Below are 57,671 nucleotides of genomic sequence, written 5' to 3'. Positions count from 1 at the left end.
GGGATGGATGCCCAGCTTGCACAGCAGGAGCCAGGCCTGCCGGATAACCGTATGCCCGCCGTTGCGGCGCAGGGCCAGCACCAGCTTCTGGCGCAGGTCGAAGCCCAGGGCCAGCAGCATGCAGGGCGCGGCCGTACTGCCGATGAGCTCTGCGGCGTGATCCAGCGGCTGCCACAGCCCCAGCCCCGAGCAGGCCAGGGCAAGGCCCGCCAGCGTGGCCAGAAGCAGGGGGTTGCCCAGCAGGAACAGGCGCAGCAGCTTCCAGATGCGGCCCCGGCCGTCGCCCCAGGCCGCGGAACCTGCCAGACAGTCCATGCGGATCTGGGCTATGATGACCACCACATTGGGCGTCAGGGCCGCCAGCCCGGCCACCACCATGGCTTCGTGATTGCCCGGCAGCAGGCCGGCCACGATGGGCAGGCCCACGAAGGCCGTGTTGCTGGCGCTGCAGGCCAGGCCGGAGATGATGGCCGGGCCCGTCCCCCGCCGGGAAAAAAGCCTGTCCACGGCGTAGCCCAGCAGATAGCACAGCATCTGCGCCCCGATGACGCCCAGCCAGAAACCGCCGTGGGCCAGATCCAGACGGCTCGCACCGGACAGGATATGCAGCATGAGCACGGGCAGGGCCAGCTTGAGCACATAAAGGCCCATGGCCGCGCCGGTATTCTCCGGCAGCACGTCGGTCATGTGGACCGCAGCCCCCACGGCTATGAGCAGAAAGACGGGAAGAACAGCGTAGAATGCTTCCATACGACACCTCCATGCGGACCGTAGTGTGGCTCTCCCGGAGGATGTCGCTTGCGGTGAGGGGAAAGATGCGCCTCTTTCCTCCGCTTGTCCAGAAAATTGTTTGTTTAACCAAACAATATATAACCTATTGAAAAAGCCCGGTATCGACCGGGCTTCGATAGAATTTTATCCAGCAGTGTGGAGCGCTTTGCAGGACAAGGCCCCGCAGGGCGCACGTCGGCGGGCGCCCCTCTGCCGCCCCTGCATCCCCAGTCAGGACACCGGCACGGCAGGAAGGCCGTCCAGGCGCATCAGATATGGCCCAGCAGACGCATCACCCAGATGAAGAAACTCAGCGAGAACAGGCTCAGACCATTGGAGACCAGGGCCGTCAGGGTCGCCTCCTCAGGACCGGCATGGTGCACGTCCGCCAGCACGGGGACCACCAGGGCGGAGCCGGAAGCGGCCATGATGACCGAAACGGCCAGCCACAGGCCTTCCACGCCCAGCGCGGCCAGGATGCCCCAGCAGACCAGGGGCTGCACCACCAGCTTGCAGATCTGCAGGGCCGTTTGGCGCAGCAGCGCATGGCCGCCCGCGTGCCGCAGGACCACGGCCAGCCGCTCCCGCAGGGTCAGGCCCAGGGTCACGAGCATACAGGGGGCGGCCGTATGGCCCACCAGCTCGGCGGCCCTGTTCAGCGGATCCCACAGGCCCAGCCCCAGGGCCGAGACCAGCACGCCGCCCGCCATGCCCCAGAACACGGCATTGTACAGCAGCGAATAGCGCAGCACATGCAAGAGCACGGCCTTGCGCCCCTGCGGCATGGAGCGGGAAGGATCATGCGCGGCCAGCTGCACCTGCCCCACCACGAACAGAAGATTGGGCGTGATGGTGAACAGGCCGGCTACGAACAGGGCCTCGGCATTGCCCGGCAGGGCACTGGTGATGACGGGGATGCCCACGAAGGCGGCATTGCAGAAACAGCCGCCCAGGGCCGTCACGGTCGCCGCCGCGCTGTCGTGGCGGGCCAGGATGCGGTCGGCCGCGTAACAGACCCCGTAGATGAGGAACTGCGCGGCGATGACGCCCAGCCAGAACTGCGGATGCGCAAAACTCTCCAGGGGCGCGGTGGCCATGATCTGGAACAGCAGCAGCGGCAGGGCCACGTTGAGGACATAGAGGCTCAGGGTCTGGTTGGCGTTCTCGGGCAGGGCCCGGAAAAGATCCAGGCAGACGCCCAGACCGATGAGCAGGAACACAGGAACAACGGCGGAAAATGCTTCGATCATGCCCTTGCTTATGCTTCTCCCGGGCGGATGTCCAGAAGCGCAGGCTACAAAACCGGGCACCATAAAAAAGCCCGGGACAGTACGGGGGAGCCTGCCGGACAGCGGCCTTGCCGCCATCCGGGACAGGCCCTGCATCCGTACTGCCGGGCCATTTCTCAGCGTATGGGGAGGACAGGCGCCGGGCCTGTCCTAGGCCTGGACGCCATGCGCATGGCAGCCACAGGCGGCGTCCAGGGCCCCGCACTGGCGGCAGTGGGCCACCAGGGGCTCGAAGGTCTCGCTGTCCGGGAAATAGGCCAGCAGGGAGCCCTGCGACATGTCGAAATACCAGGCGTGCAGCGACAGCTCGTGGGCGGCCACCCGTTCCTGGATCCAGGGGTAGGAGAGCAGGTTGTCGATGGAGACCAGGATGGCGGCCTCTTCGCAGTGGCGCTGCCGGTCGGCCGGGCTCTCGTCGCGCACGTCCTCGCGCATCCGTTCCAGGGCGGGCGCGGCCATGGAGACCCAGTTGGCCACGAAGCTCTCGTCATGCAGCGATTCGGGGTTCAGCAGGGCCTGGATGCCGCCGCAGCCGGAGTGCCCCAGCACGATGATGTGTTCCACCTTGAGGTGGTGCACCCCGTATTCCAGCACGGCCAGCACGGCATCGCGACGCAGGGCGTCGTCGGCATGGGGCACCAGGTTGGCCACGTTGCGCACCACGAAGATGTCGCCCGGGTCGCAGCCCATGAGCAGGGCCGGGTCGGCACGGGAATCGCTGCAGGCGATGACGATGGCCTTGGGATGCTGCCCCTTGTTCAGGGACGTGTAGTAGTCGTTCTCCGCATCGAAGTAGAAGCGGCGGAAGTTCCTGAAACCGTCGATGAATTTTTCAAAGTCTTTCATTGTTCCCTCAAAAATACCTCCCGCCGTGCGACACCTGGATGCCGCCGGACGGAAGAGACAAAAAGAGCCCCGGAAGGACCGGGGCTCTTGGATAGCATCGAAGACTGGGGCTACTTGGCCTTGGCTTCGGCCGGAGCGGCCTTTTCGGCAGCGGGCTTTTCGGCGGCGGGAGCGGGCTTTTCAGCGGGCTTCTCCGCGGCCTTGGTGTCCTGGGCGGCCTTGGCGGGAGCTTCGGCGGCGGCGGGAGCTTCGGGCTGGGGGTTGCTCACGGACACGAAGTTGACCTTCTGCTTGTTCATTTCGTCCAGCAGGGCATTGGTCACGTCCAGGGCGGGATCATAGGCCACGGCCACGTCCGTGCCCAGCACCACGCTCAGGCCGTTGGCCTTACGGTAGTTGTTCACCAGACGCTGGGTCAGGTCCAGCAGCTGGCTGACCACGTTCTGCTGTTCGGCGTTGATGCGCTGCTGGCCACCCATGTAGATGGCCTGCAGTTCACGCTGCAGGGCTTCGTTCTCGGGGTCTTTGCCCAGACGGGCCTGCACGTCGTCGATCTGCTGCTGGATCTCTTTCTGCATGCCTTCCAGGAAGCGGCTGGCTTCCTTGCCGGGCTCGCTGTCACGCAGCAGGCGGTTCATATCGACCACGCCGACCTTGACGGCGGGTTCCTGGGGCTGCTGGCAGCCGCTGACGGCGAGGCAGAGGACGAGCAGGGAAAGGACGAGGAAACGAATACGCATGGGGAGTTCTCCTTGGATCATCCGCAAGATGTGCGGTTTCAGTCTGAATGGCCTGCTTGTACGATGTTTTGTTCCGGGACTCAACTCTTTTCCGCCGCCCCGCTCCGGCGTACGGCCGGGACGGGACCTCGTGCAAGACGGCGCGCGCATTGACAAAGGTTGCGATATTGTTATTCTGAACGTTGTCCTTATTTCATAAGATCTTCAGGGCGGACCTGCCACCAAGCGAGAATTTTCGTGTCATACCACTCCCTGCGCACCCCGCGCGAAGCCATCACCGAGATCGTCAGACACGCGCCGCCCGAAGTGCGTCCTGCCATCATCGCCCTTATCCGGGCCGCCTACCGCTCCCTGAAGCGCGGCTACCAGCCCGATGTGCGGGCCGTGCCCCTGCGCAGCTGGCGCTCGCTGCTCCAGCTGCTCTCCTCCGTCGCCGCCATGCAGAGCGAGACGGAGACCCTGCTGCGTGTCTCCAACGACCTGCTCTCCATGGCCGACCATATGGCGCCCCCCGGAGAAGTGCTGCGCCAGAGCGCCGAGATCCTGGTCCATGCCCTGCATGCCGACCTCTATGTCTGCCGTCTGCGCAACCCCCAGGGCGAGTGGGTGGTGCAGGCCGCCGCGCGCCGTGACGGCGGCGGCATCCCCATGGTGGTCCCCGCCCTGGAAGAAGGCATCCGCAACCACCCGGTCATGCGCACGGTCAAGGAAGGCTCGGCCCGGCATGTGGTGTCCAACAACCTGCGGGGCATCGAACGCGGCGGCGAGTCCTTCGACTGCGTGGTCTACAAGGCGGGCTACCGTTCCCGTCTGGCCTTCGTGCTGCGCGAACGCAACGACCGGCCGCCCTTCGGCCTGGTGCTGCTCTACACCCAGCGGGAATACGGCTTCGAGATGTACGACGCCCACTTCCTGTCCAAATGCGCCCGCATCGTGTCCCTGACCACGGGCCGCCGCCTGGCCGTGGCCCGCGACACGCTGGAAAAGGCCGCCGGCGCCATGGCCCACTACGGCAACAATGCCCTGAACATCATGCGCAACCAGGCCGAATACTGCGGCGAGCTGGTGGAAGACATCGACAACAACCTTTCCCGTGCCCTGCGCCTTTCCCGCGAACTGCGCGCGGAGTTCCACGAGGATTCACGCGGCCAGCGCCTGGCCCTGGAACTGGAAAAGATCCTGGCCCGCGCCGACCTGACGGAACTGGCCGGGCATCTGGGCGGCGTGCTGGAAGGCACCCGCCGCATGACCCGCATCATCGGCTCCCTGAAAAAATCCGCGGAGCGTCCTTCCCTCATGCGCTACGCACTGGGGCAGGACGTCCTCAAGCTGGAAGACGACTCCCACGACTAGGCCGGGGCAGGCCGATCCCCCGTAACACCGCCGTCCCCTGCCAGGACGGCGGAACCGTACGCCACACGGCGCACGCCGTCGGGATACCCTGCCCCTTTCCTGTCACGATGCCGCCCGCCCTGCGGGGACATGCGCCGTTTTTTTCCGGCGCCCTGTCCTGCCGGGCGTCGCCCTTCCGGGCCCGTCACCTTCCATACCTCGGAGCGCCGCCATGAATGCCGCCCGCCTCTTCCCCTTCCTGAACGAACTGCGCCACTACAGCCTGCGCGACTTCCGCGCCGACTTCGTCGCCGCGCTCGCCGTCACCCCCATGGCCGTCCCCCAGGCCATGGCCTATGCCCTCATCGCCGGGGTGCACCCGCAATACGGCATCTATGCCTGCATGCTGCCGGTCATCGTGGCCGCCCTCTGGGGCTCGGCCCGCTACCTGGCCGCCGGGCCCACCAACGCCATCTCCATGGTGCTGTTCACCACCATGAGCACGGTCAGCATCGGCGGCATCACCGTGGCCAGTCTGCCCGAAGAGGCCCGCATGCCCTACATCTTCGGCATCGCCTTGCTCTGCGGCCTCATCCAGGTGGGCATGGGGCTTGCCCGTCTGGGCGAGCTGGCCAATTTCATCTCCCATTCGGTCATGGTGGCCTTCTCCGCCGGTGCGGCCCTGCTCATCGCGTCGGGCCAGCTCAAGACCGCACTGGGCCTGCCCTCCTCCCAGGCACAGGGATTCTTCCCCCAGATCGATCACGTCATCCACAACTTCACGCATCTCAACATCTGGTGCCTGCTGGTCTCCGGGGGCACCATCCTGCTGATCCTGCTTTTCAAGCGCATCTCGCGCCGCTTCCCGGCCACCCTGGCGGCCCTGGTCATCATCTCCGCCGTCTCGGCCCTGCTGGGTCTCCACGAGCAGGGCGTGCGCCTGGTGGGCGCCATCCCCAGCGTGGTCCCGCCCCTTTCCCTGCCCCCGGCCTTCGACATGGCCTCCATCCGCGACCTGTTCATGCCCGCGCTGGCCATCGCCCTGCTGGGCGCCGTGGAATCCCTGGCCATCGGCAAGCAGCTGGCGGGCATCCGCGGCGACCGCTTCGACGGCAGCCAGGAACTCATCGGCCAGGGCCTCGGCAACATCGCCGCGGGCCTCACCTCCGGCATCCCCGGTTGCGGCTCCTTCACCCGCAGCGCCCTGGTGGTCACCAGCGGCGGGCGCAGCCGCATGGGCACGGTCTTTTCGGGCCTGCTGGCCCTGCCCATGCTCTTCGTTATGGCGCCGCTGGTCAGCTGGCTGCCCATGCCTGCCCTGGCGGGCGTGCTGCTGCTCATCTCGGTGAACATGATCGACATCCCGGCCATCCGCCTTTGCCTGCGGGCCACGCGCATCGACCGCTGGGTGCTGCTCATCACCTTCGCGTCCACCCTGCTCCTCGATCTGGAGCGGGCCGTGTTCATCGGCGTGCTGCTCTCCCTGACCCTCTTCATCTACAAGGCGGCCCATCCCCGGGTACGCCGCCTGCGGGCCACGGACCCGCTCATGCGCTATGCCCCGGACAACATGCCCGAAGGCCTGGTGGTCTACGTCATCGAAGGCACGCTCTTCTTCGGCGCCATCCATGAGCTGGAGCGCCAGCTCTACGAAGAGGACGACACGCCGCCCCGTCTGGTGGTCCTGCACCTGACCCGCGTGTTCTGGCTGGATGCCTCCGGCGCCCATGCCCTTGAGCAGTTCCTCGAACGCTGCTATGCCCGCAGTGTGCCGGTGGTCCTGGTGGTGGGCAGCCGCAACGTGCGCGACATCCTCGGCCGCACGGGCGTCATCGACTGCCTGAGCGACGGCTTTGTGGCCGATACCCTGGGCGACGGCCTGCGCATCGGCGTGGACATGCTGAACAGGCATATCTACTGCCACACCGGCTGCCCCGAGGAATCCTGCCCCGGTCCCGCCTGCCCCACGGCCGCTGCCCCCCGCAGCGTGGACCAGCTGGCGCAGCAGCGCCTGCAACAGATGCAACCCGAAGACCCTGCGTCCCGCACTACGGAACATTGATGATGCACAAAGCGTTTTTCCTGCCGGAATCCCCGGCCAACCCCGACAGCCTGCCCTTCGACCGGGAGCACCCCTGGCTGGCCCCCCTGGCCGGCTACAGCGACCTGCCCTTCCGCCTGCTCTGCCGCCAGTACGGCGCGGCGGTCTGCGTGACCGAGATGGTCAGCGCCAAGGGCCTTGTCTACCGCAGCCCCGGCACCGGCGAGCTGTTGCAGAGCCTGCCCGAGGACCAGCCGCTGGTGGTCCAGCTTTTCGGCGCGGAGGCCTCCTTCCTGCAACGGGCCGTGGAGATGCTCCGCGACGTGGGCTACGGCTGGTTCGACCTCAACATGGGCTGCTCGGTGGCCAAGGTCCTCAAACAGGGGGCAGGGGCCGCCATGCTGGGCGATGTGCCCAATGCCCTCGAAGTGGCCCGCGCCATGCTCCAGGCCGCCGGTCCCGGACGGGTGGGCTTCAAGATCCGTCTGGGCCTGGACAGCCAAAGGCATGTCTGGCGCGACCTTTCCCTGCGCCTCCAGGATCTGGGCGCGGGCTGGATCACCCTGCACCCGCGTACGGCGCGCCAGGGCTTCGGCGGCGAGGCCGCCCACGAGGTGCTGGCCGAGCTCAAGCAGGCCTTGGACATCCCCCTCATCGCCAGCGGCGACCTGTTCAGCGCCCGGGACGGCCTGCGCGTGCTGGAGCAGACCGGCGTGGATACGGTCATGTACGCCCGGGGCGCCATGCACGGCCCGGCCATCTTCGACGACCACCTCCGCCTTTGCCGGGGCGAGGAGCCCCAGCCCCCCTCACCGGCCGCCCTGCGGGCCATGGTCCTGCGCCACATGGAACTGGCCCAGGAACTCTGTCCCGGTCGCGCCGCCCTCTGGAAGATGCGCAGCGTGGTGCCCCGCTACGTGCGCAGCCTGCCCGGCGTTAAGGCCCTGCGCCTCGAGCTCTGCCGCTGCACGTCCTGGGAAGGTCTGCACGAGCTGATGGACCGCTTTTTGCCGGAATAAACGGCAAGATCTGTTGAGGGGGAAGGGGACTTTTTCCAGCGGAAAAAAGTCCCCTTCCCCCTCAAACTCCCCCATCCTTCAAAAACCGCTCACGGCGTCCCGTGCTCCGCACAGGACGCTCGACGGGGAGTTCCGGTCTCCTTTTCTCCCACGCGTTCCTTTTCCCTCACGGACAGCCTTTTTCTTTCATCTCCAGCCAAGGGGCCATCCTCAGCTGCCGGTACGGGCTTTCCCCTGCCTGCCCCGTCCCCCACAGACAGGCGTCTTGTATCCCCCGTGCAATCACAGACGCACCTGCCCACAGGCTCTGCCCCTTTCCCGTATATCGAGCGTGTCGATAGGACGGTGTGTGCTGAAGGTGCCGTGCCGCCCTTGCCACAGCACAGGCGGACCCGCCCGGATGCCAGGCAGCATCCGCCATCCGGCGGCGACTCCCGCACAGTGCGAGCGCCCCTTCCCCTTGACAGGGCCTCCCTCTCACGGAACACTGCCGCAAAGAATCTTTTCCGGGAGAGAACTATGGACGTCATCCGCGCCAAGACCGCCGGTTTCTGCATGGGGGTCGGCCTGGCCCTGCAAAAACTGGATACCGCTCTGGAACAGCCCTGCGAAGGCCGCACCTGCACTCTGGGCCCCATCATCCACAACCCGCAGGTCCTGGCCGACTATGAGGCCCTGGGGGTCTTCTGCGCCCAGGATCCTTCCCAGCTCAACGCCACGGACAGGGTCCTCATCCGCGCCCACGGCATCACCCGTCAGGTGGAGGAGGCCGTCCGCGCCACCGGCGCCGACGTGGTGGACGCCACCTGTCCCAAGGTCAAGCGCGCCCAGCTGGCCATCGAACGTGCCACCCGCGACGGCGAGGAGCTGCTGCTTTTCGGTGAGGCCGACCATCCCGAAGTGCGCGGCCTTGTCTCCTATGCCCACGGACCGGCCCATGTGTTCGGCAGCCGTGACGAACTGGCCGCCCTGCATGTGGACCCGGAACGTTCCTATGTGCTGGCCTCCCAGACCACCCAGGACCGCTCCGTCTTCGAACAGCTGGAAAAGGAACTGCGCGACCGCCTGCCCCGGCTCAAGGTGCTGGCCACCATCTGTGATGCCACCCGCGAACGCCAGGAAGAGGCCCGCAGCATCGCTGCCCAGGTGGATGCCATGGTGGTGGTGGGCGGCCGCCAGAGCGGCAACACCCGCCGTCTGGCCGATCTGGCGGCCCAGAGCGGCATCAGCACCTATCATATCGAACAGGCCGAAGAACTGCGGGCCGAAGACTTTGCCGGCAAGGGGCGCGTGGGCCTCACCGCCGGGGCTTCCACGCCCCGCAAGCTCATCGACGCCACCCAGCAGTGGCTGGAGCAGTTGCCGGATTAACGGGACTTCCGCGGGGCACCGCTGTGTGCCCCGCAGACCGTGCAGCCTTGTGAACAAAAGACTTTGCCGTACGGAACGGACGGCAAAAAAACTTTTCTTCCGTCCCCGGCCCTTGCGGAGCTGCCCTTCCTGCCCCCGCCAGGGCCCTTCGGACATTCCCCTTATTTTTTTCTTGTATTTGTTTGCCGGCGGCACTCGTTCTCCGGTAAACAGGGCATAGCCCGGACGCTGTTCATAATAATCTGTATTTGATGATTATTTTTGAACAAAATCGTACCATGGCTCCAATTGTGATATTTTTCACCAGAGTGCTGGAGGCCTGAAACTTCTCCGGTCGTCCGCCGCAGCCGTTTGCAAAGCCCCGCTCTCTGGCGTACACTGAAAACCAGTTCCGCACACGGGACAGTCCCCGCTCACCGGGCCGCCGCAAGGCGTTTCCGGCGGGGCTCCTGTGTTTTTTCTGGGGGTAGAATGGCTCTGATCCTGGGTACCGCCGGTCACATCGACCACGGCAAGACATCTCTGGTCCGCGCGCTGACGGGCATCGACTGTGACCGTCTGGAAGAAGAGAAGCGGCGCGGCATCACCATCGAACTGGGCTTCGCCTGGGTCCCCATGCCGGGTGGCGAGCGTCTGGGCATCGTGGACGTGCCCGGCCATGAACGCTTCGTCAAAAACATGGTGGCCGGTGCCGCCGGTGTGGACTTCGTCATGCTGGTCATCGCCGCCGACGAAGGCGTCATGCCCCAGACCCGCGAACATCTGGAGATCTGCTCCCTGCTGGGCATCCGGCACGGTTTCGTGGCCCTGACCAAGGTGGACATGGTGGACGCGGACTGGCTGGAACTGGTCCAGGAAGACGTACGCACCTTCCTGCAGGGCACTTTTCTGGAAGGCGCCCCCATCTTCCCCGTCTCGTCCAGCACGGGCCAGGGCATCCCGGCCCTGCGCGAACATATCCTGGCCTGCGCCAGCAGCCTGCCGCCCCGGCACGGCTCCGACATCTTCCGCCTGCCGGTGGACCGCGTGTTCACCCTCAAGGGGCACGGCACGGTCATCACCGGCACGGTCATTTCCGGCGCGGTCAGCGAAGGGGACGAACTCTGCTTCATGCCCGGCGCCCTGCCCACCCGCGCCCGCAGCCTGCAGCGCCACGGCAGCAGCGTGGAGATGGTCCGCGCCGGCGAGCGCTGCGCCGTCAACGTGCAGGGCCTGGAAGTGACGGACATCCATCGCGGCAACACCCTCTGCCGTCTCGACACACTTTTCCCCTCCCGCCGCTGGCTGGTGCGCCTGCAGTGCCTCAAGTCCGCGCCGCGGCCCCTGCGCCAGCGTACCGAGGTCCACTTCCACCACGCCACGCAGGAATGCGCGGCCCGGGTGGTCTTCTTCGACCGTGACCGTCTGGCCCCCGGCGACTCCTGCCTGGCCGAACTGCGCTTCTCCAGCGATATGGTGGGCGTGTTCGGCGACCATTGCGTGCTGCGCGCCTACTCGCCCCTGCGCACCGTGGCCGGCGGCACCATCGTCAGCCCCCTGCCGCCCCTGCTGCGCCGCAAGGACCCGGATTTCCAGAACAAGCTCGACCTGCTGGCCCGTCTGCCCGAACTGGCCGCACCCGAATACATCACGGCCCACTCCGGCCTCGACCTCACCAGGGCGGCCCTGAGCCTCAGCGGCAGCGCGGGCGCCAGCCACAGCCAGCTGCAGGCCCTTACCGGCCAGAGTGCCGCGGCCCTGCAGAAGCAGCTGGTCCAGCTGTCTTCCCAGGGCGAGGCCATCTGCTGGCACAAGGAAGGCCGCATGTGGATCGCCAGCCTGCACTTCGAGGCCCTGATCCGCGCCTGCCTGGACAGGGCCGCCGCCCTGCACGCCAAGAACCCGCTCAAGCCCTCGCTGCCCAGCGGCGCCCTGTGCGCCGGCTGGAGCGACAAGCTGCCCCAGCGTCTGGTGGCGCGCGTGCTGGAAGCGGCCCAGAAAAAGGGCCTGCTGGTGGCCGAAGGCGACGGCCTGCGCCTGGCCAGCCACAAGGTCACGCTGGCTTCCGACCAGGAGGGCCTGAGCCGCAAGCTGCTGGAGGCCCACACCAGCGCGGGCCTGACCCCGCCCAACCTCAAGGACGTGCTCGAGGAGCTGGGCGTGAGCAGCAAGGAGGCGGCGCCCGTCCTGCGCCTGCTGTGCGAACAGAAGAAGCTGGTGCGCGTCAAGGACGGCCTCTACTACGGCAACGAGGCCGTGGAAGAGATCCTGGACAAGGTGCGCCTGTGGTTCAGCGACCATGAGGATCTGGACGTGGGCGGCCTCAAGGAGATCCTGGGCCTTTCGCGCAAGTACCTCATCGCCCTGCTGGAGTTCATGGACAGGGAAAAGATCACCGTCCGGGTGGGAGACGCCCGGCAGTATCGGGGCCGCTAGGGACAGGTATCCTGTCCCCGTCCGGTGACCGCAGGGTCGCCGCCCGAGGCCCGACCAACAACAGCGTCATGCTCCGGCGACCGCGCCCGCGGCCGCCCGTGTCCGGGCGAGAGACCTCGTCCCCGGACGGCACAAAGTTTGAGACGCCCGGCGTTTCAAACGCCAAATGCTCTACAAGGAGAGTCTATCATGGCACAGAAAATCCTGGTTATCGGCGGCGTTGCCCTGGGTCCCAAGGCTGCCTGCCGCTGCAAGCGCCTGATGCCCGACGCCGAGATCACCCTGGTGGATGAAAACCTCTTCATCTCCTACGGCGGCTGCGGCATCCCCTATTATGTGTCCGGCGAGGTCAACAACCTCGACGACCTGCGCGCCACGCCCTACCACACCGTGCGTGACCCCGAATTCTTCCGTACCATGAAAGGCATCACCGTGCGCAACCAGACCCGCGCCATGGCCATCGACCGCGCCGCCAAGACCCTGCTGGTGCGCAACGTGGTCACCGGCGAGGAAGAAAAGCTGCCCTACGACAAGCTGGTGCTGGCCACCGGTGCTACCCCGCGCATGCCTCCGGTGGAAGGTCACGACCTGAAGAACGTCCTGACCCTCACCCGTCTGGAAGCCGCCGACGTCATCCGCAAAGCCTGCGAACACGGCCAGGTCAACGAGGCCGTCATCGTGGGCGGCGGTTTCATCGGTCTGGAAGCTGCCGTGGCCCTGTCCGACATGTGGGGCGTCAAGGTCAGCGTGGTGGAAATGATGGACCAGATGCTGCCCGGCGTGCTCTCCCACAACATGGGCAAGATGGCCGCCCACGACTGCGAGGCCCACGGCCTGTCCGTCTACACCTCTGAAAAGGTCGTCAAGCTGGAAGGCAAGGACGGCGCCGTGTGCAAGGTCATCACCGACAAGCGCGAACTGCCCGCCCAGCTGGTGATCTTTGCCGCCGGTTTCCTGCCCAACGGCCAGCTGGCCAAGGACGCCGGTCTGGAAGTGGCCCCCTTCGGCGCCATCGTGGTCAATGAAAAGATGCAGACCAGCGACCCCGACATCTATGCCGGCGGCGACTGCGTGGCCATCAAGAACCTCATCACCGGCAAGCTGGGCTACCTGCCCCTGGGCAGCATGGCCAACCGCCAGGGCCGCGTCATCGGCACCAACCTGGCCGGTGGCGATGCCAGCTTCCCCGGCTTCGTGGGCACCTGGGCCGTGAAACTGTTCGACATGTCCTTCTGCGGCGCCGGCCTCACTGTGGAACGCGCCCGCAAGGAAGGCTATGACGCCATCTCCGTGGCCGTGGAACAGCTGGACCGCGCCCACTTCTATCCCGAAAAGAACATGATGAGCCTGGAACTGGTGGTGGACAAGAGCGACCGCCGCGTGCTGGGCATCCAGGGCGCCTGCACCGCCGGTGACGCCCTCAAGGCCCGCATCGACGCCGTGGCCGCCGTGCTGCAGTACGGCAAGCCCACCGTGGAAGACATCTCCAACCTGGAGATCTCCTACGCGCCGCCTTTCGCCTCTGCCATGGACGTGGTCAACGTGGTGGCCAACGTGGCCGACAACGTGCTGGCCGGCCGTGTGAAGCCCATCACCTCCGAAGAGTTCATGGCGCTGTGGGAAAAGCGCGCCGAGAACAACATCTTCTTCATCGACGCCCGTCCCGCCAAGGCCGGTCAGGCCGTGCAGGCCGTCCATCCCGAATGGCACTCCATCTCTCTGGAAGAGATGCCCAGCCGGGTCAACGAAGTGCCCAAGGACCGTCCTGTGGCCATCATCTGCAACACCGGTCTGCGCGCCTATGACAGCGTGCTGATCCTGGCCCGCAACGGCATCACCGACGTGGTCAACGCCGCCGGCGGCATGCAGGCCGTGCTCAAGACCGGCGGCAAGATCTAGCTGTTTGTCCTTGTGACCTGTTCAAGGGGCTCCCGTCAGGGGGCCCCTTTTTTCATGGCCTGCCGGCGGGCCCCTGTCCGGCACGGCGGCAGTCGCCCCGGGTACCCGGCCACCCCTAAAGGCCGGGGAACGGCCTCTTCGCCCGCCTCCCTTCCCTGCGCTTTCCCGGTCAGCAGCCTGCCGCAGCAAGGTGCCATGACCGGCAGGGCACCGCCCCTTCCCAAGCCCTGCCGGGAGGACCTTCAAAGCCTTGCGCAGCGCCGTTTTGCGGGCTATAATCACATGACATATTTCATGGTATTTTCCGTTATTGCCTTTTGTCGCCCTTTTTAGTAGGCAGCCTGAAGAGAGACAAAGGCGCCGGTCACGCGTCCTGCGGGGCCGCAGCGGCTCAATATCTTTCTAACTCCTTTGTTTCTCTTGCAAAAATGCTTGCGCATTTTTTTTCACAGCCTGCCCACATTAGACTGTTCAAACAAACAATTTTGTGGTAGGGCTCATCCATTGCGAACAGGCACGGTCCCGGCCGTTTTTTCGGGCTTCTTCCGCCCGGGCCGCTCCGGCCTCATGCCACGGCATGATGCGATGGATCCTCTCTGTTTGCACAAGACCACCGCTTGCCGGTGTGTCCATTCCGGAAAAACATGCGCGCCAAGATAGGCGCGCAAGGAGGAACAGATGGCGAAAATGAAAACCATGGACGGCAATAACGCCACCGCGTATATTGCCTACGCTCTGTCGGACACGGCTGCCATTTACCCCATTACCCCTTCGTCCGTCATGGGCGAAGTCATGGACGAAATGGCTGCCAAGGGTTGCAAGAACCTGATGGGCCAGACCGTGACCGTGCGTGAAATGCAGTCCGAAGCCGGTGCCGCCGGTGCCGTGCACGGTATGCTGGCTGCCGGTTCTCTGACCAGCACCTACACCGCTTCCCAGGGCCTGCTGCTCATGATCCCCAACATGTACAAGATCGCCGGCGAACTGCTGCCCGGCGTCTTCCATGTTTCGGCCCGTGCCCTGGCTTCCCACGCCCTGTCCATCTTCGGTGACCATCAGGACGTCATGGCCTGCCGCCAGACCGGTTTTGCCTTCCTCTGCTCCTCTTCGGTGCAGGAATGCATGGACATGGCCCTGGTCGCCCACCTGTCCGCCCTTGACGCCAGCGTGCCCTTCTGCCACTTCTTCGACGGTTTCCGTACCTCTCACGAAGTGCAGAAGATCGAGACCATCGATTACGAAGACATCCGCAAGCTGGTTCCCTGGGACAAGGTCGAAGAGTTCCGCGCCAATGCCATGAACCCGGAACATCCCCATATCCGCGGCACCGCCCAGAACCCCGACATCTTCTTCCAGAACCGCGAAGCCAGCAACCTGTACTATGACGCCGTGCCCGGCATCGTGCTGGAAAACATGAAGAAAGTGGCCGCCATCACCGGCCGCAAGCATCGCCTGTTCGACTACGTGGGCCATCCCGAAGCCGACCGCGTGATCATCAGCATGGGTTCCTCCTGTGAAGTCATCCAGGAAACCGTCAACTACCTGAACGAACGCGGCCAGCGCGTGGGTCTGGTGAAAGTGCATCTGTTCCGTCCCTTCTCGGCCGAACACCTGCTGCAGGCCATCCCCGCCACCGCCACCACCATCACCGTCCTCGACCGCACCAAGGAACCCGGTTCCCTGGGCGAGCCCCTGTACCAGGACGTGTGCACTGCCTTCATGGAAAAGGGCGAAGCTCCCACCATCGTGGGCGGCCGTTACGGTCTGGGCTCCAAGGACTTCACCCCCGGCATGGCCAAGGCCGTGTTCGACAACATGCTGGGCCTGGCTCCCAAGAACCACTTCACCGTGGGCATCCACGACGACGTGACCAACCTGAGCCTCGACGTTGAAGAAGAGATCGACACCGTGCCCGCCGGCACCGTGCAGTGCAAGTTCTTCGGTCTGGGCGCCGACGGTACCGTGGGTGCCAACAAGCAGGCCGTCAAGATCATCGGTGACAACACCGATATGTACGCTCAGGCCTACTTCGCTTACGACTCCAAGAAGTCCGGTGGCTTCACCGTGTCCCACCTGCGCTTCGGTAAGAGCCCCATCCAGTCTTCCTACCTCATCACCCAGGCCGACTACATCGCCTGCCACAAGGCCGCCTATGTCACCCAGTACGACATCCTGGACGGCATCAAGGACGGCGGTACCTTCGTGCTGAACTCCAACTGGTCGCTGGAAGACATGGAAAAGCACCTGCCTGCTTCCATGAAGCGCACCATCGCCCGCAAGCACCTGAAGTTCTTCAACGTTGACGCCGTTGCCGTGGCCCAGGAAGTGGGTCTGGGCGGCCGCATCAACATGATCATGCAGACCGCTTTCTTCAAGCTGGCCAACGTGATCGACTTCGACAAGGCCGTGGCCCTGCTGAAGGAATCCATCAAGAAGACCTACGGCATGAAGGGCGACAAGATCGTCAACATGAACATCGCCGCCGTGGACAAGGGCATGGACGCCCTGGTCGAGATCAAGTACCCCGAATCCTGGGCTGACGCCACCGAAGGTGCCGAAGTCTGCCATTGCGGCGACGACGACTACATCGCCGGTGTGGTGCGTCCCATCCTGGCCCAGCGCGGCGACAAGCTGCCCGTGTCCGCCATGGAACCCGCCGGCATCATGCCCCTGGGCACCGCTGCCTGTGAAAAGCGCGGTGTGGCCATCAACGTGCCCGAATGGGTGGCCGACAACTGCATCCAGTGCTGCCAGTGCTCCTTCGTGTGCCCCCACGCCGCCATCCGCCCCGTGGTCGCCAATGACGAAGAACTGGCCGGCGCTCCCGAAAGCTTCGTGACCGTACCTGCCAAGGGCAAGGAACTGACCGGCATGAAGTTCCGCATGCAGGTGTACGCCGAAGACTGCCTGGGCTGCGGCTCCTGCGTGGAAGTCTGCCCCACCAAGCCTGAAAAGCGCGCCCTGACCATGAAGCCCCTGGATACCCAGATCGACGCCCAGGTGGCCAACCTGGCCTTCGCCGAAGCCAACGTCTCCATCAAGGACGACCTGATGGCTCGCGACACCGTCAAGGGTTCCCAGCTGCAGCAGCCCCTGCATGAGTTCTCCGGCGCCTGCGCCGGCTGCGGTGAAACCCCCTACGTCAAGGTGCTCACCCAGCTGTTCGGCGAACGCATGCTGATCGCCAACGCCACCGGTTGCTCCTCCATCTGGGGTGCTTCTTCTCCCACCACGCCCTACACCACCAACAAGGACGGCTTCGGTCCCGCCTGGGGCAACAGCCTCTTTGAAGACGCCGCCGAATTCGGCTGCGGTATCGGTCTGGGCTACAAGCAGCGCCGCGGCGCCCTGGCCCTGGCTGTCAAGGAAGCCCTGGCCACCGAAGGCATCGACGACGAACTGAAGGCCTCCCTGCAGGGCTGGCTGGACAACATGGAAGACGCCGAAGGCTCCCGCAAGTTCGGCGAAGAGATCCTGGACAACCTGGACAGCCTGTCCGAAGCCAACCACGCTCTGGCCCACAAGCTGTGGGATATGGGCGACCTCTTCACCAAGAAGAGCGTGTGGATCTTCGGTGGTGACGGCTGGGCCTACGACATCGGTTACGGCGGTCTGGACCACGTTCTGGCTTCCGGCGACGACATCAACGTCCTGGTGATGGATACCGAAGTGTACTCCAACACCGGCGGTCAGGCCTCCAAGTCCACTCCTCTGGGCGCCATCGCCCAGTTCGCCGCTGCCGGCAAGCGCATCGGCAAGAAGGACCTGGGCCGCATGGCCATGAGCTACGGCTATGTGTACGTGGCCTCCATCGCCATGGGCGCCGACAAGCAGCAGGTGCTCAAGGCCTTCCGCGAAGCCGAAGCCTACAAGGGCCCCTCGCTGATCATCGCCTACGCTCCCTGCATCAACCAGGGTATCCGCAAGGGCATGGGCAAGAGCCAGGAAGAAGAAAAGCTGGCCGTGCAGACCGGCTACTGGCCCCTGTACCGCTTCAACCCCGAACTGGCCAAGGAAGGCAAGAATCCCTTCCAGCTGGACTACACCAAGGATCCCAACGGCGAACTGCAGGCCTTCCTGGCCGGCGAAACCCGTTTCGCCGCTCTGGACAAAAAGGATCCCGAAGTGTCCAAGCAGCTCAAGGCTGAACTGGACAAGGCCTACAACGAGCGTCACGCTCTGTACAAGCAGCTGGCCAGCCTGCCTCATCCCGGCAGCGAAAACTAAGCCGGCATACGCTGAATAAATGAAGGGGCGCGGCCGCAACGGCCGCGCCCCCATTATCTGGAGCGTGGGGCGAGCCCCGGCGTCCTCCGGCCCGCCGGCAAGGACGCGCCCATGCCGGGACGGCAGACCCGCATGGCGCAACACCATATTTCCGCCCGAAAGGGCAGCGGCCCTCGGGCCGCGGCGCGCAGCGCGCCACCAGCCAACCCGCGCTTGGGAAGTTTCCGGCTCGCGAAACTTCAAACATAACGGCATCGATTCACCGGGGCCAGCGCCCCGTCCTGGAGGAAACCATGCATCGCGCCCTATACCTTACCGCCACGGGCCCGCGCACCGGCAAGCGCGCCATCGCCCTGGGCACCATGTCCATCCTGAGCCGCAACATGCAGGATGTGGCCATTTTCCGCCCCATCATCAATGAACCCCAGCTGGATGACCGCGCCCCGGACATCAACCTGCTGCTGGAACACTTCAAGCTCAAGCAGGACTACTGCGACACCTTCGCCTACACCTACCAGGAAGTGCGCACCATCATCAATCAGGGCGACCGCAACCTGGTCATCGAGAACATCATCCAGAAGTTCAAGGAACTGCAGAGCCGCCACGACTTCGTGCTCTGCGTGGGCACCGACTTCCTGGGCAAGGACCCGGTCTTCGAATTCGAACTGAACGCCGAGATCGCCTCCAACCTGGGCTGCCCCGTGATGCTCATCACCAGCGGTGAAGGCAAGAACGCCGAAGAAGTGCGCGACTCCCTGCTGGTGACCCGCGACTCCATGGCCCCCTACTCCCTGGACGTCATCGCCACCATCGTCAACCGCTCCAGCCTGACCCGCGCCGAAGCCGACGACCTGAGCGACATCTTTGCCGCTGACGACAAGCCCGGCCTGGTCTACGCCATCCCGGACGAGCCCGCCCTGGGCCGCGCCACCATGCGCGACCTGCAGAAGGGCCTGAACGCCGAAGTGCTCTCCGGCGAAGCCCATCTCGACGCCCTGGTGGGCGACTACCTCATCGCCGCCATGCACGTGGACAACTTCCTGGGCTACCTGGCCAAGGACCAGCTCATCGTGACCCCCGGCGACCGCACCGACATCCTGCTGGCCTCCATCGCCTCCCGCCTGTCCTCCAGCAAGCCCGACATCGCCGGCGTGCTGCTGACCGGCGGCATCCGTCCCAGCGCCGAAGTGAGCAGCCTCATCGAAGGCTGGACCGGTGCCCCCCTGCCCGTGCTGCTGACCGAACAGCACACCTCCAAGGCCTTCATGTCCCTGCAGGAGATCTACGGCCTCATCGAGCCCACCGATACCCGCAAGATCAACACCGTGCTGGGCCTGTATGACCACTACGTCAACGGCAAGGAGATCAGCGCCCGCCTGAACATGACCAAACCCGGCCGCATGACGCCCATGATGTTCGAACTGAACCTCATCGAGCGCGCCAAGGCCAACAAGATGCGCATCGTCCTGGCCGAAGGCGAGGAACCCCGCATCCTGCAGGCCACCGACATCCTGCTGCGCCGCGAAGTGGCCGACATCATCCTGCTGGGCAATGAAGACAAGATCAACAAGCTGGCCCGCGAACTGCACCTCGACATCAGCAAGGCCACCATCATCGATCCCGTCACCTCGCCCAAGTTCGAAGACTACGCCGCCACCTACGCCGAACTGCGCAAGGCCAAGGGCGTGACCATCGAACGTGCCCGCGACGTCATGAGCGACGCCACCTACTACGCCACCATGATGGTCAAGAAGGACGACGCCGACGGCATGGTCTCCGGTGCCGTGAACACCACCGCCCACACCATCCGTCCCGCCTTCGAATTCATCAAGACCAAGCCCGGCTACTCCGTGGTCTCCTCGGTCTTCCTGATGTGCCTCAAGGACCGCGTGCTGGTCTTCGGTGACTGCGCCGTCAACCCCAACCCCACCTCCCAGCAGCTGGCCGAGATCGCCGTGGCCTCCGCCGATACCGCCAAGGTCTTCGGCATCGATCCCCGCGTGGCCATGCTCTCCTACTCCACCGGTACGTCCGGCAAGGGTGCCGACGTGGATGTGGTGGTGGAAGCCACGGCCCTGGCCAAGGAAAAGGCTCCCGAGCTCTCCCTGGAAGGCCCCCTGCAGTACGACGCCGCCATCGATCCCACCGTGGCCAAGACCAAGCTGCCCAACAGCAAGGTGGCCGGCAAGGCGACCGTCTTCATCTTCCCCGACCTCAACACCGGCAACAACACCTACAAGGCTGTGCAGCGTGCCGCTGAGGCCGTGGCCATCGGTCCTGTCCTGCAGGGCCTCAACAAGCCCGTCAACGACCTGTCCCGCGGCTGCACCGTGCCCGATATCGTGAATACCGTGGCCATCACCGCCATCCAGGCCGCTGCCGAAAAGCAGAAGTAGTACGGACACGCGCCGGCCTCGCCCGGCATCCTGTCCGCAACCACCATATCAGGGACGGAGCCCAGGCTCCGTCCCTCCATTCCCCCTGACGAGGATCCTCATGAAAGTACTGGTTATCAACGCTGGCTCTTCCTCCTGCAAATATCAGCTGCTGGAAATGGACACCGAGACCGTCCTGGCTTCCGGTCTGGCCGAACGCATCGGCCAGGGCATGGGCAAGCTGACCCACAAGATCGCTCCTGACAGCGACCACGAAGAAAAGATCGTGCGCGAAAGCGCCTTCCCCACCCACGTGGAAGCCATGGAACTGGTCATCTCCCTGCTGACCGACCCTGAAAAGGGCGTCATCAAGGACAAGAGCGAGATCTACGCCATCGGCCACCGCGTGCTGCACGGCGGCGAATCCATCACCGAGACCGTGAAGGTGGACGAAAACGTGAAGCAGATCATCCGTGACTGCTTCCCCCTGGGCCCCCTGCACAACCCCGCCAACCTCATGGGCATCGAAGTGGCCGAAAAGCTCTTCCCCGGCGTGCCCAACGTGGCCGTGTTCGACACCGAATTCGGCATGGCCATGCCGCAGGAAGCCTACATGTACGGCCTGCCCTACGAGATCTACGAAGAGATGCACATCCGCCGCTACGGCTTCCACGGCACCTCTCACAAGTACATCGCCAAGAAGACCGCCGAATACCTGGGCAAGCCCCAGTCCGAGCTGCGCTCCATCACCATGCACCTCGGCAACGGCTCTTCCATGAGCTGTGTGAAAGACGGCAAGTGCTTTGACACCAGCATGGGCCTCACCCCTCTGGAAGGCCTCATCATGGGCACCCGCTGCGGTTCCATCGACCCGGCCATCGTCCCCTTCATCATGGAAAAGAAGGGCCTGACCCCCGAGGAAATGGACACCCTGATGAACAAGAAGTCCGGCCTGCTGGGCCTGTGCGGCTTCACCGACATGCGTGACGTGCACAAGGAGATCGAGAACGGCAACAAGAAGGCCGAACTGGCCCTCAACATGCTGGTCCGCAGCATCAAGAAGACCCTGGGCGCCTACTTCTTCCTGCTGGGCGGCAAGGTCGATGCCCTGGTCTTCACCGCCGGTATCGGTGAAAACGACGACATCGTCCGCGCCAAGGTCTGCGAAGGTCTGGAAGAACTGGGCGTGCGCCTGAACCTGGAAGAAAACGGCACCCGCAAGCCCGGTGCCCGCACCATCTCCACCCCCGACAGCAAGATCAAGGTCCTCATCATCCCCACCAACGAGGAACTGCAGATCGCCCAGGCCACCATGGAAGTGCTGGCCTAAGGCACGAATATGTTGAGGAGGAAGGGCCCCTTTTGCCTGCGGTAATAAGCGGGCCTCTCCTCAAACTCCCCTCCCCAACGCTCTTGGAAAGGCGCACACGCACCTTCCTCCGTTCAAAGCAGAGCAGCATGGGACGGGGCGCGGCAACAAAGGCCGCATTCGGAGCTGTGCCCGCCGCACCGGTGCCTCGCTTCCCGGCGTCAACGACAGCTCCCACGATACGAAACGGGCCGTCTCTTCAGGAGACGGCCCGTTTTTGTTTCATTGATGATCTGCCGGGCTGGCTGGCTTGAGGGGGAGGGCCCCTTTTTCCTGCGGTAAAAAGCGGGCCCTCCCCCTCAAACTCCCCCTCTCCCCAAAAACCGCTCATGGGAAGGCGCGCTCCACGCGCCTTCCTTCGTTCAGGACAAAAAAACGCAAGGCGGGGAAGCGACAACAGAAATGCCGCCCGAAGGGTGTCCGCCATACCGGCCCCGCCAGCAGCCTGCCGGCGGGAACAGCGCGCCAGACCATGCTGTGCATCCCGGGAACCGCCAAGCACCAAGCCCCATCGACGGCCGCACGTCTCGCCTGATAACCGGAACAACTTTTTCTGAAGGGAAAGAGAGGAGCCTTGAAAGGCGGTGAAGACTTGGGGCGCAGGGAAAAGTCCCCGTCTCTTTCAACGCCTGTCATCTCTTCTGCCTTCTCGGCAGGAAGCATTCCCCTGATAAAGTTTTTTGGCGTGGAGGGGGAGCGCGAGGGGGAGGCCGCACCTTTTGTCCACAAAAGGGGGGCCTCCCCCTCGCACAAATCTTCTCCGCCCCTACTGCGGGCGATCCAGCACGCGCAGGGAGATGGCCTCGGCCACATGGGCGGGAGCGATGGCGTCCTTGCCCTCCAGGTCGGCGATGGTACGGGCCAGACGCAGCACCCGGGTGTAGGCGCGGGCGGAGAGGCCCAGGGCGCGCACGGCCTGCTCCATGAGCGCGTGCCCGGCGGCATCGAGGGCGCAGTAGCGTTCCAGCAGGAAACCGCCCAGATCGGCATTGCAACGGCAGGCTTTACCGGCATAGCGGTCATTTTGGCGCTCACGGGCCGCCAGGACGCGTTTTCGGATGGTGGACGAGTCTTCGGCAGGGCTGCCCCCGCGCAAGTCCTCATAGGGCACGGCAGGCACCTCCACGTGGACGTCGATACGGTCCAGCAACGGCCCGGACAGCCGGTTGCGGTAGCGGTGCAGGATGTCGGGGCGGCAGGTGCATTCGTGGTCGGGGTCCCCGTAGTAGCCGCAGGGACAGGGATTCATGGCGGCCACCAGCATGCAGGCGGCCGGATAGGTGAGGCTCTGCCCGGCACGGGCGATGGTCACGCGGCCGTCCTCCAGGGGCTGGCGCAGCACTTCCAGCGCGTTCTTGCGGAATTCGGGCAGCTCGTCGAGGAAGAGCACGCCGCGATGGGCCAGGCTCACCTCACCGGGCAGGGGATGCAGGCCGCCGCCCACCAGGGCCACCTCCGAGACCGTGTGATGCGGCGCCCGGAAGGGACGCACGCGCACCAGCCCCTGACCGGGGGCCAGCTTGCCCGCCACGCTGTAGACCTTGGTGACTTCCAGAGCTTCTTCAAAGTCCAGGGGCGGCAGGATGGTGGGCAGACGCTGGGCCAGCATGGTCTTGCCGCTGCCGGGCGGGCCGATCATGAGCAGGTTGTGCCCACCGGCGGCCGCCACTTCCAGCGCACGCCGCGCGCCCTGCTGGCCGCGGACCTCGGCAAAGTCCATGCCGGACAGGACGGCATCCTCCGGAGGCGCGGGCAGGGGCTGCCGGGCTTCGAGCTCTTCCCGCCCCAGCAGAAAGGCCACGCACTGGGAAAGATGCGCGGGCGTGTAGACCGCCACGTCCCGGACCACAGCCGCCTCGGCGCCGTTGTCCGGCGGCAGGATGACGGAAGCGAGGCCCAGTTGCCGGGCCATGATGGCCAGGGGCAGCATGCCGGGCACCGGACGGAGCGCACCGGAAAGGGAAAGCTCTCCGGCAAAGACCCGGCCCTGCAGGGCTTCCACGGGAATCTGCCCGCTGGCCGCCAGCAGGCCAAGGGCCAGGGGCAGGTCGAAGGCGGTCCCGCTCTTGCGGCGTCCGGCCGGGGCCAGATTCACGGTGATGCGCGAGGGCGGCAGGCGAAAACCGCAGGCCCGCAGGGCCGAAAAGACCCGCTCCCGGGCCTCGCGCACGGCCGCCTCGGCCAGGCCCACCAGCGTGAAGCCGGGCAGGCCCTGACGCACCAGGTCCACTTCCACGTCCACCGGGAAGGCATCCACCCCTTCCAGACCGGCGCCGTACAATCGTATGACCATACTCCTCCCCCGCGCCGCCGTCGCCCCTTTGCGGAAAGGGCCATCCCCGTACGGGATGACCGTCGCTCCGGCCCGTACGGCGGCTGTAAAAAAAGCGCTGCCGCATCTGCGACAGCGCCTGTGATCATGCTTCTGTGGAAAAAGCCCGCAGGACACGAAAGGGATCGTACCCGTCATGCCCTTCCGGCAATATGCACGGGAAAGAGGCCACGGCCGGGAACGGAGCGTCCTTCCGCTGCCGGTACGATGCCTCTTCCCGCAACAGGATCTCCCCGGTCCCGCGCCCTAGCGGACGGCCTTGCCGATACGGCTCCAGCGCGGGCTGTTGTCCTTGTCGTCCCAGGACCAGTAGATGCGCCAGGCCTTGGCCTGGATGGCACCGCGATCCACAAAGCCCCAGAAACGGGAGTCCAGCGAATTGTCGCGGTTGTCGCCCATGACGAAGTACTTGTCCGGCGGCACGGTCACGGGCCCGAAGTTGTCGCGGATGGGCTCGATGATGTTGGGCTGCTCGTAGCGGATGTACTTTTCTTCCACGGGCATGCCGTTGCGGTAAAGACGCTTGTCACGCACGGTGATGACGTCGCCGGGCAGGCCGATGACGCGCTTGATGTAGTCCACCGAGGGATCGTTGGGGTATTCGAAGATGATGATGTCACCGTAGGCGGGATCATCGCCACGGTAGATGTAGCTGTGGGTGAAGGGGATCTTGATGCCGTAGGCAAACTTGCTGGCCAGCAGGTGGTCGCCCACCAGCAGGGTCTCGACCATGGATTCCGAGGGGATCTTGTAGGCCTGGACCACGAAGGTCCTGATGACGAACGCCAGGACCAGCGCCACCAGCAGGGCTTCGCCGTATTCACGGATCAGCGATTTCTTGGAGGATTTCTGCAGCAGAGTACTCATGGATCTTCCTTTTTCGGGATTGCCGCCCAAGCGTGCGGCCCTTGCACTATGCCCCGGCACGGCGCCGAGGGCAAGTACCCGGAGATTATTTGCCGAACTTGTCCACGTAGCCCATGACGAAGACCAGCAGGATGATGCAGGGCAGGCCGTAACGCAGATAATACTTCATGAAGCGCGGGAAGCGCACCCCCTGGCCCTGGTTGACCTCGGCCACGAAGTTGTCCCAGCCCCAGCCGCGCCGCCAGCTGCAGAAAAGCAGGAAGAGCAGGCAGCCGAAGGGCAACAGGTTGTTGCTGAGCAGGAAGTCTTCCAGATCCAGCACGCAGGTGCCGGGGCCCAGGGGCTGGAAGTCGGCCAGCAGGTTGAAGCCCAGCGCACAGGGCAGCGAGGCCAGCCACAGACAGACGAAATGCACGGCGCAGGCCCGGCGGCGCGGCATGCCGCTGACGTCCACGCTGTAGGAGATGATGTTCTCGAACACGCCGATGACCGTGGAGAGCGCCGCGCAGCTCATGAACACGAAGAAGAGCGTGCCCCAGAGGATGCCGCCGTCCATGGCGTTGAAGATGTTGGGCAGGGTGATGAAGATCAGGCCCGGGCCGCTGTTGGGCGCCACGCTGAAGGCGAAACAGGCCGGGAAGATGATCAGGCCCGCCATGATGGCCACGAAGGTGTCCAGGCTCATGATCCACAGGGCCTCACCGGTCAGGGAGCGGTCCTTGCTCTGGTAGCTGCCGAAAATGGTCATGTTGCCGATGCCCACCGACAGGGTGAAGAAGGCCTGGGTCATGGCCGCATTGAGCACGGCGTACCAGCCCACGCTCTGCATCTTCTCCACGTCCGGGGCCAGATAGAAGCTCACGCCCGCGCCCGCACCGGGCAGGGTCAGGCTGCGGACCACCAGCAGCACCAGGATGGCCAGCAGGCCCACCATGATGACCTTGACCACGCGCTCTACGCCCTTCTGCACGCCCATGGCGCAGACCAGGCAGCCCACGCCCACCACGATGGTCATGCCCAGCACCTGTTCGAAGGGGCTGGCCAGGGTGCTGCCGAAAAAGGACGCCACGCCCGCGGTGTCCAGACCGGAAAGGTTGCCGGAAAAGCTGTGCCAGCAATAGGCCAGCATCCAGCCCGTGACCGTGGTGTAGAACATGGAGAGCAGGTAGCTGCCCCACAGGGGGATCTTGCTGAAGATGTGCCAGCGCGTGCCCTCGGGTGGCAGGACCTTCAGGGCCCGCCCCATGTTGCTGCGGGACGCACGGCCCACGGCGAATTCCATGATCATCACCGGCAGGACGGCCAGCAGGCAGAGCAGGTAGACGCCCACGAAGACCGCGCCGCCGTAAGCACCGGTGATATAGGGGAAGCGCCAGACGTTCCCCAGCCCGATGGCGCAGCCCGCCGAAAGCAGCAGAAAGCCCAGACGGCTGCCCAGCATCTCTCTGGACTGAGACATGAAACCTCCCTGCCGGCCGCTGGGTCGGCATGTGTCGTTGTGCACGGGAAGAGAGCCGGAGGCCTCTGCCCGGCGCCCTGCCCTTTGCGGTCCGCGCCGCCCCCGGCCGGAGGCGTGCAGCCGTCAGGCTGCTGCGGGGACGCTGCCCGGGTCATCTTCCGGGAGCAGGACATGATGATGCCGTCCCGCGGACGGCCTAAGATCCGTGGATGCGGCCCGGGCTTTCCTGCTCCGGGCCGTGCATGACAGGACCGCCCCCCGGAGGCCGCCATGCGGCGCGGGGAACGGTCCCGACAGCGGGAGCGGCCCTTGCGGACCGCCGGGCCCGCCTACTTCCAGAACTTGTCCACGTAGCCCATGACGAACACGAAGATGATCAGACAGGGCAGGACGTAGGTCACATAGCCGCGCAGCCAGCGGGGGAACTTCATGCCCACGCCCTGGTCCACTTCGGCGATGAAGTTGTCCCAGCCCCAGCCGCGGCGCAGGCAGCAGAAGAGCAGGAAGAACAGGCCGCCCAGGGGCAGGATGTTGTTGCTGATGAGGAAGTCTTCCAGATCCAGCACGCAGGTGCCGGCGCCCAGGGGCTGGAAGTCGGCCAGCAGGTTGAAGCCCAGGGCACAGGGCAGCGAGCAGACCCAGATGCCCACGGCATGCAGCCAGGTGGCGCGGCGGCGTTCCATACCCCACACGTCGGCGCTGTAGGAGATGATGTTCTCGAACACGGCGATGACCGTGGAGAGGGCCGCGAAGCTCATGAAGATGAAGAACAGCGTGCCCCACAGCTGGCCGCCGGCCATGACGTTGAAGATGTTGGGCAGGGTCACGAAGACCAGGCCGGGACCGGAGCCGGGCTCCACGCCAAAGGCGAAACAGGCCGGGAAGATGATCAGGCCGGCCATCAGGGCGACGAAGGTATCCAGGCCCATGATCCACATGGCCTCACCGGTCAGGGAGCGGTCCTTGCCCTGGTAGCTGCCGAAGATGCACATGGCGCCGATGCCCACGGACAGGGTGAAGAAAGCCTGGTTCATGGCCGCGTTGATGACCGGGAACAGGCCGGTCTTCTCCAGCTTGGAGGGATCGGGCGACAGGTAGAAGGAAACGCCCGCCTCGGCGCCGGGCAGGGTCAGGGAGCGGATGACCAGGGCCATGAGGATGAAGAGCAGGCCCAGCATCATCAGCTTGACCACGCGCTCCACGCCCTTCTGCACGCCCATGGCGCACACGCCGCAGCCCATGAGCACCACCAGGGTCATGCCCACCACCTGGGCCACGGGGTCGCCCAGGGTGGCACCGAAGAACTTGCCCACACCGGCGGCATCCAGGCCGCTCAGGGCGCCGCTGGCCATGTACCAGCAGTAATAGAGCATCCAGCCCGTGACCGTGGTGTAGAACATCATCAGCAGGTAGCTGCCGATAAGGGCCACCTTGCCGCCCCAGTGCCACTTGCTGCCCTTGGGCTCAAGGATGTGGAAGGCCAGGCCCATATTGCGGCGGGCGGCACGGCCCACGGCGAATTCCATGATCATGGTAGGCACCACAGCGAACAGGCAGAGCAGATAGATACCCACGAAGATGGCGCCACCATACGCGCCGGTGATGTAGGGGAAACGCCAGACGTTCCCGAGGCCGATGGCGCAGCCCGCCGAAAGCAGCAAGAAGCCCAGACGGCTTCCCAGCATCTCACGCTGTGTGTTACCAGACATAATTCCGCCTTGATCCTTTGAGAGTTGATATGGTCCAGCCCTGCTAGCCGCGCAACGCAAAGTTGGCGGCAAAGCAGATGGCAACAATGTACATGATGGGGCTCACCTCGCGCCAGCGCCCGGTCAGGACGCGCAGCACCACGAAGCTGATGAAGCCGAAGCCGAAGCCCGTAGCAATATTGAAGGTCAGGGGCATGGCGATGATGGTCAGGAAGGCCGGGATGGCCACGCTCAGATCGCGGAACTTGATCTGCACCACTTCCTGCATCATCAGGGCGCCCACCAGCACCAGCACGGGGGCCGTGGCATAGGCGGGCACCATGGCCACCAGCGGCGTGAAGAACAGGGCCAGCAGGAACAGGCCCGCGATGGTCACGGCCGTCAGGCCGGTACGGCCGCCTTCGGCCACACCGGCGGCGCATTCCAGATAGGACGTGGCCGTGGTGGCGCCCAGCACGGCGCTGCACATGGTACCGATGGAGTCGGTCACCAGGGCCCTGTCCAGATGGCGGATGTGGCCATCCTCATCCATGAAGCCGGCCTTGCGCGCCAGGCCGATGAGCACGCCCATATTGTCGAACAGGTCCACCATGGTCAGGGTGAAGATGATGGAGATCAGGCCGTGATGCAGAGCGCCCTTGAGGTCCATCTGCATGAAGGTCTCGGTGGGCAGGGGCAGGCTGAAGCCGGAAAAGGCCTGCTCCGGCATGGCGGTCACGCCGCAGAGCACACCGGCCACGGTGACGGTCAGGATGCCGATGATCATGGAGCCGGGCACCCGCAGGCACATGAGCATGGCCATCAGGGCCAGGCCGCCCAGGGCCAGCAGGGCTTCGGGCTTGGTCAGGGGCCCCAGGGTGACGAAGGTGGAGGGGTCCGCCACCACGATGCCGCAGTTCTTGAGGCCGATGAAGGCGATGAAGGCCCCGATGCCGACCACGATGGCGTATTTCAGGTCCATGGGCACGGCGTCGATGATCATTTGCCGCACGCGGGTCACGGTCAGCAGCATGAAGAACACGCCGGAGATGAAGACGGCGCCCAGGCCCGTCTGCCAGCTGTAGCCGGCCGGGCCACAGACGTAATAGGCAAAAAAGGCCGTGATCCCCAGACCGGGCGCCACGCCCACGGGGAAGCGCGCCCACAGGCCCATGAGCAGGGTGATGGCGATGGTCACCCAGATGACGGCGGCCACGGCGCTCTCGCGCGGCATGCCCGCATCGGCCAGCATGGAAGGCACCACGAAGATCAGGTAGCACATGGCCATGAAGCTTGTCAGACCGGCACGCAATTCCTGCCGGACCGATGTCCCGTTGGCCTTGAGGTCAAAAATCTTTTCCAGCATACATCCTCCTTTCGAGCCGGAGCGGCGCCGCCGTGGGAGTGCGGGCCCCGGCGCACCGGCAAAAAAGACAGGCCCCCAGGGGCCGGTCCCCGGGCGTGCGCCCGACCGGCCGGGGCCATCTTCCCTGGCCTGCGGCAGCGCGGCATCCGGCTGCGCTCCGCAACAGTGGTGCGAAGCGTTCTTATACCCGGCAAGGCCCGCTCTGCCAAGTGCGCCGCCAAAGCAAAAAAGGCGCGGCACCCCCTCAGGGATGCCGCGCCGGCAAAAACGTTCCTCAGGCGGCCGGGCCGGTGCTGCCCTGCTCCGGGCCGCTCCAGACACCTTCGGTGACCACATGGCGGCCCCGCGCCCAGACATGGCGCGGCCAGCCCTGCACCTCAAGGCCTTCATAGGGCGTATAGTCGCCCTGATGCAGGCCGCGGACGCTCAGCTCCCGGCAGCAGACAGGATCCAGCACCACCACGTCGGCGTCGAAACCGGCTTCCAGACGGCCCTTGCGTTCGCCCAGGCCCAGCAGGGCGGCAGGCGTGGTGCAGGCCACATCCACGAAGCGCGGCAGGGTCAGGCGGCTTTTGCGCACGCCTTCCGAGAACAGCAGGGGCAGGCGCGTCTCCACGCCGGGCATGCCCTGCGGGCAGGCAAAGACCGATTCCCGGCCGGTGGCCCACTTGCGGGCATAGCTGACCTCGTCATGGGCGGAGACCACATGATCCAGCAGGCCGCGGGCAAGGGCTTCCCACAGCAGGCGCCCGTCACGCGGGGCCCGCAGGGGCGGCATGCAGACATACTTCAGGCCCTCGGCCGCCCCCTCGCCATAGCTGGCGGCATCCAGCAGCAGATAGCGCGGCGCCGTGCAGGCATGGATACGGCCGCAGTCATGCCCGCCGGAAAGCGCCGTCAGGGCGCGTGCCGACGAGACCGGGCCCAGACACAGCGGGCTTTCCGCCGCATGGGCCAGGGTCAGCGCCAGACGCACGGCCGTTTCTTCGGCATAGGCCGGGAAGACCTGCGGCCAGATCTGCACGTCCCGCTGCCCTTCGGCTTCCAGACGGGCACGCATGCCCCTGACCACGGGCTCCAGACCGCAGGCCGCCAGCGGCAGCATGCCCTGGCTCTTGAGACCGCGCAGGCGCGTGCAGGCGTCGGCAGCCGTCAGCAGCGACGCGGGAAAGGCCGCGCAGGCCGCCGCATCCGGCAGTTCTCCGGCGGCATCAGCGTGCACGACCACATCCAGGGGCAGGCCGTCCGTGACCGGCGTGGAGCCGTCGCACGGCGGCAGCACGCCCAGGCTGGTGGTACCGCCCAGGAGCGCGGCCCGGGCCAGGCCGCCCAGCCCCGCACCGGCGGGACGCACCTGGGCGTCCACCCCACCGGGCAGCACATAGCAGTCCGTGGCGTCCACCACGCAGGCGCCGGAAGCGGAAAGGCCTTCGCCCACTTCCACGATACGCTCGTCCTCCAACAAGACATCGGCCCTGCGCACGCCGTCATGGCGCACCACAAGACCACCCTGTACCAGAGTACGCATGATCCCGACCTCGCTGTTACAGGCCGCGTCCCATGGAGACGCCGCCGATCATCTGTCCCTTGGCCTTGACCTCCGTGCCGCAGCCGCTCAGGCAGGCCGCCAGCATCACCGCCGCCAGCAGGAGCAGCGGCAGGAAAAGGCGCCCCTTGCGCACGGGCCTCATGACGGACGCTCCTGCGTGACCTTGGCCCCGGCGGGCACGTCGTCGGTGATCCAGACGTTACCGCCGATGACCGCGCCCCGGCCCACGGTGACGCGGCCCAGGATGGTGGCGCCCGCGTAGACCGTCACCTTGTCTTCCAGGATGGGATGGCGCGGGATGCCCTTGGTCAGGGTCCCGTCGGCATTCTTGGGGAAGGAGAGCGCCCCCAGGGTCACGCCCTGGTAAAGACGGCAGCTGTTGCCGATGATGCAGGTCTCGCCGATGACCACGCCCGTGCCGTGGTCGATGAAAAAGTCGTTGCCGATGGTGGCCCCGGGATGGATGTCGATGCCCGTACGGGAGTGGGCCATCTCGGAGATGATGCGCGGGATCAGCGGCACCTTGAGGCTGTACAGCTCATGGGCGATGCGGTGATGCACCATGGTGTACATGGAGGGATAGCAGAAGATGGTCTCGCCGGGGCTGGTGGCCGCGGGGTCGCCCTCGTAGCCCGCCTGGGCATCCCCGGCCAGCTTGTGGCGGATGTCCGGCAGCTTGTCCATGAAGGCCAGCGCCAGCTCGCGGCTGTTGCGCTCACAGTTCTGGCAGCCTTCGCCCTCGCCCTTGCAGGAGAAGGAGATGCCGCGCTGGATCTGCTCGGCTAGCAGACGGTAGACGCTGTCCAGATTGGCGGCCAGATGATGGCGCATGGATTCCCGCCAGACGCGCGCGGCCCCGAAATAGCCGGGGAACAGGGCGGCCCGCAGGCGATCCATGATCTCGTTCAGCCTGTCCAGGGAAGGCATGGCCATGCCGCGGGCCGAACAATGCCAGACCTTGTCCAGGGATTCGGGATGGCAAAGACGGTCGACCACGGAATCCAGCCGCTCCATGGCGGCGGAAGAAGTATTGTCCTGAAGAATGCTCATAGTCACCTGCGTTGCATTTTTTCGCGCATTGTACACGGCAGACGCCCGCAAGGCAAAGGAAAACGGGCACCTGCCCGCGACCGCGTCCGGCGTTGACAAATCCGCCTGCTGGGCTAGGTTCAGGACGCAGGCCCCTGCCGCCCGCGCAAAAACGGCCCGGCCCGCACAGCGCATCCCCAAGGGCATGAACGGCTCTTCCCCGGCCTGCCCGGTCCCTTTTCCGCCGGGCATCCTGCGGGCAAGGAACGCCTGCCCCCGCCGCACACCTTTCCCTACAAGGAGCCCCGTCATGAAAGTCCTCGCCACCCCGCGATCCTTCGGCAAGAACAATCCCGAACTCTTCGACATCCTCCGCGATGCGGGGCTGGACGTCGTGCGCAACGATACCGGCGGCATCCTCTCCGCCGACCGGATGTGCGAAAAGCTGGCCGACTGCGACGGCCTGATCGTGGGCGTGGACCCCGTCGATGCCACGGTGCTGGCCGCCGCGCCCCGTCTGCGGGCCATCGCCAAGTACGGCGTGGGCCTGGACAATATCGACCTTGCCGCCTGCGAGGCCCGCGGCATCAAGGTCTCCCGCACCGTGGGCGCCAACAGCGAGGCCGTGGCCGACTACGCCCTGGCCCTCATGCTGGGCGTGGCCCGCAAGGTGGCCCTCATCGACCGCCGCTGCCGTGAACGGGACTGGAGCAAGATCACCGGCATCGACCTGTACGGCAAGACCGTGGGCATCATCGGCCTGGGCGCCATCGGCAAGCGGGTGGCCCGCCGCTGCGGCGCGGGCTTCGGCATGAAGGTGCTGGGGCACGACATCGTCTGGGACGACGCCTGGGCCAGCGAGAACCATGTGGAGCGCGCCGATCCGGAACGCATCTTCCGCGAAGCCGACTTCATCAGCCTGCACACCAGCCTCGACGACAGCACCCGCCATCTGGTGGACGCCCCGCGCCTAGCCCTCATGAAGCCCACCGCCATCCTCATCAACACCGCCCGCGGCGAGCTGGTGGACGGCCCCGCCCTGCTGGAGGCCCTGGAGCAGAAACGCATCTACGGTGCCGGTCTGGACGTGTTCGAGCAGGAACCGCCGCAGGATGCCCGCTGGTACGCCCTGGACAATCTGGTCATGGGCTCCCACTGCTCGTCCTCCACCAGCGGCGCCGTGGCCACCATGGGCCATATGGCCGTCAGCAACCTGCTCCGCGATCTTGGCTTGAAGTAGGCGATAGCTTTTTGTGGGATGATGACGAGAGGGGGAGGGGCGTTTTTTGGTAAAAACTGCCCCTCCCCCTCTCGTGCTCTCCCCCACCCCGAAAAAACGTTGATCGGGGCGGGCCGGAAGCTACCCGACGTCGGCTAAAAAATACAAGCTACAGGACGCCTCGACCTGCCACAGGCACGGAGCCGGAGGGTATGACAAACCATTCGCCTGAGCCCTCGGCACCCTGCCATACGCTTGTCCCCCCCCCGAGAGACTCATTTTATGCCGTATTTGACCATCTTGGCACGCAGCGTCGTATAGTGGATCCCCAGGACGGCCGCCGCTCCCTGTGGCCCGGTGAGCCGGTGACCACACTTTTTGAGGACCCGTTCGATATATTCTTTCTCCAGTCCTTCCAGCGTTGGCCACGCTGTCGCCGTATCGTCCTGAAGCATCTCGGCCGCCAGATCGAATTGCAAAGGCGCCCCGGGCTGACTGCCACACCGGTCTATCAGGGCCCGCTCCACGACATTCTGCAATTCCCGAACATTGCCCGGCCAGCTGTAGGCATACAGCTTACGCATCTCATCCTGTGACGGGAACGGGACAGCTTCCTGCCGGTATTCCTCCGCCTTTTTCCTGATAAAATAGCGAACGAGCGTATCCAGATCCACAGAGTGTTCCCGCAAGGGCGGCAGGGTGAGGCGGTAGACCGACAAGCGGAAATACAGGTCCTCCCTGAAGCTCCCTTCCCGTACCATCTGGCGCAGATCACGGTTGGTGGCCGCGATCAGCCGCACGTCCACGGACATGGTCTCGGGGCTGCCGATCTTCTGGATGGTCCGGCTGTCGATGGCCCGCAGCAGGCGGGCCTGGGCAGGCAGGGATAGTTCTCCGATCTCGTCCAGAAAAAGAGTCCCCCCGGAAGCGAATTCAAAAAAGCCCATCCGGTTGCTGACAGCCCCGGTAAAGGCCCCCCTGACATGGCCGAACAGCTCGCTCTCCAGCAGGCTCTCCGTCAGTGCGCCACAATTAACGCGAATGAAGCGCTGGTCCTTACGGGCAGACAGCTCATGGACAGCTTCAGCTACGATCTCCTTGCCGGTACCGCTTTCCCCCTGGATAAGGATCGTGGCCCGTGTCGGTGCCACACGACGCAGGGCATCCAGGATATTGGATAAGCCCCGGCACTGGCTCAGGCGTTCATAGCCACTCAGGGAGCCGGAGCGTTCCGGAGCGTAAAAGGGGGCATCTGCATAACTGCGCTGCATGCAGCTCACGAGTGGTCCCAGCAGCTCCTGCAGTACGTCCTTATGTTGTGCTGTGAAGGTATCCGTCTCGGAAGACCAGAAGTTGATCAGGTAGACGAAGTCGCCCTTTTTGAACAACGGGATGCGCAGCAAGGAGCGATAGGAATAGAACGGCAGCTGGACGATGCTTTTGTCCTGCGGGTAGACCTTGCTTTTGATTTTATCCAGGTCATTGATGACAAGCGGCAGAAAAATATCCTGTTCCTGCCCGACAAGTGCATAGCGTCTAGGACTCGATGAGACGATCTTTGAAATAATGTCTTTCGACGAGTCAGCGACAGGAATGACAGAATCGATATCCAGGTTCGTACAGATGATGTTTATACGCTGGATACTTACGATCTGCTGTGAGATGTACAACAGATATCTTACGGCTTCATCTATTCCATATTTTTCATATATGGCAGACAGGTAGTCGCCGAACAATTCGGAAAAGCTGCTGTTCAATAAATCATGCATCGACAGGCCCCTTTTGCCTTTCATCCCGCCTGCCGGCGAGGATGTATGCCCAGCCTACCTGAATATGCCATTTGGCAAAAGCGGGCTGTGCCCTCCTGCCGCAGCGGCAGCAGCACCGATGATCAGTCAGGCGGCATCCTGCCGAGTGGATGCCGCCTGACGGTGTGCTGGCCGCGTGGGCATAGAACCCAGGCCTAAGGAGACTGTCCGTGCGACATGATGCGTACGGACAGAAGGGGGTCAGAATGTGTAGGTAAACAGGGCTGATACCCTGTAATTGTCCCTGAACTGCGCCTTTTCGGCACCGTTCCAGGTATCACTATCCAGATTCAGACGCACATAAGCGGCTTCGACGTTGATGGTGAAGTTCTCGTACAGCTTGTACTCACTGGTCAGATCCACTTCCCAAGCATTGTCCATCGTGGTCAGATAAGCATGAGGACCATCGGCCCGGGTGGGCCAACGCATGTGGGCACGCGCCGGCATCTGCGGACTGTTGGTCCCCCAGTAGCAGGCCACGGCCAGCCGGTGCCGCAAATCCTTCATGAACGACAGTTCCCGGATTTGGAACACCACGGCAGCCATCCCGCCGGGATTGCTCCCGAGCACCTTCCAGGTAGCTTCATCGATATGGGCACCGCCAAAGCCCAGCGTGCTCACCATCCAGGGCGTATTGTACTGGGGCAGGCGCTCGGCACCGTTGTACGGATTATCGTCATCCCCGGAGGCATACCAGCCAAGGATGCCGGGGATGCCCCAGTCGAACGTATAATCAAGGCGTGCCGCAGCGTACCAGCCCGCACGCCGGACCTCGAAGGTCCGCCCTGTTTCGCCAAAACCCGTGTAGTTGGAGACTTCTCCAAGGTCCACAGCGCCATACGTCCCTTCCATGGAAAGCTTCAGATCGTCGGTCAACAGAAACTCTGCTGTCATGCCCAGCCAGATGCCGCTGCCCCAGGCCCGGTCGAGGCCCGAAAGCCAGGCGGACTGGAACCCGACATAGGTTCCTCCGTCGCCCAGGACGGGCATCAGGCCACCGCGCGGCGCCACGATGGCAGGCTCTGTACTGACTGAAAGTCCACTCAGGCTGTACTGTCCGATCATGGCATACATGGCCCAGGGATTGATCTTGAAGCGCTCGCCACGCACCGGCAGACTAAGGGCGAACACATCCATGTTGTCGAGATGCCTCGTGTCCCTGTCGGGGCCGAAGGCTACATCGGAGTTGTCATTGTACGGACGCGCCCAGAACAGGGCCACTTCCGCTTCCAAATCCTGGCTGCCATACAGAGGCGCCCCCAGAGAGATACCTGCCATGTCATGGCACCATGTGGCACTGAAGCCTGATACGATCCCCGGCAGCATCAACGGCTGCAAGCCCATGCGTACCTTGATGTCCGTCTGGGGCAGATGCCAGTCCAGATAGGCATGACGCACTTCTACCACGCTGCCGTCAGCGCCCAAGGCCCCTCCTGTCGCATTCTGCCCCCATTCCGTACGTCCCAGCTCAAACTGCACGGAGCCGGAGAGATCTTCGGAGGCCACGGCGTCCAGCTGAATGCGAAAACGCTGCAACGCGCCAAACGTATCCGCCCCGTCCACACCGCGCGGCGTAACATTGGATTCTTCCAGCAATACCTGCCAGACCCCGGATATCTTGAAATCAATGGCCCGGACGGTCGCCGGAGCCAGCAATACCAAGCCCAGAAGGCACGGCAGCAGATACCGCATCCCCCGATGCGGCATGAATACCTTGTCCATAACTCCTCCACCAGTAAAACAGGGATCACTGCAGGGCCAGGATGGAAGGGCCCAGGAAGTAGCAGAAGGCGAAGACCAGCAGTGTCACGGCCGTCGTGTTCAACAGGCCGCTCCAAATGAAATCGCGGGAACGCGCGTAGCCTTCACTGCCGGTCATGACGATGGCGACTGCCACGGAAGAGAAGGGGAACATCGTCGTCAGGTTGCTGACGAAGCCTACGGAAAGGCAGGCCAGCAGGGGGTCGAAGCCATAGAGCTGGGCCAGCCCCACCGTAATGGGTATCATGAGAGGGATGATGGCAAGGCTGAGGATGATCTGGGAAAGGAAGCCCGTCAGGATGACCAGGGCACCCCATACACAGACATCAGGCACATCGCCAAGAAGCGTCTGGATGCCACGGGCCGCCCATTTATCCACACCGCCGTCCAAGAGGACCTGCCCAAAGGCAATGGCACCGATCTGGAGCACGATGATGCCCCAGCCGATATTGCGGACAGCCTGTTCCCAGTCCATGGCGAATACCAGCCTGCCGCTTTCCTCGTCCCGGCGTACGGGCACCAGGAAGGCAGCGGCTCCCATGAGCAGGGCCACCACAGGGGCTGTCAGCATCCTGCCCGTATCCTCCATGCCCAGGGCGGTGAACAGTTGCGGGCCAAAGCACCACAGAACCAGCGAGACCACCATGATCCAGATGGCCACATGTTCGTATACGCTCACAGGCCCCAGCGAAGCCATTTTCTTTTTCATGTAGTCTTCCGGGATGGTGACACCGTCCTTGCCCACAGGAAAAAGACAGGAAGTGATCAGGAAACAGCACAGCATGATGATGAGACACAGGGGCATACCCAGACTCGACCACTCCCAGAAGGAGATATCATGCCCCAGCGTCGTGGAGACGATGGCGATGACGATGATGTTGGGGGCGCCCCCCAGCGGCGTCCCCATGCCGCCCAGCATGGGAGCTATGCCGGAAAGCGTGCACAAAGAGCGCGTCAGGTTGTTTTCCGGGCTCAGTCCGCAAGATCGCACCACCGCCACCGAAATGGAGATGAACAGGATGACGAGCGGGATATTGGGCGCGATGGCGGACATTAGCCCTGCCCCCAGCGTGAACACCAGGATCATACGTACCGGATTGGAACGAATGAACGGGAGATTGAAACACCAGTAGGCGTATCGCTCGATCAGATTGCTCTCTTTCCAGACGCCGACGATGATGGTCGCGCCAAAAATGAGCATCATGGCCGGATGCCCGATGAAGGAAAAGACCTTGCCCGGCTCCATGACGCCCAAAAAGGCGAAAATGGGGACCGCCATGAGCGAGGTCACCGGCAAGGGCAGCACTTCCGTCATCCACCAGACCAGCAGCCAGGCACAGCCTGCAAGGCATACCATCCCGTGCTCCGTAAGCCCGGAAGGAGGCGGCATATCCTTGAGGATCAGGCATAGCAGCGGACCGGCCGCAAGAAAGGCCAGCTGCCGCCAAAGATTTGATTTGCGAGAAGAAGACATGAGAGCTCCTGTCATGAGGGCAGAAAAAAGGGCGGAGACCGTCCGGCCCCGCCCTGAGAGACGACGGCCTAGTCCATGATGGCCTGACGGATGGGACGCCAGGCCGTCCGTACCTGTCCGTCTTCATCCAGTCCCACTGTCAGGAACTGGTCTGCCAGCAACGGGTTCGTGAAGGGAAAATCCGCCCGGATGTGATTACCGCGCGATTCCTTGCGGGCCAGTGCGGCACACAGGAGCGCCTCGCCGCAGTCCATAAGATCAAGCACCTCGGCGGCGCGCATGAGTGTATGGGAGCAGGTGGCCCCCATCTGGACCAGGGCCTTTTGCCGCAGAAGGCGCAGATTGTTGAGGCCCGCTTCCAGCAAGCGCGCAGAGCGAACCTTGCGCGGGCCTGCCGGAGCGTAATCGCTCATGATCTGCTGCACGGCCATGTTGGCATCCTTCCAGTCTGCCCCCTCGGGACGTTCCATGAAAGACGAAAGCAGGGCCATACGGGCCGTGATGTTCTCACAGGTCTCCGCCGGGCGGAACTCCTGTCCGATCGCCTGGAGCGCGGCCGCATGGCCGCCTTCCCAGCCAAGATAGGCGGCCAGAGCTATGCCGCATCCACCGTTGCCGACCATGTCGCCGGCGGCGAACAGGCCAGGCACGCTGGTTTCGCCCTCATCGGAAACATCGAGACCGCGGCCGTGCAGGATAGGTTCGTAGCGCATGAACTCCACGGCATGTTTCTGGGGATCGATACCGTTGTCCGCCATATAGGTGAGCAAGGATGTCAGGCCCTCGCCCTTCATGGCCCAGCGCATGTACTCCATCTGTTTGTCGGAGGCATCGGAACAGTCCATGTAGGCCGGTCCGGTACCGGTGGCCATGACGTCCTCGAACACGGAATTCCAGATATCACTGGTCACGTCGCCGTATTCGGTATCCGAATGGTCGGTGAATGGGCCCACAGGCGTACCGTCCTGATAGCGGTACACGCCGATCCAGGTCGCCTTGCCGCAGCGCGCGAAATATTTCGGTCCGGCGTGGGTATACGGGAACTCCATGTTGACCATGCGCGCGCCCACACGCCATCCCAGCCCCTGCCCGCCGGCACAGTTGGGGCAATGGCCGGTATTGAACATATACGCGGGCGTGGGGGCCGTCAGGTACAGGCGATGCGTCAGGCCGGTGGCCAGCAGCACGGTCTTGGCCCGCACAGGCTGGAACTCGGGCTGTTCCTTGCTGATGTCCACAGCCAGGGCACCGGCGATGCGACCATCCATCCTGGCCAGTTCCACGACAGGATGATGATTGTAAAAACGCACGCCCAGCTTTTTGGCCTCACGCACGAGGACTCTCTTCTGGTCGGAGCCATCATATTTCAAAAAGGCCCGGGGCTTGCCGGGCAGGGCATGGCCCTTGCATTCCCAATCCCCGGTGGGGCGCATATTGACGCCCCACTCATCCCAGAGCTGCACCAACTCGAAACTTTTCTTGAGGAACTTGTACATCAGACTGGGATCCTTGCAGCTGCCGACAAGGCTCTGCATGGTCTCACGGAAGACCGGCCTGATATCCTCACCGTGATAGGCAGGGATGTAGCAGTTGAAATGGTCGTTGCCCGTGGCCCCGGAGCCGCTGCGGCGGGAATGCATCTTCTCCATGAGCACGACGTTCTTACAGCCGGATCTGGCCGCCGAGATGGCCGCCATCAGGCCACCGATGCCGCCACCCACCACCAGGACATCCGCTTCGATACAATTTTTGACAGGGATCATTAGCGGACCTCCTTCCGGCTATGGAAAATGGATGCGTCGGTGTACAGCAGAGAATAGGAAAGCGGCAGCCGCAGACTAATGGCACCGGAAGGGCAATCCAAGACACAGGACTCGCAGTGCCAGCATTCTTCCGGGTATTTGACCTGCGGCATCGCATCATTCCGGCGGTCAAAAACGAAGATGTCCGAATTGCATATTTCGGCACAGGTACCACACCCGGTACACTTTGCGGGGTCAAGAATCGGGGGCATGAAACACTCCTTGGTTCTGCCTTGAAGGCGATGTATCGTATGCCCTTCCTTTTCAATCTTTGTGCCAAAAATATTTTGTTTAAAAATCAATATATTATATAATTAACTATCTCGATAATATAGCGTTTCGCAATATCCATATTGTGAAACGCAAAGTTTTACACCACTGTCCACCAAGGGCATCCACCATCTCTTACGCCCCCAAGGAACGTTACCCCGGTGGGCATATCCTGCCAGAAACTCGTACTTGTGCAGCGTGGATGACGAGAGGGGGAGGGGCGTTTTTTGGTAAAAACTGCCCCTCCCCCTCTCGTGCTCTCCCCCACCCCGAAAAAACTTTTGCTCTGGCCGGTATGGACGGTCCCCGTCGCTGACCGGACGGCCGCTGACATCTTGCTGCTCCGGGCAAATGGGGCACGGGTCGTGTGATAGGCAGACCATTGGCCACCGGCATCCCCCAAAGCGCTCCCCGCAAAGGCTTGCGGATAGGGCCCCGCTACCGCTAGGAATCGAAGCCATCACAAAGTTGAAGATTTCCCGTGTCGCGCCGTGGCGCTCAACAGCCCAAGGCCCGCAACAAAAAGGCCGGGAGCAGGAAGTGCTCCTGTTCCCGGTCTTTCATCGCTTTCCCGTGCCGCAAACCTCTCCCGCACGAACAACGGCGGGGACCAGCAGCCAGCGGCAGGCCGACAATGTCCCCTGCCCCGTCATCCTTTCCAATAAAAGTTTTTGGAAAGGATGGGGGAGGTTGAGGGGGGAGCCTTTTTCCCAAAAGGTTTCCCTTCCCCCCTCACTCACATCTTGTCCGCGGGCCTAGAACTCATAACGTACCAGGGCCGTGCCGCTGACGCCCTGCCGCACGCCGGTGTGCCCCTGGACGCCGAAGTCCAGGCTCAGGCCGGAACCTTCCACGGGCGTGAGGGTCAGACCGGCTTCCAGCAGACCGCTGTCGCCCTTCAGGCTGGGCGCGGGGGCCTCAAGGCCGTAGGTGGTGGCGCGGGCCTTGCCGTTGAACTCGTGTTCCCAGGCCGCCCCAGCGTAGCCGGTCACCTGCCGGCAGAATTCATGGCCCAGCCGCGCTCCCAGACGCAGGCGTTGCGAATCCACGCCGTCGAACGACCAGGGGTCGTCCACGATATGGGTGGACTGGCCTTCGGTATGGGTCCAGAAGTATTTGCCGTAGACATCCAGAGTCAGACTTTCGGTCAGATCCCACACATAGCCCAGTCCGGCGTGCAGGCCGTAGTACGGCGTAGAAAGGTCATACTCGGCCTTACGACCATTGACGGCATCATGCAGGTCATCGCTCTGCCACTGGCTGTTGAGGCGGCCGTAACGGAAGGAACCTTCCAGATACAGGCCCTTGAGCAAGTCTTCCTTCAGGTCCAGACGGGCCAGCAGACCGCCGCCGTAGTAGCTGCTCCGGCCATCGCCGTCCACGGAAGGACCGCTGGAGAAACTGTTGTGCGTGTCCATACGGGCAAAGCCCGCTTCGAAGAAGACGCCCGCCAGGATGTCCATCATGGACGTCTCCACCCGCTTGGCAAAGCCGGTCATGAAGGCAACACCACTCAGATCGACATGCGAGCCGGTCTGATAGCGCGAACGCGTGCCGGTGACGGCGGCAAAGGGGGCGATGCCCCAGGCCGGGCCTTCTCCCCTGGCGACGGCGGCAGAGCGGGCCTGGTCGATGCCCTGCCCGGCCACGAGGTCGGCGCCGATGTTGCCCAGGGCCACGTTGGCCAGCACGCCTTCCAGCGGTGCCTTGGCCTGCGGCGCCAGACGGGCCCCCGTATCGCCGGACGGCCCGCCCTCCCGGCCGCGGGGCTGCACGCTATCGGTCACGGTGGCCATCAGCGAGGTATCCGTGGTCTTCAGATCGAAGTCATAGACCACGAAGACCCCCTGCTGTCCGCTAAGGCGCTGCTGGGTCATGCCTTCGGCCTTCAGGCCATGCTCATTGGCCAGCAGGGTGACGCTGTCCCCTTTGCGGAGCAGAGGCTTGCCCCCGGCCACGGCAACACCCACAGAACTGTTGCTGATGTCCGTGCCCTTGGCATCCGTGAGGGTCAGGACGGTCGTGCCGGCAGTGGTCTTTTCCGGCAGGATGAAGCGGTAATTGGCAAAGTTGCCCACGTTGACGGCCTTCAGGCCCGAAGTCCGGATCTCCAGAGTATTGCCGGTGCGCATGTCCCCGTGGCCGTTCCCCGTGGCGCCGCCGTACAGGCGGGTGCCGCCCAGGTCGGGAGCCCCTTCGAGGATGACGGTATTGCCGGTGGCACTGCCCGTGCCCGTCCAGACGAAACCGCCGCAGACCTCGTTGCCGGGCGTACCGCCGCTGATGAGGACCGTGTTGCCGTTGGCATCGCCCTGGTCCGTGTAACCGCCGTACAGGCCTTCATCGGCGCCGCTGATGCTGCCGCCGCCGAACAGTACGGTATTGCCGTTTACCGAACCGGCGCCGCTTTCCACGTAACCGCCCATGACGCTGCGCAGGTTCCCGCCCTCGATGATGACGGTATTGTTGTCGGCACTGCCCGTGTTGCTGTAACCGCCGTGGACGAAGCCCTCGTCACTCCCGGTACCGATGGTTCCGCCCGTGACCCGGACAGTATTATTGCGGGCCGCCGCGCTGCGGCTCTCGCCGCCCATGACATTCATGCGGACCGTGCCGCCGCTGACCGTCACCTCATTGCCGACGGCATCTCCCCGGGCACTGTAGCCACCGACCAGGAACTCTGCAGTGGCTGTCCCGCCGAAGCTGATTTTGCTGCCCTCCGCTGTCCGGGAGCTGTTGTCTGCGATAAAGCTGCCATAGGCACTGCCGGCTATGGTGCCGCCATCGATGAGCAGCTCGTTGGCAGAAGCGCCGCCGCGATCGGTGTGACCGGCATAGACGTGTTTGCCCACTTCGCCGCCGTGTATCTCTATCTTGTTGCCGGAAGCGAGGCCGGTCAGGGACTCCCCGCCGGTCAGGGACTCCCTGACGGTACCACTGCTCATGACGAGACTGTTCCCGCGGGCGTCGGCTCCGCCGCTCCAGCCTGCGGTCAATCTGGTCACGGCACTGGTACTGCCGGAGAATTCCACCCGGTTGTCCGAGGCCTCGCCGGTCCCGGTCCGGACGTAGCCGCCGTAGGCTTCTGTTCCCAGCTCGCCACCGGTGACGGTCAGGGTATTGCCCCGCGCGTTGCCTTCATGGCTGAAACCGGCACTGACGAAATGGTCAGCGCTCGTGCGGCTGATGCTGCCGCCGCTGATGGTGAGCCCGTTGCCCGTGCTGTCGCCTTTTACCGCATACCCGGCAGACACCTCGGTGTGGGAGCCCTCGATGTAACCGTTGCGGATCTCCAGCGTATTGTCACGCGCGTTACCGGCCTCACTGAAGCCTGCGTAGATGCGGCCACCGGCCCAGACACCGCCGATACGGCCATTTTCCACGCTCACCCTGTTGCCGGATGCCTGCCCGTTTTCCGTAAGGCCGCCGTAGATATTGGCGGCCCGGGATCTCTCGCCCCGCATCTCGACCTTGTTGTCCGTCACATCGCCCTTGCCGTCAGCATGGCCACCGTAAAACGACTTGGCGTCCAGATCCCCTGCCTGGTTGGAGATGACGACATGCCCCTTGTCCGCCGTGTACGGACCGGAAGCGCCATCCGTGGTGCCCGTGTAATGGCTGCCCTCAGGATATCCGGGGCGGCCGACCTTGCCGCCGCTGTCGGCCGGCGAAACGGCGGGAACCAGCAGGACAGCCCCCAACAGCAGCCCTGCCAGTGCGTTTCGCAACCGGCATTTGCCCAGGATCAGACGGTAGCGGCGCAGCAGCATGCTCAGTGCACCTTGGGTCTCTTTCATGTTTCCTCCTTTTTTGAGCCGCCCCACTGCTCCCTATCACCATGGTATTATAGAAAATGAATTTCGTTTTTGTTTAGATAAAATCATATATTTTTGTCAACTTTATTTTCTAATATTTCATAATATTACAAATAGTTGCGAGCGCAATAATCTTGATGGACAAGGATAAATAGGCAAAATCTACCGACAGGACATATCTTTTCTGCCTTCCAGACAGCAAAAAAACGCGAGGGAGAGGGGCCTTTCGGAGTAAAACCGCCCCTCCGCTCGCGTGCTCTCCCCAGCCCGAAAAAACTTTTGCTCTGACCGGTATGGACGGTCCCCGTCGCTGACCGGACGGAGACGATGACGTATCGCTGCCCCAGGCAAATGGAGCACAAGGCATGTGGTACGCAGCCAGCGTCCGTCCGGCATCAGGGGAATCCGTTTTTCATCAAAGACTTGCGGATAGGGGCCCCGGATATCGACAAAAAATCGCAAACGTCCACAAAAGCAGATGGCCTTTCATGTCGCACCGTGGCGCACAACAGCCTGAAGCCCGCAGCAAAAAAAGACCGGGAGCAGGAAATCCTCCTGTTCCCGGTCTTGCATCCGTCTCCCGTGCCGCAACCTCTCCCGCACGAACAACGGCGGGGACCGCCAGCCAGCGAAAAGCCATCAATGTCCCCTGCCCTGTCATCCTCCCCAATAAAAGTTTTTGGCAAGGATGGGGGGAGCTTGAGGGGGGAGCCTTTTTCCAAAAAGGTTTCCCTTCCCCCCTCATCCCAAAACTTCCACCAGCCCTACCAGATCTTCTCGAAACGCTTGGAGCAGCCCGCACAGGGCAGGTCGGGCCAGGGGCCTGCCAGAGCGGCGCGGAAATCCCTGAAACCCTTGGTGCGCCACAGCTCGGCCAGCTCCCCGGCGGGGCGGCCGTATTCGGCGCGGGCGAAGATACGCCGCTTGGGGTCTTCCTCGCTGGTAGGCAGGTTGACGTACACACAGGGCGAAAGATTGCCCTGCGTGTCCACATAGATGGTGCGGTCCACGTTTTCCCGGCAGCCGTTGCGCACGCGGCCCACGGCCTCGGGGTCAGGCAGGGCGTACCACAGCTCCCGGCCGCTCTGGCGCACCCGGGCCGCCACAGGCGCCAGCACGGCGGCCGCTGCGGCCACCTTGTCCGCCTCTTCGGGGCTGTAGGCCTCCACGGCCAGCTCCGGCGAAGCGATGTAATCCATGGTGCTGACCACCGCACAGTGCACGTCCAGCTCTTCCATGAGTTCGGGCAGACGCTTCACGGCTTCCAGCTGCGAAGGCAGGAGCAGATAGGCCAGATGCACTTCCAGATGGACGCCCTGCTTTTTGCGGCGCACCTCCTGCAGGCAGCGGATGGCCTCGCAGACCCGGCTGAAAGGGATGCCCTGGCGGCTGGCGTTGCTGGCCTCGTCGGTACCGGCCAGGGAAAAGGCCACCACGTCCATGCCGCTGTCCACGATGGCGGCGGCCAGGGACTCGTCCATGTGCTGGCCGCAGGTGGTGGTGGACACGGCACAGCCCGCCCGCCGGGCCACGCTGACGAAATCCATGAAGCGGGGATGCAGGAAGGGCTCGCCCCAGCCCTGCAGATGGACGCGGCCGCACTGGCGCATGAGCGGCCAGAGGGCGGCGAAGGTCTCGGCGCTCATGAGGCGCGACTGCCAAACGTCTTTTTTGGTGGTGTGCGGGCAGTAGGTGCAGCGGCAGGCGCAAACGGACGAGACCTCCACCTGCATGCAGAGCAATGGCGTGGGCCGCCCGGTGAAGGCCTCGCGCAGCCACTGGCGCAGTCCCGGCCCGGGCAGGGCCTTGGGGCTCAGGGGATCGGGCGTGCTCATGCGGCCTCCTCTCCGCCCAGCAGGCGGCGCAGGCGGGCAAACCAGCCGCCGCCCGAGGTGGTGGCGCGGGTGCTCCAGCCGGTCTCCAGACAAGGCAGCGCCGGACGGGCATGCCACTTGCGCTTGAAGAAACGGATGCCGGGATCGATGCCCAGCCCCAGACAGAAACGCATATGCCCGCGGGCCTCGGCCTCGCTGACCAGCCCGGCCAGCAGGGCGTCGGCGCAGCCGGGCACGGCCCCCTGCCGCCGGAAGGCGAACATATAGAAAGCCGTGGTCAGGGAGGCGTAATCGCCCACGGCGAAGGCCTGAAGGCTGTTGTCCTCCCGGTGGCGGGCGGCCCAGAGCTGCACGTCGGGATGGGAGCCCACATAGCTTTCCAGATGGCTGAAGATGTGCACCGTGCCGGGCTCGAAGGGCTTGCGGCGCAAAAAGTCCTGCACCAGCGCGGCGTGATCCGGCTGCCAGGCCTCGCGCACCACCTCCACCTCGCGCAGGGCGCGGCGCTCCATGTTGCGCAGCTTCTGCCACGGCAGGGAGCCGTCCTCGCGCAGCAGCGGCAGCTCAAGATCCCAGTAGGCATCCGGCGTGCCCGTGCCGGCATCCTGCGGGGCACGCGTGGGGCGCACCGGGGCCAGGACGGTGATCTGGCGCACCTCCGGCAGGGCAAGGGCCGCATCCACAGCGGCATCCACACGCAGCTGCACGCCCTCCGCCGTGGCGGCCTCGGCGCTCTGGCGCACGCTCACGGCCTCCAGACGGGCGGCGGCATCCGTGGCCTCCTTCACTCTGGCGGCGGCCGCTTCCAGATCCGGCCCTCCGGAAAAGGTCTCCAGCATGGCCGCGTCGTAGGCCACCAACACCAGATGCCCTTCCAGAAGATAGGCGGGAAAACCGGCGCAGGCCAGCGGCCGGGAACCGGCCACGGCCGTCACATAGTGCAGCAGCTGTTCCGGGACCACGGCCTCGGCCGTGAAATGCTGCAATCCCTGTGAAAACATGATGGTCTCCTTGTGGCGGAGCGCCCGGGCCACGCCTGTCCCCAACGGGATACGGACCGGCGGGACGCCCCCGGCTGTCAGCGATCCCCGTCAGCGGGGATGCGGTAAAGATCGTCCTCGCCGCGCAGGCGGGCGCGCATCCTGTGGATCCAGGTGGGCCGCACCTGCCGCACGGTGAAGCCGTCCTCGGTGAGCATGCGGCGCAGGCGCAACATGTGGGCCGCGCCCACGAAGACCGCGACCCCGCCCTTTTCGATGAAGGGCCGCATGCGCTCGCGGAAGCGCTAGTCACGGAAGTCGATGACCTGCTGCGTGCGCGTGGGAAATTCCGTGCTGGTGCCCATCATGGGTTCCAGCTCGCCACGCAAGTAGTGGTAGATATTGCGCTTCATGTAGGAGCGCCACTGGCCGCAGTGGCGGAAGAAATCCAGCACGCGCGGCACGGGCACCACTTCCAGCGAATGGAGCTGCTCTTCCATGGTCTCCATGCCCAGCACGGTCTTGCCCATGTCGCGGGCCAGATGCCAGGCCTCCAGATCCACGGAATCGCGCCAGCCCTGCCGCTCCAGAAAGGCCGTCCAGAGGGAGAAGAAGGCGTACCAGTGCCGGGTGGTGTGCAGGCGTTCCCGCACGTCCGGCGCGTCCTCCCACTCCATGTTCAGAAAACGCGCCACCGGCCCGCGCACGCCGCAGACCACGCGCTCCAGCCGCCGGATCTCGGCCTCGGTCATCAGGCCGTCCAGCGGCACGGCCCCGGGATCGGGGGATTTGCCGCAGGCCTCCACCTGCGCCAGGCTCTCGGCATCCAGCGGGCCTTCAAAGATGACGGTATCCACCTTGCAGAACAGGCGGCGGAACGAGTCGGCAAAGGAATAGCAGAAGAAATGCGCCGTGCCGCAGATCCAGGAGCGGCGGCCCTGCTTCTCCAGCTCCCAGAGCATGGCAAAGGGGCGCTGGTCGGGCAGCCTGTCCAGTATCTGGCGCTTGGAAAGACCCTCGTCGCTGCGCTCCACCAGGGCCTGCATGAGCTCGTCCAGCACCACTTTATGCACGTCCGCACGCGGTCGCTCCTGCCACTGGGCCATGACGTAGGAAAGCTGCGGCGCTCCGCCCCACTTGCGCTTGAAGCGGGTGATGCCCTCGTTGACGCCTAGGCCCAGCTGGACGAAATCACAGCCCGCCGCACGGGCCTTTTCCAGCATGACGGCAAAGAGCGCGTCCCCGGCGTGGGGCACGGGATGGCTGCGCGAGCGGGCGCCCACGATATAGCTGACGAAGGCGGGCGTGCTGTAATCCAGCACCAGACAGGCCACCAGCCGGTCGCCGTCCCAGGCGTTGAGCAGGCGCACATCGGCGCCTTCGGCGGCCAGCATCTGCGGCGTGCGGGCAAAGAGCTCGCGCACGTTGGCCCGCAGCACGGCCCGGCCCATGAACTCGGCCCACAGGCGGCGGTGCTGCGGACCGAACTCGCGCGTCTCGTCGATGCGCAGGCGTTCCCGGGCCTTGCGCACGGGCGAACGCAGACGCGGCGGCACGGGCGCATCGGCCGGAAGCGTGTAGAACTCGTCCCGCTCCAGCACGTTGTCCGCCAGACGTGGCGGCAGGTCGGGGCCCACGGCAAAGCAGGCCGTGGCCCCGGTCTCGCGCAGGGCCCCGGCCAAGGCGGCCTCGAAACGCTGGTGGCTGTACTCGCCGCCATCCCGCAAGGGGTAGGCGATGGCCATGAGCCAGTCTTCGGCGGCGTAAAAGACGAAGTTATCCACCGTCAGCACCCGGCCCCCGGAAACGGCCTGCATGAAGGGCGCGGAATGCTCGGGGACCACGGCACGGGCAAGGATGTCGGTGACGGGATTCATGACGCGGCCTCACTGCTGGAGTGCGGAAAGGATGCTCTTCGCATCTTTTCGCAGGATAGCCGCTTTGACGGCGGGCCGCAATGCGGAGTCCTCTCCGACCGGTGGAGCTTTCCGGTCACAATCCATCGTACGGAGCAAGTCCGGTCTTTCAGAAAAAAACATTTACTGGTATTCTGTGGTCTATCTACTCATTTTTTTGCGAGGCCGCCATGCAGAATATCTACAATGCTCCCCTGAGCGAGGAAGAGACGAAACTGCGCTATATCACTCCTGCTCTTGAAAATGCGGGCTGGGACAAGAAACGGATCCGCATGGAACTGTATTTTACAGATGGCCGCGTCCAGGTGCATGGTGGAAAAGCCAAGCGGGCCACGGGTAAAAAAGCGGACTACCTGCTGTTCTGGAGCAGCAATCAGCCGCTGGCCATAGTGGAGGCCAAAAAATACAATACCATGACAGGGGACGGCATGGATCAGGCTCTGGACTATGCCCAGACCCTGGACGTGCCTTTTGCCTATACGTCCAACGGCAAAAATTTTCTTGAGCATGACCTGCTGACAGGAAAAGAACGCACCCTGAGCATGGAGGAATTCCCCTCACCGGAAGATCTCTGGCAGCGATTCCGTCAGGCACGCGCCTATACGCCGGAAGAAGAAGAGCTCATCCAACAGCCGTACTACTTTGCGGACAACGTCAACACGCCCCGCTACTACCAGCGCATCGCCATCAACCGCACGGTGGAGGCCGTGGCGCGCGGGCAGCAGCGCATCCTGCTGGTCATGGCCACCGGGACGGGCAAGACCTATACGGCCTTCCAGATCATCCACCGTCTGTGGAAGTCCGGCCGCAAAAAGCGCATCCTCTTCCTTGCCGACCGCAACGTCCTTGTGGACCAGACCATGAGCCAGGACTTTGCCCCCTTCGGCGACAAGATGCACAAGGTCGAGCACAAAAAGCTGGACAGCTCGTACGAAATATACCTGTCGCTGTACCAGCAGCTGGCCGGGGACGAGAACGAAGAGCCCTTCCGCGCCTTCGCCCCCACCTTTTTTGACCTGATCATCGTGGATGAATGCCACCGGGGCAGTGCGCGTGAAAATTCCCGCTGGCGCAAGATCCTGGACTATTTCCATACCGCCACGCACATCGGCATGACCGCCACGCCCAAGGAAACGGAAGACATCTCCAATAGCGACTACTTCGGCGAGCCCATCTATACCTACAGTCTCAAACAGGGCATTGATGACGGTTTTCTGGCCCCGTACACGGTCGTCCGCGTGGAGCTGGACAAGGACCTTGCAGGCTGGCGGCCCGAAGCCGGCAAGCTGGACGTTTACGGCAACGAAGTGGAGGACCGCGAGTACACGGTCACGGACTTCGACCGTAACCTCATCATCGACGAGCGCACGACCACCGTGGCCCATCACATCAGCCAGTACCTGAAAAAACGCGATCCTTTTGCCAAGACCATCGTTTTTTGCGCCAGCATAGACCACGCCGAACGTATGCGCCAGGCTCTGGTCAACGAGAACAGCGAGTTCGTCAAACAGGATCCCCGCTACGTGATGCGCATCACCGGCGACAACGCGGTGGGCAAAAAGCAGCTGGACAACTTTACCAGCGTAAAGAGCAAGTATCCCGTCATTGTCACCACGTCGCGCCTTATGACCACCGGGGTGGACTGCAAGACCTGCCGCCTGATCGTGCTGGACAACGTCATCAACTCCATCAGCGAGTTCAAGCAGATCATCGGCCGGGGCACGCGCCTGCGCCCGGACTGTGACAAATGGTACTTCACCATCATGGACTTCCGTAATGTCTGCCGCCTGTTCTCCGATCCCGACTTCGACGGCGACCCCATCCCCGTGGATGATGACGGCAGCCAGCCCGGCGGCAAGACAACGCCGGACACCGGATCCACGGACGGCAAGGGCAAGGGAGACGATCAGAAGAAGGTGATCCCCCGCGTCAACGGTGTGGAGGTGCGCGTCCTCAACGAGCGCGTGCAGTACTATGACAAGGACGGCAAGCTCATCACCGGGAGCATCACGGACTATTCCCGCCGTAACATCCTGCAACGCTACGCCACGCTGGATGCCTTTCTGCATGCCTGGGACGCGGAAGAGCGCAAGGCCACCATCGTGGAAGAGCTGGAGAACCAGGGCGTGCTGCTCTCCGAGCTTCGCGAGGCGGCCGGAGATCCCGCTATTGACGACTTTGACCTCATCTGTCATGTGGCCTTCGACAAGCCGCCCCTGACCCGTGCGGAGCGTGTCCGCAACGTACGCAAAGGTGGTTATCTGCACAAATACTCCGACCAGGCCCGCGCCGTCATCGAGGCCCTGCTGGACAAGTACAAGGATTCCGGCATCACCCAGCTGGAAGACCTTCGCGTCCTGCAGGTGGAGCCTTTCAGCACCATGGACAGCCCCATAAACCTGGCCCGGCGTTTCGGCGGCCGTGACCAGTTCCTTCAGGCCCTGCACGAGCTGCGCAGTCGGCTCTACACCGTGGCCTGAGGCAGCCCTGCGTCGTTCCGGCCGCTGCCCCGGCCCCCTAACCGTTCCCCGTTTCCAAGGAGCCCTGCATGTCCCTTTCCACCTTCGTCAAAAATCTGCAAAACATCATGCGACACGATGAAGGCATCAATGGTGATGCCCAGCGCATCGAGCAGATCGTCTGGCTGCTCTTTCTCAAGATCTATGACGCCAAAGAGCAGGAATGGGAGTTCATGGACAGCGCCTACCGCTCCATCATCCCCGAAAAACTGCGCTGGCGCAGCTGGGCCGTGGATAAAAAGGACGGCAAGTCCCTGACCGGCGACGCCCTGCTGAACTTCGTCAACAACGAGCTTTTTCCCGGCCTGCGCGACCTGCCCCTGGACGAGACCAGCAGCCGCCGCCAGCGCATCGTGCGCGCCGCCTTTGAAGATAACAACAACTTCATGAAAGTTGGCGTGCTGCTGCGCCAGGTCATCAACGTCATCGACGCCATTGACGTAAGCTCCCTCAACAGCCGTCACGCCTTTGGCGAGATTTACGAGACCATCCTCAAAAGCCTGCAAAGCGCGGGCAACGCGGGCGAATTCTATACCCCCCGCGCCGTCACGGACTTCATGGCCGCCATGCTGGCCCCCAAACTGGGCGAACGCATCGCGGACTTTGCCTGCGGCACTGGGGGCTTCCTGACTTCGGCCCTTAGCCAGCTGGCCCCCCAGATCAAAACCGTGGAAGACCGCCGCCAGTACAACTGTGCCCTCTACGGTTGCGAGAAAAAAGCCCTGCCCTTCCTGCTTTGCGTTACCAACATGCTGCTGCATGACCTGGACGATCCCGTTATCATGCACGGCAATTCCCTGTCCCGCCCCGTACAGGACTATCAGGAAGGCGACCTTTTTGACGTCATCCTCATGAATCCCCCCTACGGCGGCAGCGAGCTGGAAAGCATCAAGGCCAACTTTCCCCTGGAATTGCGCAGCAGCGAGACCGCTGATCTGTTCATGGCCCTCATCATGCACCGTCTCAAAGACAAGGGCCGCGCCGCCGTCATCCTGCCGGACGGTTTCCTGTTCGTCACGGACGGCGCCAAGCTGGCCCTTAAGCACAAGCTGCTGACGGAATACAATCTGCATACCGTCATCCGCTTGCCCAAGAGCGTCTTTGCGCCCTACACTCCAATTGCCACCAATATCCTGTTCTTCGACAAGACCGGTCCCACCAAGGAGACCTGGTTTTACCGTATTGACCTGCCCGAAGGTTACAAGGCCTTTTCCAAGACCAAGCCCATGCGCCTGGAGCACTTTGCGCCCGTCACAGCCTGGTGGAACGCCCGCAAACCCCTTGAGGAAGACGGCGTGCCCCGCGCCGCCGTCTACGCGGTACAAGACATCCTGGCCAATGACGCTAACCTCGATCTGTGCGGCTTTCCCCACGAGGAAGAGGAGATTCTGCCCCCCGCCGAGCTCATCGCCCGTTACCAGAGCGAACGCCGACGTCTCAACGCCCTGGTGGACGACAAACTGGCCCGCATCCTGGCCGCGCTGGAGCAGCAGGAGAGCTAGAGAGCAGCGAGGGAAAAAGGGGCCCTTTTCCCAGCGGAAAAAGGTCTCCCTCCCCCCTCGCGCTCCCCCATCCCCCCAAAAACCGCTCATCACCTGCCGCTCTCTTCAAAGGAAAGCCCATGAACGCCAAGCAACTGAAAAACGCCCTCCTCCAGCACGCCATCCAGGGCCGACTTGTGCCCCAGGATCCCGGCGACGAGCCCGCCGACGTTCTGCTGCAACGCATCCGCGCCGAAAAAGAACAATTGATCAAGGAAGGCAAGATCAAAAAGCAAAAGCCCCTCCCCCCCATCACCGAGGAGGAAAAACCTTTTGCCATCCCCGACAGCTGGCAGTGGGTAAGGTTGGGGAATCTTTCAACTTACTTGCAGCGAGGTAAATCTCCCAAATACAGTTCATCTTCATCCTTATCTGTAATATCACAAAAATGTGTCCGATGGGGAAGACTTGATATTTCACTTGCAAAATACGTTAATGAAGAGACAATTTCAAAATATTCAGAAGATAGATTTCTGAAAAAAGAAGATATATTATTAAACTCAACCGGAACAGGAACCCTTGGAAGAATGTGCATCTTCAATAACGAATTATATAAATGCGTTGCTGACAGTCATGTAACAGTAATTAGACTTATAAATAAATATATTTCAAATAAATATGTTACATATTTATTTGAAAATAAAACAATACAAGATATTATTATATCAAATTCATCAGGATCTACAAATCAAAAAGAATTAAATTTAGAAATAATAAAAAATTTTCTTATCCCCCTCCCGCCCCTAGCGGAACAGCAACGCATCGTGGCCCGGCTGGAGGAGCTACTCCCGGATGTGGAGGCCTACGGTACGGCGCAGGAACGATTGACCGCGCTGGAGAGCTCGTTTCCGCAGCAGTTGCGCAAATCCCTGTTGCAGGAGGCTATCCAAGGCCGCCTTGTGCCCCAGAATCCCGCCGACGAAACCGCCGACGTCCTGCTGCAACGCATCCGCGCCGAAAAAGAGCAATTGATCAAGGAAGGCAAGATTAAAAAACAAAAGCCTCTCCCCCCCATCACCGAGGAGGAAAAGCCCTTTGCCATCCCCGACAGCTGGCAGTGGGTGAGGTTGGGGGAGATTGTAACTATTAATCCGCGAAACAGTCTTTCTGATGATTTAGAAGTATCCTTCATTCCTATGAATCTTATCAAAGACGGATATGGAAATTCTCATACTTCTGAAATACGTATTTGGAAAACTGTAAAAAGCTGTTTTACCCACTTTGCTGAAAACGATATTGCCATTGCCAAAATAACTCCGTGCTTTCAAAATAGAAAATCTGCAATACTGAGTAATCTCAAAAATGGATTTGGAGCCGGAACAACAGAACTTCATATCGTAAAAATATTTACAAAATTACTAATTCATAAATATTTTCTCTATATTTTTAAAACAGAAATGTTCATCTCTCAAGGGATGAAGTCTTTTACAGGTACGGCTGGTCAGCAGCGTATTGGAAAAGATTTTATCTCTCTTTTTCCCATCCCCCTCCCGCCCCTGGCGGAACAGCAACGCATCGTGGCCCGGCTGGAGGAGCTGCTGCCCTTGTGTGACGGGCTCTTGTCTGCCGGGGGGCAGGCCTGATGGGCCGCCCCGCCGCCTCACGGCCCCGAAGGGATACGGATGTCCGCTTTGTCCTGCGGTATCTTGCAGTCTGTGCCCGCCGCCTGTGGCACAGGCTGCGCTTATCCCATCTGCTCCAGCATCCCATGCGCCTTTTTGTCCTGCTGATGGTGCTCATTACAGGGATGTTCCTGCCCTGCATAGTCATGGATGACAACGGCGCGACCTATACCGGCTTCGGCAGTCTGTTCACGGCCTATGCCTTTGCGGGCGTCATCGTGACCGTGCTCTTGCAGCGTGCGGAATTGCAGGAGCAGCGCAAGGAACTGCGCGCCCAGCGCATCGAACTGGAAGGCCAGAAGCGTGAACTGGAGATCCAGAACCGCACCGCCCAGCTCCAGCGATTTGAAAACAGTTTCTTTCATCTTTTAGCAAATTTTAAAGCGACTACGAATGCAAGTAATAGCAGATCATTTTACCATCTTATACTTGGTTCTAGAATTCCAGGGAATAAAGATTGCAAGATTTTTATAAACAATATATTTCCACATGCAAAAACAGAAGCAAAAAAATTTCTACTTGAATATTATGAAATAATACATTTTATTTATACACATGATGTATTTAAACAAAATAAAATAGATATATTCAAATATATATCAATTTTAAATACCCTACTAACAAACAGTGAATATGCTCTCATTTTTTACGATGCCATTCGAGATGATAAAAAAATCAAAATCATCAATGAATTGCATCTTTTTTCCCGCTACTCCCTGCTGAATGAAAGCCACCCTCCCTGCAAACCGGAACACATCCTGTTCTTTTCCCCGCAGGCCTTTGGCGAAGATTACAAGGAATATATCGAGCGGCACGGACTGCAAGGCAAAACGCTGGAAGACTTTCTCCAGTAGTGAGCAGCCGGGGCGGCAGCCCTGCCTTGCCCGCGCAGGCGCGCCTACCCCAGCGCCCGCACCAGGCAGACCACACCAGCCACGGCGATGACGCAGAGCAGCACCTTGCGGAAGGTCTCCTGCGGGATGCGCTTGGCCACGGGGAAGGCCAGCAGCGTGCCCAGGATGACACCGGGCGCCCCGTACAGGGCATAGCCCAGGACTTCCGGGGTATAGAAACCGGCCGTGGCCTGCAGGATCACGGTGAGGGAACCGCGGATCACGAAAAAGACGCCCAGCGTGCCCAGGAAGACGCGCGGCTCCCAGCCCATGCACAGGCCATAGGCGCCGATGGGCGGGCCGTCGAAGGAGATGGCCGTGCCCAGCAGCCCGGCCCCGAAGCCCGCCGCGGCACCCAGCATCTGCGGGTGGGACACAGGCCCCTGTGCGGCGCGGTAGGTCATCTGCCAGTACACATAGTAAAGCAGCAGCAGGCCCACGGCCCCCTGCAGGACGGCGCCGGAACAGATCTGCAGGATATAGAGCCCGGCGAAGGACCCGGGCACGGACCCCGCCAGCATGGGCCAGAGGGAAGAAAGCCGGCAATGGCGAAAATGCATGCCGGCCAGACAGCCGTCCATGACCACGTTGATGATGCACGTCAACGCGATGAGCTGATGGACGGGGATGACCAGCGCCAGCAGGGGAAAGGCCACCATGGCCCCGCCGATGCCGCTCACGCCGGAGACGAAACCGCCCAGGATCCAGGCGAAGAAAACAAAAAGGTCCGTAGCTTCGGGCATAACCTTCCCTCCTGTGGACGCTGCCCCGCCGCCGGTCTTCCCGGGGCCGCGGCGTCCCGCATGATCTGGATTGCTGCTCCTGCATAGGGGCCCCATGCCGTTTTGGCAAGGGGGCCGGGAGCCCGATAAAAAAAGCCGCCCCGGGGGGCAGGGCGGCTTCCATGAAAGGCGATCCGGCGAACGGACAGCCAGTGTCCGGCTCCCCTTGCGGGGAGCCGCCGGAGGTTACTTCTTGAAGAAGACCGCGATGTCCTTGCGGCCCAGCACGTTCTCACGGACCTTTTCTTCAGGCAGGGAGATCCAGTGCTTCTTGTTGGAGAAGTAGAAGATGAAGCCCAGCACGACCCACACGGCCAGGCAGATGAAGGGGGCGGTACCGATGCGGGCGGGGGAACCGGGCACCAGCAGGAGCAGGATGCACATGACGGCGGTGATGGTACCCACGGCGCAGCAGAACAGCTTGAGGCCCTTCTTGTCCACGCCTTCGCTGCCCATGATCACGCGGCGGGCGGCCAGGCAGGTGAACAGGTAGCCGATACCGGTACCCACGGAGCTCATGTCCACGGTCCAGGCCACGGCGGAGCGGCCGGCGAAGGGGGTCAGCAGCACGACGATGATGGTGAACAGGATGGCCTTGTAGGGGGTGCGGTACTTGGGATGGATCTCACCGAACCAGGCGGGCAGGATGCCGCTGCGGGACATGCTGAGCAGCAGGCGGCTGGTGGCGATGAAGAAACCGTTGGTACCGGTGCACACGGCGCCGAACACGGCCACGGCCAGCACGATGGAGCCGAACTTGCCGAAGGCCATGGTGGCCACTTCACCGGTACCCCAGGCGGCGCCGCCGGTGGCGCGCTGGGCGTCGAGCTTGGCCAGCAGTTCAGGATACGGCACGGCCATGCCCACGGAGAGCATCACCATGGCGTACAGGAGCACGCCGCAGAAGATGGCGACGACCATGATGTTGCGGGCACGGGAAGGATCGAAGGCGAATTCTTCAGCAGCCTGGAGCACGGTATCGAAGCCCGCGAACAGGAAGGGAGAGATGGCGAAGACCAGCAGCACGCAGGCCAGCATGCTGCGCTTGTCGGAGAAGGCGGGGCTCAGGTTGGCCACGCTGGCGGTATCCAGGGTCAGCACGCCGCCGAACAGGGCCAGGGTGCCGAAGGTCAGCATGAAGGTCAGGATCAGCTGCAGGGCGCCGGCAAAGCCGATACCGCGATAGTTGATGTAACCGAAGAAGAGGGTACCGGCCGTCATCAATATGACTTCACCGGAATACACGGTCCATCCGGCGATGGAATAGAGCTCTCCGAACTCAAACACACCGGGGAAGAGGAAGCGGAAAATGACCGAAAGGGCTGCGATGTCGATAGCAACAATGGCAAGATAGCCGATCACCAGCGCCCAGCCGCAAATAAAAGCGGCGCGGGGGCCAAAACCGATATACGCATAAGCAAAAGCACCGCCAGCAACAGGGGCATATTTG

The 57,671-nt window shown here is 63.2% G+C and carries 38 protein-coding genes (1 of these 38 running past the window's edge); 14 read left to right on the top strand and 24 right to left on the bottom strand.

The features are described 5' to 3' along the window. From ACQRAG_RS10780 to ACQRAG_RS10765, 4 genes are all read right to left on the bottom strand, one after another. Window positions 1-750: the 5' portion of an AEC family transporter gene (locus ACQRAG_RS10780; protein ID WP_427804141.1), read on the bottom strand. It extends 225 nt beyond the left edge of the window; only the first 750 of its 975 coding nucleotides appear in the window; its start codon is at window positions 748-750; the stop codon falls past the left edge of the window. A 290-nt stretch (window positions 751-1,040) separates the two neighbouring features. After that, entirely contained in the window at window positions 1,041-2,021 is a 981-nt protein-coding gene (locus ACQRAG_RS10775; RefSeq protein ID WP_168934905.1) for an AEC family transporter, read from the bottom strand. 189 nt (window positions 2,022-2,210) lie between these two features. Further along, window positions 2,211-2,906: a carbonic anhydrase gene (locus ACQRAG_RS10770; RefSeq protein WP_302260993.1), complete on the bottom strand. Its 696-nt coding sequence runs from the start codon at window positions 2,904-2,906 to the stop codon at window positions 2,211-2,213. 110 nt (window positions 2,907-3,016) lie between these two features. Further along, entirely contained in the window at window positions 3,017-3,646 is a 630-nt protein-coding gene (locus ACQRAG_RS10765; protein ID WP_427804140.1) for an OmpH family outer membrane protein, read from the bottom strand. Window positions 3,647-3,883: 237 nt separating this feature from the next. Between ACQRAG_RS10765 and ACQRAG_RS10760 the strand changes: the two genes are divergently transcribed. From ACQRAG_RS10760 to ACQRAG_RS10720, 9 genes are all read left to right on the top strand, one after another. Next, complete coding sequence (locus tag ACQRAG_RS10760) at window positions 3,884-4,999, top strand: hypothetical protein (protein ID WP_040369755.1); 1,116 nt, start codon at window positions 3,884-3,886, stop codon at window positions 4,997-4,999. 211 nt (window positions 5,000-5,210) lie between these two features. Further along, a complete protein-coding gene (locus ACQRAG_RS10755; RefSeq protein ID WP_427804139.1) occupies window positions 5,211-7,040 on the top strand; it encodes a SulP family inorganic anion transporter in 1,830 nt (609 codons plus the stop codon). Further along, on the top strand, window positions 7,040-8,038 hold the full coding sequence (locus ACQRAG_RS10750) for a tRNA dihydrouridine synthase (RefSeq protein ID WP_300646283.1): 999 nt from the start codon (window positions 7,040-7,042) through the stop codon (window positions 8,036-8,038). Before ACQRAG_RS10755 ends, ACQRAG_RS10750 begins: the two co-directional genes overlap by 1 nt. Before the next feature lie 519 nt (window positions 8,039-8,557). After that, window positions 8,558-9,409 (top strand): 4-hydroxy-3-methylbut-2-enyl diphosphate reductase, encoded by an 852-nt coding sequence (gene ispH / locus ACQRAG_RS10745; protein ID WP_300646284.1) that lies wholly within the window; start codon window positions 8,558-8,560, stop codon window positions 9,407-9,409. Window positions 9,410-9,880: 471 nt separating this feature from the next. Then, the gene (gene selB, locus ACQRAG_RS10740) at window positions 9,881-11,824 is read left to right on the top strand and encodes a selenocysteine-specific translation elongation factor (RefSeq protein WP_427804138.1); all 1,944 of its coding nucleotides are present in this window, start codon (window positions 9,881-9,883) and stop codon (window positions 11,822-11,824) included. A gap of 189 nt (window positions 11,825-12,013) precedes the next feature. Further along, window positions 12,014-13,723, top strand: coding sequence for an FAD-dependent oxidoreductase (locus ACQRAG_RS10735; RefSeq protein WP_204626167.1), 1,710 nt, complete (start codon window positions 12,014-12,016; stop codon window positions 13,721-13,723). A 678-nt stretch (window positions 13,724-14,401) separates the two neighbouring features. Next, entirely contained in the window at window positions 14,402-17,950 is a 3,549-nt protein-coding gene (nifJ, locus tag ACQRAG_RS10730) for a pyruvate:ferredoxin (flavodoxin) oxidoreductase (RefSeq protein WP_204626168.1), read from the top strand. 293 nt (window positions 17,951-18,243) lie between these two features. Continuing rightward, the gene (gene pta / locus ACQRAG_RS10725; RefSeq protein WP_412389011.1) at window positions 18,244-20,346 is read left to right on the top strand and encodes a phosphate acetyltransferase; all 2,103 of its coding nucleotides are present in this window, start codon (window positions 18,244-18,246) and stop codon (window positions 20,344-20,346) included. Window positions 20,347-20,446: 100 nt separating this feature from the next. Further along, entirely contained in the window at window positions 20,447-21,655 is a 1,209-nt protein-coding gene (locus ACQRAG_RS10720; protein WP_168934896.1) for an acetate kinase, read from the top strand. Window positions 21,656-22,460: 805 nt separating this feature from the next. Here the strand turns inward: ACQRAG_RS10720 and ACQRAG_RS10715 are convergent. From ACQRAG_RS10715 to epsC, 8 genes are all read right to left on the bottom strand, one after another. After that, complete coding sequence (locus tag ACQRAG_RS10715) at window positions 22,461-23,987, bottom strand: YifB family Mg chelatase-like AAA ATPase (RefSeq protein ID WP_427804137.1); 1,527 nt, start codon at window positions 23,985-23,987, stop codon at window positions 22,461-22,463. Between the two features lie 285 nt (window positions 23,988-24,272). Then, window positions 24,273-24,893 (bottom strand): signal peptidase I, encoded by a 621-nt coding sequence (lepB, locus tag ACQRAG_RS10710; protein WP_168936401.1) that lies wholly within the window; start codon window positions 24,891-24,893, stop codon window positions 24,273-24,275. Window positions 24,894-24,978: 85 nt separating this feature from the next. Continuing rightward, window positions 24,979-26,352 carry a sodium-dependent transporter gene (locus ACQRAG_RS10705; RefSeq protein ID WP_168936400.1) on the bottom strand — a complete coding sequence of 458 codons (1,374 nt, stop codon included), beginning with the start codon at window positions 26,350-26,352 and terminating at the stop codon, window positions 24,979-24,981. 329 nt (window positions 26,353-26,681) lie between these two features. After that, entirely contained in the window at window positions 26,682-28,061 is a 1,380-nt protein-coding gene (locus tag ACQRAG_RS10700) for a sodium-dependent transporter (protein ID WP_239463950.1), read from the bottom strand. A 43-nt stretch (window positions 28,062-28,104) separates the two neighbouring features. Continuing rightward, window positions 28,105-29,406 (bottom strand): NCS2 family permease, encoded by a 1,302-nt coding sequence (locus tag ACQRAG_RS10695; RefSeq protein ID WP_303739750.1) that lies wholly within the window; start codon window positions 29,404-29,406, stop codon window positions 28,105-28,107. 274 nt (window positions 29,407-29,680) lie between these two features. Next, the gene (locus ACQRAG_RS10690; RefSeq protein WP_168936397.1) at window positions 29,681-30,934 is read right to left on the bottom strand and encodes an amidohydrolase family protein; all 1,254 of its coding nucleotides are present in this window, start codon (window positions 30,932-30,934) and stop codon (window positions 29,681-29,683) included. Between the two features lie 16 nt (window positions 30,935-30,950). Continuing rightward, window positions 30,951-31,097, bottom strand: coding sequence for a hypothetical protein (locus ACQRAG_RS10685; protein ID WP_289616828.1), 147 nt, complete (start codon window positions 31,095-31,097; stop codon window positions 30,951-30,953). Next, a complete protein-coding gene (epsC, locus tag ACQRAG_RS10680; protein ID WP_040369750.1) occupies window positions 31,094-32,005 on the bottom strand; it encodes a serine O-acetyltransferase EpsC in 912 nt (303 codons plus the stop codon). The genes ACQRAG_RS10685 and epsC overlap by 4 nt, the downstream gene beginning before the upstream one ends. Before the next feature lie 289 nt (window positions 32,006-32,294). Between epsC and ACQRAG_RS10675 the strand changes: the two genes are divergently transcribed. Continuing rightward, on the top strand, window positions 32,295-33,224 hold the full coding sequence (locus ACQRAG_RS10675; RefSeq protein WP_304026362.1) for a phosphoglycerate dehydrogenase: 930 nt from the start codon (window positions 32,295-32,297) through the stop codon (window positions 33,222-33,224). Window positions 33,225-33,478: 254 nt separating this feature from the next. On the opposite strand, the gene ACQRAG_RS10670 is transcribed toward ACQRAG_RS10675, so the two are convergent. The 10 genes from ACQRAG_RS10670 to ACQRAG_RS10625 all read right to left on the bottom strand — a co-directional run bounded on the left by ACQRAG_RS10670 (window position 33,479) and on the right by ACQRAG_RS10625 (window position 48,825). Further along, complete coding sequence (locus tag ACQRAG_RS10670) at window positions 33,479-34,996, bottom strand: sigma-54 interaction domain-containing protein (protein ID WP_427804136.1); 1,518 nt, start codon at window positions 34,994-34,996, stop codon at window positions 33,479-33,481. Between the two features lie 216 nt (window positions 34,997-35,212). Beyond that, window positions 35,213-36,733 carry an outer membrane homotrimeric porin gene (locus ACQRAG_RS10665; RefSeq protein WP_427804135.1) on the bottom strand — a complete coding sequence of 507 codons (1,521 nt, stop codon included), beginning with the start codon at window positions 36,731-36,733 and terminating at the stop codon, window positions 35,213-35,215. Between the two features lie 25 nt (window positions 36,734-36,758). Beyond that, window positions 36,759-38,246, bottom strand: coding sequence for an SLC13 family permease (locus tag ACQRAG_RS10660; protein WP_427804134.1), 1,488 nt, complete (start codon window positions 38,244-38,246; stop codon window positions 36,759-36,761). A 68-nt stretch (window positions 38,247-38,314) separates the two neighbouring features. Beyond that, the gene (locus ACQRAG_RS10655; RefSeq protein ID WP_427804133.1) at window positions 38,315-40,009 is read right to left on the bottom strand and encodes an FAD-binding protein; all 1,695 of its coding nucleotides are present in this window, start codon (window positions 40,007-40,009) and stop codon (window positions 38,315-38,317) included. Continuing rightward, window positions 40,009-40,260, bottom strand: coding sequence for a 4Fe-4S dicluster domain-containing protein (locus ACQRAG_RS10650; RefSeq protein WP_427804132.1), 252 nt, complete (start codon window positions 40,258-40,260; stop codon window positions 40,009-40,011). Before ACQRAG_RS10650 ends, ACQRAG_RS10655 begins: the two co-directional genes overlap by 1 nt. Before the next feature lie 813 nt (window positions 40,261-41,073). Further along, entirely contained in the window at window positions 41,074-44,115 is a 3,042-nt protein-coding gene (locus tag ACQRAG_RS10645; RefSeq protein WP_427804171.1) for a hypothetical protein, read from the bottom strand. Window positions 44,116-44,897: 782 nt separating this feature from the next. Further along, window positions 44,898-45,968, bottom strand: coding sequence for a radical SAM/SPASM domain-containing protein (locus ACQRAG_RS10640; protein WP_427804172.1), 1,071 nt, complete (start codon window positions 45,966-45,968; stop codon window positions 44,898-44,900). Continuing rightward, window positions 45,965-46,969 carry a hypothetical protein gene (locus ACQRAG_RS10635; RefSeq protein ID WP_303739745.1) on the bottom strand — a complete coding sequence of 335 codons (1,005 nt, stop codon included), beginning with the start codon at window positions 46,967-46,969 and terminating at the stop codon, window positions 45,965-45,967. The genes ACQRAG_RS10640 and ACQRAG_RS10635 overlap by 4 nt, the downstream gene beginning before the upstream one ends. A gap of 77 nt (window positions 46,970-47,046) precedes the next feature. Further along, window positions 47,047-47,238: a hypothetical protein gene (locus tag ACQRAG_RS10630; RefSeq protein ID WP_427804173.1), complete on the bottom strand. Its 192-nt coding sequence runs from the start codon at window positions 47,236-47,238 to the stop codon at window positions 47,047-47,049. A 15-nt stretch (window positions 47,239-47,253) separates the two neighbouring features. After that, window positions 47,254-48,825: a GNAT family N-acetyltransferase gene (locus ACQRAG_RS10625; protein WP_427804174.1), complete on the bottom strand. Its 1,572-nt coding sequence runs from the start codon at window positions 48,823-48,825 to the stop codon at window positions 47,254-47,256. A 218-nt stretch (window positions 48,826-49,043) separates the two neighbouring features. Between ACQRAG_RS10625 and hsdR the strand changes: the two genes are divergently transcribed. From hsdR to ACQRAG_RS10605, 4 genes are all read left to right on the top strand, one after another. Then, window positions 49,044-51,344, top strand: coding sequence for an EcoAI/FtnUII family type I restriction enzme subunit R (hsdR, locus tag ACQRAG_RS10620; RefSeq protein ID WP_427804185.1), 2,301 nt, complete (start codon window positions 49,044-49,046; stop codon window positions 51,342-51,344). A 68-nt stretch (window positions 51,345-51,412) separates the two neighbouring features. After that, the gene (locus tag ACQRAG_RS10615) at window positions 51,413-52,885 is read left to right on the top strand and encodes an N-6 DNA methylase (RefSeq protein WP_427804175.1); all 1,473 of its coding nucleotides are present in this window, start codon (window positions 51,413-51,415) and stop codon (window positions 52,883-52,885) included. Between the two features lie 119 nt (window positions 52,886-53,004). After that, on the top strand, window positions 53,005-54,507 hold the full coding sequence (locus ACQRAG_RS10610; protein WP_427805321.1) for a restriction endonuclease subunit S: 1,503 nt from the start codon (window positions 53,005-53,007) through the stop codon (window positions 54,505-54,507). Beyond that, window positions 54,507-55,400 carry a hypothetical protein gene (locus ACQRAG_RS10605; RefSeq protein WP_427804177.1) on the top strand — a complete coding sequence of 298 codons (894 nt, stop codon included), beginning with the start codon at window positions 54,507-54,509 and terminating at the stop codon, window positions 55,398-55,400. Before ACQRAG_RS10610 ends, ACQRAG_RS10605 begins: the two co-directional genes overlap by 1 nt. A 44-nt stretch (window positions 55,401-55,444) precedes the next feature. Here ACQRAG_RS10605 and ACQRAG_RS10600 read toward each other — a convergent pair whose 3' ends face one another. Together ACQRAG_RS10600 and ACQRAG_RS10595 are read right to left on the bottom strand one after the other, a co-directional pair. Then, the gene (locus ACQRAG_RS10600; protein ID WP_427804178.1) at window positions 55,445-56,182 is read right to left on the bottom strand and encodes a sulfite exporter TauE/SafE family protein; all 738 of its coding nucleotides are present in this window, start codon (window positions 56,180-56,182) and stop codon (window positions 55,445-55,447) included. Window positions 56,183-56,407: 225 nt separating this feature from the next. After that, on the bottom strand, window positions 56,408-57,671 hold a 1,264-nt coding region (locus ACQRAG_RS10595), incomplete at its 5' end, for an APC family permease (RefSeq protein WP_427805320.1).

The sequence above is a fragment of the Desulfovibrio sp. SGI.230 genome (genome assembly GCF_050313065.1).
GTDB lineage: Bacteria > Desulfobacterota > Desulfovibrionia > Desulfovibrionales > Desulfovibrionaceae > Desulfovibrio.
Note: the sequence above shows the minus strand (reverse complement) of the source record. Positions and strands in the feature narration are given on the sequence as shown.

What these genes read in the sequence shown, in the direction of transcription:
- ACQRAG_RS10660 (WP_427804134.1), bottom strand. Translation starts at nt 38,246, where the DNA reads ATGTCTTCTTCTCGCAAATCAAATCTTTGGCGGCAGCTGGCCTTTCTT.
- ACQRAG_RS10625 (WP_427804174.1), bottom strand. Translation starts at nt 48,825, where the DNA reads ATGAATCCCGTCACCGACATCCTTGCCCGTGCCGTGGTCCCCGAGCAT.
- ACQRAG_RS10765 (WP_427804140.1), bottom strand. Translation starts at nt 3,646, where the DNA reads ATGCGTATTCGTTTCCTCGTCCTTTCCCTGCTCGTCCTCTGCCTCGCC.
- ACQRAG_RS10770 (WP_302260993.1), bottom strand. Translation starts at nt 2,906, where the DNA reads ATGAAAGACTTTGAAAAATTCATCGACGGTTTCAGGAACTTCCGCCGC.
- ACQRAG_RS10670 (WP_427804136.1), bottom strand. Translation starts at nt 34,996, where the DNA reads ATGAAAGGCAAAAGGGGCCTGTCGATGCATGATTTATTGAACAGCAGC.
- ACQRAG_RS10640 (WP_427804172.1), bottom strand. Translation starts at nt 45,968, where the DNA reads ATGAGCACGCCCGATCCCCTGAGCCCCAAGGCCCTGCCCGGGCCGGGA.
- lepB (WP_168936401.1), bottom strand. Translation starts at nt 24,893, where the DNA reads ATGAGTACTCTGCTGCAGAAATCCTCCAAGAAATCGCTGATCCGTGAA.
- ACQRAG_RS10630 (WP_427804173.1), bottom strand. Translation starts at nt 47,238, where the DNA reads ATGCGGCCCTTCATCGAAAAGGGCGGGGTCGCGGTCTTCGTGGGCGCG.
- ACQRAG_RS10650 (WP_427804132.1), bottom strand. Translation starts at nt 40,260, where the DNA reads ATGCCCCCGATTCTTGACCCCGCAAAGTGTACCGGGTGTGGTACCTGT.
- ACQRAG_RS10635 (WP_303739745.1), bottom strand. Translation starts at nt 46,969, where the DNA reads ATGTTTTCACAGGGATTGCAGCATTTCACGGCCGAGGCCGTGGTCCCG.
- epsC (WP_040369750.1), bottom strand. Translation starts at nt 32,005, where the DNA reads ATGAGCATTCTTCAGGACAATACTTCTTCCGCCGCCATGGAGCGGCTG.
- nifJ (WP_204626168.1), top strand. Translation starts at nt 14,402, where the DNA reads ATGGCGAAAATGAAAACCATGGACGGCAATAACGCCACCGCGTATATT.
- ispH (WP_300646284.1), top strand. Translation starts at nt 8,558, where the DNA reads ATGGACGTCATCCGCGCCAAGACCGCCGGTTTCTGCATGGGGGTCGGC.
- pta (WP_412389011.1), top strand. Translation starts at nt 18,244, where the DNA reads ATGCATCGCGCCCTATACCTTACCGCCACGGGCCCGCGCACCGGCAAG.
- ACQRAG_RS10700 (WP_239463950.1), bottom strand. Translation starts at nt 28,061, where the DNA reads ATGTCTGGTAACACACAGCGTGAGATGCTGGGAAGCCGTCTGGGCTTC.
- ACQRAG_RS10775 (WP_168934905.1), bottom strand. Translation starts at nt 2,021, where the DNA reads ATGATCGAAGCATTTTCCGCCGTTGTTCCTGTGTTCCTGCTCATCGGT.
- ACQRAG_RS10675 (WP_304026362.1), top strand. Translation starts at nt 32,295, where the DNA reads ATGAAAGTCCTCGCCACCCCGCGATCCTTCGGCAAGAACAATCCCGAA.
- ACQRAG_RS10655 (WP_427804133.1), bottom strand. Translation starts at nt 40,009, where the DNA reads ATGATCCCTGTCAAAAATTGTATCGAAGCGGATGTCCTGGTGGTGGGT.
- ACQRAG_RS10610 (WP_427805321.1), top strand. Translation starts at nt 53,005, where the DNA reads ATGAACGCCAAGCAACTGAAAAACGCCCTCCTCCAGCACGCCATCCAG.
- ACQRAG_RS10615 (WP_427804175.1), top strand. Translation starts at nt 51,413, where the DNA reads ATGTCCCTTTCCACCTTCGTCAAAAATCTGCAAAACATCATGCGACAC.
- ACQRAG_RS10755 (WP_427804139.1), top strand. Translation starts at nt 5,211, where the DNA reads ATGAATGCCGCCCGCCTCTTCCCCTTCCTGAACGAACTGCGCCACTAC.
- ACQRAG_RS10720 (WP_168934896.1), top strand. Translation starts at nt 20,447, where the DNA reads ATGAAAGTACTGGTTATCAACGCTGGCTCTTCCTCCTGCAAATATCAG.
- selB (WP_427804138.1), top strand. Translation starts at nt 9,881, where the DNA reads ATGGCTCTGATCCTGGGTACCGCCGGTCACATCGACCACGGCAAGACA.
- ACQRAG_RS10750 (WP_300646283.1), top strand. Translation starts at nt 7,040, where the DNA reads ATGATGCACAAAGCGTTTTTCCTGCCGGAATCCCCGGCCAACCCCGAC.
- ACQRAG_RS10645 (WP_427804171.1), bottom strand. Translation starts at nt 44,115, where the DNA reads ATGAAAGAGACCCAAGGTGCACTGAGCATGCTGCTGCGCCGCTACCGT.
- ACQRAG_RS10685 (WP_289616828.1), bottom strand. Translation starts at nt 31,097, where the DNA reads ATGAGGCCCGTGCGCAAGGGGCGCCTTTTCCTGCCGCTGCTCCTGCTG.
- ACQRAG_RS10605 (WP_427804177.1), top strand. Translation starts at nt 54,507, where the DNA reads ATGGGCCGCCCCGCCGCCTCACGGCCCCGAAGGGATACGGATGTCCGC.
- ACQRAG_RS10600 (WP_427804178.1), bottom strand. Translation starts at nt 56,182, where the DNA reads ATGCCCGAAGCTACGGACCTTTTTGTTTTCTTCGCCTGGATCCTGGGC.
- ACQRAG_RS10665 (WP_427804135.1), bottom strand. Translation starts at nt 36,733, where the DNA reads ATGGACAAGGTATTCATGCCGCATCGGGGGATGCGGTATCTGCTGCCG.
- ACQRAG_RS10715 (WP_427804137.1), bottom strand. Translation starts at nt 23,987, where the DNA reads ATGGTCATACGATTGTACGGCGCCGGTCTGGAAGGGGTGGATGCCTTC.
- ACQRAG_RS10735 (WP_204626167.1), top strand. Translation starts at nt 12,014, where the DNA reads ATGGCACAGAAAATCCTGGTTATCGGCGGCGTTGCCCTGGGTCCCAAG.
- ACQRAG_RS10690 (WP_168936397.1), bottom strand. Translation starts at nt 30,934, where the DNA reads ATGCGTACTCTGGTACAGGGTGGTCTTGTGGTGCGCCATGACGGCGTG.
- ACQRAG_RS10705 (WP_168936400.1), bottom strand. Translation starts at nt 26,352, where the DNA reads ATGTCTCAGTCCAGAGAGATGCTGGGCAGCCGTCTGGGCTTTCTGCTG.
- ACQRAG_RS10695 (WP_303739750.1), bottom strand. Translation starts at nt 29,406, where the DNA reads ATGCTGGAAAAGATTTTTGACCTCAAGGCCAACGGGACATCGGTCCGG.